The 55824-nt window shown below is 73.3% G+C and carries 52 protein-coding genes (2 of these 52 running past the window's edge); 22 read left to right on the forward strand and 30 right to left on the reverse strand.

Translation table 11 applies throughout. The annotated features are described in order from the left end of the window. The 4 genes from AMK18_RS01925 to AMK18_RS01940 form a co-directional block, all read left to right on the forward strand. A protein-coding gene (locus tag AMK18_RS01925) for a bifunctional serine/threonine-protein kinase/ABC transporter substrate-binding protein (protein WP_073861393.1) crosses the window boundary here: on the forward strand, positions 1 to 844 show its final stretch. Its footprint begins 1259 nt before the window's first position; only the last 844 of its 2103 coding nucleotides appear in the window; the start codon falls outside the window, past its left edge; the stop codon is at positions 842 to 844. Positions 845 to 1082: 238 nt separating this feature from the next. Then, a complete protein-coding gene (gene tdh, locus AMK18_RS01930; RefSeq protein WP_018100669.1) occupies positions 1083 to 2111 on the forward strand; it encodes an L-threonine 3-dehydrogenase in 1029 nt (342 codons plus the stop codon). 27 nt (positions 2112 to 2138) lie between these two features. After that, on the forward strand, positions 2139 to 3332 hold the full coding sequence (locus tag AMK18_RS01935) for a glycine C-acetyltransferase (protein ID WP_073861394.1): 1194 nt from the start codon (positions 2139 to 2141) through the stop codon (positions 3330 to 3332). Positions 3333 to 3390: 58 nt separating this feature from the next. After that, the gene (locus tag AMK18_RS01940; protein WP_073861395.1) at positions 3391 to 4290 is read left to right on the forward strand and encodes a LysR family transcriptional regulator; all 900 of its coding nucleotides are present in this window, start codon (positions 3391 to 3393) and stop codon (positions 4288 to 4290) included. A 13-nt stretch (positions 4291 to 4303) separates the two neighbouring features. On the opposite strand, the gene AMK18_RS01945 is transcribed toward AMK18_RS01940, so the two are convergent. Next, the gene (locus AMK18_RS01945) at positions 4304 to 4690 is read right to left on the reverse strand and encodes a VOC family protein (protein ID WP_073861396.1); all 387 of its coding nucleotides are present in this window, start codon (positions 4688 to 4690) and stop codon (positions 4304 to 4306) included. Between the two features lie 60 nt (positions 4691 to 4750). On the opposite strand from AMK18_RS01945, the gene AMK18_RS01950 reads away from it, so the two are divergent. Then, positions 4751 to 5362 carry a nucleoside/nucleotide kinase family protein gene (locus AMK18_RS01950; RefSeq protein WP_073861397.1) on the forward strand — a complete coding sequence of 204 codons (612 nt, stop codon included), beginning with the start codon at positions 4751 to 4753 and terminating at the stop codon, positions 5360 to 5362. A 67-nt stretch (positions 5363 to 5429) separates the two neighbouring features. Further along, positions 5430 to 6557 carry an aminopeptidase P family protein gene (locus AMK18_RS01955; protein ID WP_073861398.1) on the forward strand — a complete coding sequence of 376 codons (1128 nt, stop codon included), beginning with the start codon at positions 5430 to 5432 and terminating at the stop codon, positions 6555 to 6557. Between the two features lie 17 nt (positions 6558 to 6574). Here AMK18_RS01955 and treZ read toward each other — a convergent pair whose 3' ends face one another. Both treZ and AMK18_RS01965 read right to left on the reverse strand, forming a co-directional pair. Continuing rightward, on the reverse strand, positions 6575 to 8335 hold the full coding sequence (gene treZ / locus AMK18_RS01960) for a malto-oligosyltrehalose trehalohydrolase (protein WP_073861399.1): 1761 nt from the start codon (positions 8333 to 8335) through the stop codon (positions 6575 to 6577). Positions 8336 to 8400: 65 nt separating this feature from the next. After that, on the reverse strand, positions 8401 to 9357 hold the full coding sequence (locus tag AMK18_RS01965) for a GNAT family N-acetyltransferase (protein ID WP_073861400.1): 957 nt from the start codon (positions 9355 to 9357) through the stop codon (positions 8401 to 8403). 165 nt (positions 9358 to 9522) lie between these two features. Between AMK18_RS01965 and AMK18_RS01970 the strand changes: the two genes are divergently transcribed. Next, positions 9523 to 10089 (forward strand): DUF1707 and FHA domain-containing protein, encoded by a 567-nt coding sequence (locus AMK18_RS01970; RefSeq protein WP_018100661.1) that lies wholly within the window; start codon positions 9523 to 9525, stop codon positions 10087 to 10089. 9 nt (positions 10090 to 10098) lie between these two features. On the opposite strand, the gene AMK18_RS01975 is transcribed toward AMK18_RS01970, so the two are convergent. Next, positions 10099 to 11121, reverse strand: coding sequence for an FAD-dependent oxidoreductase (locus AMK18_RS01975; protein WP_073861401.1), 1023 nt, complete (start codon positions 11119 to 11121; stop codon positions 10099 to 10101). Positions 11122 to 11209: 88 nt separating this feature from the next. On the opposite strand from AMK18_RS01975, the gene AMK18_RS01980 reads away from it, so the two are divergent. From AMK18_RS01980 to AMK18_RS01990, 3 genes are all read left to right on the forward strand, one after another. Next, positions 11210 to 12109, forward strand: coding sequence for a LysR family transcriptional regulator (locus AMK18_RS01980; RefSeq protein ID WP_073861402.1), 900 nt, complete (start codon positions 11210 to 11212; stop codon positions 12107 to 12109). A gap of 31 nt (positions 12110 to 12140) precedes the next feature. Continuing rightward, positions 12141 to 12785, forward strand: a complete 645-nt coding sequence (locus tag AMK18_RS01985; RefSeq protein ID WP_241836426.1) for a hypothetical protein — start codon at positions 12141 to 12143, stop codon at positions 12783 to 12785. Positions 12786 to 12937: 152 nt separating this feature from the next. Beyond that, positions 12938 to 13933: a cytochrome P450 gene (locus AMK18_RS01990; protein WP_073861404.1), complete on the forward strand. Its 996-nt coding sequence runs from the start codon at positions 12938 to 12940 to the stop codon at positions 13931 to 13933. Positions 13934 to 13936: 3 nt separating this feature from the next. On the opposite strand, the gene treY is transcribed toward AMK18_RS01990, so the two are convergent. Together treY and glgX are read right to left on the reverse strand one after the other, a co-directional pair. Further along, positions 13937 to 16303 (reverse strand): malto-oligosyltrehalose synthase, encoded by a 2367-nt coding sequence (treY, locus tag AMK18_RS01995; RefSeq protein ID WP_073862277.1) that lies wholly within the window; start codon positions 16301 to 16303, stop codon positions 13937 to 13939. Positions 16304 to 16394: 91 nt separating this feature from the next. Next, positions 16395 to 18551 carry a glycogen debranching protein GlgX gene (gene glgX, locus AMK18_RS02000; protein WP_073861405.1) on the reverse strand — a complete coding sequence of 719 codons (2157 nt, stop codon included), beginning with the start codon at positions 18549 to 18551 and terminating at the stop codon, positions 16395 to 16397. Between the two features lie 367 nt (positions 18552 to 18918). On the opposite strand from glgX, the gene AMK18_RS02005 reads away from it, so the two are divergent. Together AMK18_RS02005 and AMK18_RS02010 are read left to right on the forward strand one after the other, a co-directional pair. Then, positions 18919 to 20151 carry an SAV2148 family HEPN domain-containing protein gene (locus AMK18_RS02005; RefSeq protein WP_073862278.1) on the forward strand — a complete coding sequence of 411 codons (1233 nt, stop codon included), beginning with the start codon at positions 18919 to 18921 and terminating at the stop codon, positions 20149 to 20151. A gap of 67 nt (positions 20152 to 20218) precedes the next feature. Next, positions 20219 to 20947 (forward strand): 3'-5' exonuclease, encoded by a 729-nt coding sequence (locus tag AMK18_RS02010; protein ID WP_073861406.1) that lies wholly within the window; start codon positions 20219 to 20221, stop codon positions 20945 to 20947. A 187-nt stretch (positions 20948 to 21134) separates the two neighbouring features. Here the strand turns inward: AMK18_RS02010 and AMK18_RS02015 are convergent, their stop codons facing one another. Then, positions 21135 to 22001, reverse strand: coding sequence for a phosphotransferase enzyme family protein (locus AMK18_RS02015; protein ID WP_073861407.1), 867 nt, complete (start codon positions 21999 to 22001; stop codon positions 21135 to 21137). A gap of 124 nt (positions 22002 to 22125) precedes the next feature. Between AMK18_RS02015 and AMK18_RS02020 the strand changes: the two genes are divergently transcribed. Genes AMK18_RS02020 through AMK18_RS02030 form a run of 3 tightly spaced genes read left to right on the forward strand, consistent with a single transcriptional unit; the run spans position 22126 to position 25186 of the window. Then, positions 22126 to 23058: a carbohydrate ABC transporter permease gene (locus AMK18_RS02020; RefSeq protein WP_026171190.1), complete on the forward strand. Its 933-nt coding sequence runs from the start codon at positions 22126 to 22128 to the stop codon at positions 23056 to 23058. After that, positions 23055 to 23894, forward strand: a complete 840-nt coding sequence (locus tag AMK18_RS02025) for a carbohydrate ABC transporter permease (protein ID WP_073861408.1) — start codon at positions 23055 to 23057, stop codon at positions 23892 to 23894. The genes AMK18_RS02020 and AMK18_RS02025 overlap by 4 nt, the downstream gene beginning before the upstream one ends. Next, positions 23894 to 25186, forward strand: coding sequence for an ABC transporter substrate-binding protein (locus tag AMK18_RS02030; protein WP_073861409.1), 1293 nt, complete (start codon positions 23894 to 23896; stop codon positions 25184 to 25186). The genes AMK18_RS02025 and AMK18_RS02030 overlap by 1 nt, the downstream gene beginning before the upstream one ends. A gap of 54 nt (positions 25187 to 25240) precedes the next feature. On the opposite strand, the gene AMK18_RS02035 is transcribed toward AMK18_RS02030, so the two are convergent. Then, positions 25241 to 27532, reverse strand: a complete 2292-nt coding sequence (locus AMK18_RS02035) for an MMPL family transporter (RefSeq protein ID WP_073861410.1) — start codon at positions 27530 to 27532, stop codon at positions 25241 to 25243. 359 nt (positions 27533 to 27891) lie between these two features. Here AMK18_RS02035 and AMK18_RS02040 point away from each other — a divergent pair, with 359 nt between their 5' ends. Together AMK18_RS02040 and AMK18_RS02045 are read left to right on the forward strand one after the other, a co-directional pair. After that, positions 27892 to 29094: a S8 family peptidase gene (locus AMK18_RS02040; RefSeq protein ID WP_073861411.1), complete on the forward strand. Its 1203-nt coding sequence runs from the start codon at positions 27892 to 27894 to the stop codon at positions 29092 to 29094. A gap of 115 nt (positions 29095 to 29209) precedes the next feature. Further along, positions 29210 to 29587, forward strand: a complete 378-nt coding sequence (locus tag AMK18_RS02045) for a nuclear transport factor 2 family protein (RefSeq protein WP_018100646.1) — start codon at positions 29210 to 29212, stop codon at positions 29585 to 29587. A gap of 3 nt (positions 29588 to 29590) precedes the next feature. On the opposite strand, the gene AMK18_RS02050 is transcribed toward AMK18_RS02045, so the two are convergent. Further along, positions 29591 to 30427: an ABC transporter ATP-binding protein gene (locus AMK18_RS02050; RefSeq protein WP_073861412.1), complete on the reverse strand. Its 837-nt coding sequence runs from the start codon at positions 30425 to 30427 to the stop codon at positions 29591 to 29593. Between the two features lie 138 nt (positions 30428 to 30565). Between AMK18_RS02050 and AMK18_RS02055 the strand changes: the two genes are divergently transcribed. Together AMK18_RS02055 and AMK18_RS02060 are read left to right on the forward strand one after the other, a co-directional pair. After that, positions 30566 to 31153 carry a TIGR03086 family metal-binding protein gene (locus AMK18_RS02055; protein ID WP_073861413.1) on the forward strand — a complete coding sequence of 196 codons (588 nt, stop codon included), beginning with the start codon at positions 30566 to 30568 and terminating at the stop codon, positions 31151 to 31153. Between the two features lie 68 nt (positions 31154 to 31221). Next, positions 31222 to 31854 carry a mycothiol-dependent nitroreductase Rv2466c family protein gene (locus AMK18_RS02060; RefSeq protein WP_073861414.1) on the forward strand — a complete coding sequence of 211 codons (633 nt, stop codon included), beginning with the start codon at positions 31222 to 31224 and terminating at the stop codon, positions 31852 to 31854. A 15-nt stretch (positions 31855 to 31869) separates the two neighbouring features. Here the strand turns inward: AMK18_RS02060 and AMK18_RS02065 are convergent, their stop codons facing one another. The 14 genes from AMK18_RS02065 to AMK18_RS02125 form a co-directional block, all read right to left on the reverse strand. Beyond that, the gene (locus AMK18_RS02065) at positions 31870 to 32628 is read right to left on the reverse strand and encodes a sirohydrochlorin chelatase (protein ID WP_073861415.1); all 759 of its coding nucleotides are present in this window, start codon (positions 32626 to 32628) and stop codon (positions 31870 to 31872) included. Between the two features lie 7 nt (positions 32629 to 32635). Further along, positions 32636 to 33553 carry an ABC transporter permease gene (locus tag AMK18_RS02070; protein ID WP_018100641.1) on the reverse strand — a complete coding sequence of 306 codons (918 nt, stop codon included), beginning with the start codon at positions 33551 to 33553 and terminating at the stop codon, positions 32636 to 32638. Then, complete coding sequence (locus AMK18_RS02075; RefSeq protein ID WP_018100640.1) at positions 33540 to 34331, reverse strand: ABC transporter ATP-binding protein; 792 nt, start codon at positions 34329 to 34331, stop codon at positions 33540 to 33542. Before AMK18_RS02075 ends, AMK18_RS02070 begins: the two co-directional genes overlap by 14 nt. A 35-nt stretch (positions 34332 to 34366) precedes the next feature. Beyond that, the gene (locus tag AMK18_RS02080) at positions 34367 to 35482 is read right to left on the reverse strand and encodes an aliphatic sulfonate ABC transporter substrate-binding protein (RefSeq protein ID WP_018100639.1); all 1116 of its coding nucleotides are present in this window, start codon (positions 35480 to 35482) and stop codon (positions 34367 to 34369) included. Positions 35483 to 35724: 242 nt separating this feature from the next. After that, positions 35725 to 37056 (reverse strand): sulfate adenylyltransferase subunit 1, encoded by a 1332-nt coding sequence (locus AMK18_RS02085; RefSeq protein ID WP_018100637.1) that lies wholly within the window; start codon positions 37054 to 37056, stop codon positions 35725 to 35727. After that, positions 37057 to 37992 (reverse strand): sulfate adenylyltransferase subunit CysD, encoded by a 936-nt coding sequence (gene cysD, locus AMK18_RS02090; RefSeq protein WP_018100636.1) that lies wholly within the window; start codon positions 37990 to 37992, stop codon positions 37057 to 37059. It abuts the gene before it with no gap. Further along, a complete protein-coding gene (gene cysC, locus AMK18_RS02095; protein WP_018100635.1) occupies positions 37989 to 38534 on the reverse strand; it encodes an adenylyl-sulfate kinase in 546 nt (181 codons plus the stop codon). Before cysC ends, cysD begins: the two co-directional genes overlap by 4 nt. Before the next feature lie 23 nt (positions 38535 to 38557). Then, positions 38558 to 39274, reverse strand: coding sequence for a phosphoadenylyl-sulfate reductase (locus tag AMK18_RS02100; protein WP_073861417.1), 717 nt, complete (start codon positions 39272 to 39274; stop codon positions 38558 to 38560). Then, entirely contained in the window at positions 39271 to 39450 is a 180-nt protein-coding gene (locus AMK18_RS02105) for a hypothetical protein (RefSeq protein WP_018100633.1), read from the reverse strand. Before AMK18_RS02105 ends, AMK18_RS02100 begins: the two co-directional genes overlap by 4 nt. Next, the gene (locus AMK18_RS02110; protein ID WP_073861418.1) at positions 39447 to 41144 is read right to left on the reverse strand and encodes a nitrite/sulfite reductase; all 1698 of its coding nucleotides are present in this window, start codon (positions 41142 to 41144) and stop codon (positions 39447 to 39449) included. Before AMK18_RS02110 ends, AMK18_RS02105 begins: the two co-directional genes overlap by 4 nt. Positions 41145 to 41258: 114 nt before the next feature. Further along, the gene (locus AMK18_RS35575; protein ID WP_309486338.1) at positions 41259 to 41342 is read right to left on the reverse strand and encodes a putative leader peptide; all 84 of its coding nucleotides are present in this window, start codon (positions 41340 to 41342) and stop codon (positions 41259 to 41261) included. Positions 41343 to 41527: 185 nt separating this feature from the next. After that, a complete protein-coding gene (locus AMK18_RS02115) occupies positions 41528 to 42124 on the reverse strand; it encodes a GNAT family N-acetyltransferase (protein ID WP_026171188.1) in 597 nt (198 codons plus the stop codon). A gap of 49 nt (positions 42125 to 42173) precedes the next feature. Next, positions 42174 to 43403, reverse strand: coding sequence for a helix-turn-helix domain-containing protein (locus tag AMK18_RS02120; RefSeq protein ID WP_241836502.1), 1230 nt, complete (start codon positions 43401 to 43403; stop codon positions 42174 to 42176). 336 nt (positions 43404 to 43739) lie between these two features. Next, positions 43740 to 45377: an acyl-CoA dehydrogenase family protein gene (locus AMK18_RS02125; RefSeq protein ID WP_073861420.1), complete on the reverse strand. Its 1638-nt coding sequence runs from the start codon at positions 45375 to 45377 to the stop codon at positions 43740 to 43742. A gap of 74 nt (positions 45378 to 45451) precedes the next feature. On the opposite strand from AMK18_RS02125, the gene AMK18_RS02130 reads away from it, so the two are divergent. Beyond that, positions 45452 to 46579 carry a YihY/virulence factor BrkB family protein gene (locus tag AMK18_RS02130; protein WP_018100628.1) on the forward strand — a complete coding sequence of 376 codons (1128 nt, stop codon included), beginning with the start codon at positions 45452 to 45454 and terminating at the stop codon, positions 46577 to 46579. Between the two features lie 4 nt (positions 46580 to 46583). Here AMK18_RS02130 and AMK18_RS02135 read toward each other — a convergent pair whose 3' ends face one another. Continuing rightward, a complete protein-coding gene (locus AMK18_RS02135; protein ID WP_018100627.1) occupies positions 46584 to 46928 on the reverse strand; it encodes a CU044_2847 family protein in 345 nt (114 codons plus the stop codon). 56 nt (positions 46929 to 46984) lie between these two features. On the opposite strand from AMK18_RS02135, the gene AMK18_RS02140 reads away from it, so the two are divergent. Further along, positions 46985 to 47680 carry a helix-turn-helix domain-containing protein gene (locus AMK18_RS02140; RefSeq protein WP_073861421.1) on the forward strand — a complete coding sequence of 232 codons (696 nt, stop codon included), beginning with the start codon at positions 46985 to 46987 and terminating at the stop codon, positions 47678 to 47680. Here AMK18_RS02140 and AMK18_RS02145 read toward each other — a convergent pair. Beyond that, the gene (locus AMK18_RS02145) at positions 47677 to 48072 is read right to left on the reverse strand and encodes a VOC family protein (RefSeq protein ID WP_241836427.1); all 396 of its coding nucleotides are present in this window, start codon (positions 48070 to 48072) and stop codon (positions 47677 to 47679) included. The two genes, AMK18_RS02140 and AMK18_RS02145, sit on opposite strands and share 4 nt — an antisense overlap. Before the next feature lie 80 nt (positions 48073 to 48152). Then, the gene (locus AMK18_RS02150; protein ID WP_073861422.1) at positions 48153 to 49706 is read right to left on the reverse strand and encodes a 3-hydroxyacyl-CoA dehydrogenase; all 1554 of its coding nucleotides are present in this window, start codon (positions 49704 to 49706) and stop codon (positions 48153 to 48155) included. Positions 49707 to 49869: 163 nt separating this feature from the next. On the opposite strand from AMK18_RS02150, the gene AMK18_RS02155 reads away from it, so the two are divergent. Further along, a complete protein-coding gene (locus AMK18_RS02155) occupies positions 49870 to 50766 on the forward strand; it encodes a LysR family transcriptional regulator (RefSeq protein ID WP_018100623.1) in 897 nt (298 codons plus the stop codon). A 1-nt stretch (position 50767) separates the two neighbouring features. On the opposite strand, the gene AMK18_RS02160 is transcribed toward AMK18_RS02155, so the two are convergent. The 4 genes in view from AMK18_RS02160 to AMK18_RS02175 are tightly spaced (at most 13 nt apart) and all read right to left on the reverse strand, a layout consistent with a single transcriptional unit that may run on beyond the window. Further along, positions 50768 to 51751, reverse strand: a complete 984-nt coding sequence (locus AMK18_RS02160) for a hypothetical protein (protein ID WP_073861423.1) — start codon at positions 51749 to 51751, stop codon at positions 50768 to 50770. Beyond that, a complete protein-coding gene (locus tag AMK18_RS02165; RefSeq protein ID WP_018100621.1) occupies positions 51744 to 52268 on the reverse strand; it encodes a GAF domain-containing protein in 525 nt (174 codons plus the stop codon). The genes AMK18_RS02160 and AMK18_RS02165 overlap by 8 nt, the downstream gene beginning before the upstream one ends. Positions 52269 to 52281: 13 nt before the next feature. Beyond that, the gene (locus tag AMK18_RS02170; RefSeq protein ID WP_018100620.1) at positions 52282 to 53157 is read right to left on the reverse strand and encodes a S8 family serine peptidase; all 876 of its coding nucleotides are present in this window, start codon (positions 53155 to 53157) and stop codon (positions 52282 to 52284) included. Then, positions 53154 to 55824 carry the 3' portion of an adenylate/guanylate cyclase domain-containing protein gene (locus AMK18_RS02175; protein ID WP_073861424.1) on the reverse strand. It continues 443 nt past the right edge of the window, so only the last 2671 of its 3114 coding nucleotides appear in the window; the start codon falls outside the window, past its right edge — the gene reads right to left on this strand; its stop codon occupies positions 53154 to 53156. The genes AMK18_RS02170 and AMK18_RS02175 overlap by 4 nt, the downstream gene beginning before the upstream one ends.

Raw genomic sequence — 55824 nt, forward strand, 5'->3', positions numbered from 1 at the left:
CCCCACCTCGGAGGCCGTGGACGCCGGGATCGTCGGCCGTTACGAGAAGGCGCGCCTCGCCCAGATCGTCGTCGCGGCCGGGTCCGCCGACAGCGACGCGGCGGCCACGAAGTCCCTGTGCGTGCTGCGGCCGTACGATCCGGTGCTGGCCATCGGGCTCATCTCCTACCTGGCCCGGGTGCGGCCGGCCGACCACGTCGTCATCATCGAGGACCGCGCGGACGAGCGGGGCAGCTGGGCGATCAGGGACCACTTGCCGAAGGCCCCGGTCAACGGGGTCCCGTTCACGTCGGAGACCGTCGCCGCCACCGCCCGCACCTTCGCCCCGGCCGCCCGCGCGGCGGTCGCCGCCGGGGCGGGGGCGGTCGTCTACGCCGGATCGTCCGCCGCCCGGGGCGCCCGCTGCGCCAAGGACCTCGTCGCCGCCGGTTTCACCGGCACCGGGATGTCGGTCGGCCCCGTCCTCGCCCCGGCCTTCCTCCGGGACGCGGGCGAGGCCGCCGAGGGCTGGGTCTTCGCCGAGGCGTACACCGACCCGGCGGCCCTTCCGGCGGCCGAGGCGTTCACCGCCGCGCACCGCGAACGGTTCGGTGCGCCGCCCGCCACCTGGGCCGCCGAGACGTACGACGCGGTGGGCCTGATCGCGCGGGCCGCCCGCACCACCAGCGCCGTCGACGCCCCGCGCGACGGGGTGGCCGGAAGGATCCTGAGCACCACGTACCAGGGCATCACCCGAAGCCTGTCCTTCTACGGCATCCACCAGGTGCGGCCCGAGTCGGGCATCTTCCTCCACCGGGTCGACGGGGGACGGGCCCGCTTCCTCGGGCTCCACACCTCGGTGTGAGCGGGCCGGTCCGCCGAACGGAGCACGGTGTGAAGCGGAGCTGCGGTCCCGCTTAAGAAAACCTCGATGGACCTGGGGCGCGGGGTACGGCAGATTGCTCCGTGACGGCGGAGGATGGTGCGCGGCAGCCGGTGCGAGCGCGCTGCCATGCCGTCCCTCTCATCCTTCCCCGGGCCGCAGGCTTCCTCTGGCATGCCCCCGGCCCGGGGAGCTCAACGCCGTACAGGGAGCCGCAGCCGTGAAGGCACTCGTGAAGCAGAAGGCCGAGCCCGGACTCTGGCTGATGGACGTCCCGGAGCCCGAGACCGGCCCCGGTGACGTACTGATCAAGGTCCTGCGCACCGGCATCTGCGGGACCGACCTGCACATCCGCAACTACGACGGCTGGGCGCAGCAGGCCATCTCCACCCCGCTCGTCCTCGGCCACGAGTTCGTCGGCGAGGTCGCCGCGATCGGCGCGGACGTGGCCGACATCGCCGTCGGCGACCTGGTCAGCGGCGAGGGCCACCTCGTCTGCGGCAAGTGCCGCAACTGCCTGGCCGGCCGCCGCCACCTCTGCCGCTCCACGCTGGGTCTCGGCGTCGGCCGCGACGGCGCCTTCGCCGAGTACGTCGCGCTGCCCGCGTCCAACGTGTGGGTGCACCGGGTCCCCGTCGACCTCGACGTCGCCGCGATCTTCGACCCGTTCGGCAACGCCGTCCACACCGCGCTGTCCTTCCCGCTCGTCGGCGAGGACGTCCTGATCACCGGCGCCGGCCCGATCGGCATCATGGCCGCCGCCGTCGCCAAGCACGCCGGGGCCCGCAACGTCGTCATCACCGACGTCAGCGAGGCCCGCCTGGAGCTGGCCCGCAAGGTCGGCGTCAGCCTGGCGCTCAACGTCGGCGAGCACACCATCGCCGACGGCCAGCAGGAGCTGGGTCTGCGCGAGGGCTTCGACATCGGCCTGGAGATGTCCGGCCGCCCCGAGGCGATGCGCGACATGATCGCGAACATGACGCACGGCGGCCGGATCGCCATGCTCGGCCTCCCCGCCGAGGAGTTCGCCGTCGACTGGGCCCGGATCGTCACCTCGATGATCACGATCAAGGGCATCTACGGCCGCGAGATGTACGAGACCTGGTACGCCATGTCCGTCCTGCTGGAGGGCGGCCTCGACCTCGCCCCCGTGATCACCGGCCGGTACGGCTACCGCGACTTCGAGGCGGCCTTCGACGACGCGGCGAGCGGGCGCGGCGGCAAGGTCATCCTCGACTGGACCGTCTGACCTCCTCACCTCCCTAAGGAATCCGGCATGTTCGACTCCGTACGCGACGATCTGCGCACCACCCTCGAAGAGATCGAGGCGGCCGGGCTGCACAAGCCCGAGCGCGTCATCGGCACCCCGCAGTCCGCGACCGTGGCCGTCACCGCAGGGGGCCGCCCCGGCGAGGTGCTGAACTTCTGCGCCAACAACTACCTGGGCCTCGCCGACCACCCCGAGGTCATCGCCGCCGCGCACGAGGCGCTGGACCGCTGGGGCTACGGCATGGCCTCGGTCCGCTTCATCTGCGGCACCCAGGAGGTCCACAAGGAGCTGGAGCAGCGGCTCTCCTCCTTCCTGGGCCAGGAGGACACGATCCTCTACTCCTCCTGCTTCGACGCCAACGGCGGCGTGTTCGAGACGATCCTCGGCGCCGAGGACGCGGTCATCTCCGACGCCCTCAACCACGCCTCGATCATCGACGGCATCCGCCTGTCGAAGGCCAAGCGCTTCCGCTACGCCAACCGCGACATGGCCGACCTGGAGAAGCAGCTCAAGGAGGCGTCCGGGGCCCGGCGCCGCCTGATCGTCACCGACGGCGTCTTCTCCATGGACGGTTACGTCGCTCCGCTGCGCGAGATCTGCGACCTGGCCGAGCGCTACGACGCCATGGTCATGGTGGACGACTCGCACGCCGTCGGCTTCGTCGGCGCCGGCGGGCGCGGCACGCCGGAGCTGCACGGCGTCATGGACCGCGTCGACATCATCACCGGCACCCTCGGCAAGGCGCTCGGCGGCGCCTCCGGCGGTTACGTCGCGGCCCGCGCCGAGATCGTCGCCCTGCTGCGCCAGCGCTCGCGCCCGTACCTCTTCTCGAACTCGCTCGCCCCGGTCATCGCCGCCGCCTCACTCAAGGTCATCGACCTCCTGGAGTCCGCCGGCGACCTGCGCGAGCGGCTCAACGCCAACACCGCGCTCTTCCGCTCCCGGATGACCGAGAACGGCTTCGACATCCTGCCCGGCGACCACGCCATCGCCCCCGTCATGATCGGGGACGCGGCGAAGGCAGGCCGGATGGCGGAGCTGCTCCTGGAGCGCGGTGTGTACGTGATCGGGTTCTCGTACCCGGTCGTCCCCCAGGGCGCGGCCCGCATCCGCGTCCAGCTCTCCGCGGCGCACTCCACGGAGGACGTGAACCGCGCGGTCGACGCGTTCGTCGCGGCGCGCGCCGAGCTGGAGGGCTAGTCCCCGGCTGGTCGCGGGGGCGGTCAGGGCGCCCCCGCGACCTGGGACAATGGGTCACATGATCGATGCACGGCGGCTGCGCGTCCTGCGTGCCGTGGCGGACCACGGCACGGTGACCGCCGCGGCCGCCGCCCTGTACCTGACCCCGTCCGCCGTCTCCCAGCAGCTCGCCGCCCTGGAGCAGGAGACCGGCCACCGGCTGGTCGAACGCGGCTCGCGCGGGGCCAGGCTCACCCCGGCCGGGGAGATCCTGCTCACCCACACCAACGCGGTCCTGGCCCAGCTGGAACGGGCGGAGGCCGAGCTCGCCGCGTACGGCTCCGGCGAGGCCGGTACGGTCACGGTCGCCGCGTTCGCCACCGGCATCGGCCTGGTGCTCGCCCCCGCCATCGCCGCGCTGGGCCGGACCGCACCCGGCATCAAGGTCCGCGTCCAGGACGCCGAGGGCGACGCGAGCGTCCCCATGGTCCTGGACCGGCAGGTCGACGTGGCCGTCGCCGTCGAGTACCGGGGCGCCCCCGGCGAGGACGACCGCCGCCTCACCCGCGTCCCCCTCTACTCCGAGCCGTTCGACGCGGTGCTCCCGGTGGGCCACCGGCTGGCGGGCCAGGAGCAGGTGGCCGTCGCCGAGCTGGCCAAGGACGCCTGGATCGGGCCGTACCCGGGCAACCCCTGCCACGACGTGGTGGTCCTGGCCTGCGAGTACGCCGGTTTCGCACCGAACCTCGAACACTCCTCGGACGACTTCCACGCGGTCGTCGCCCTCGCCGGAGCGGGGGCCGGAGTGGCCCTGGTGCCGCGTACCGCCCTGCGCGGCATGGCCCTGACCGGCGTGGTGGTCCGCCCGGTGCGCGGGACCGCCCCCACCCGCCGGGTCTTCGCGGCGGTGCGCCGGGGCGCCGAGGCCCACCCGCTGATCGCACCGGTCCTGGAGGCGCTGGCGGGCGCGGCGGGCTGAGGGGCGGTCTCCGTCACGCCGGCTGGAGCAGGTCCCAGCGGTTGCCGTACAGGTCCTCGAAGACCGCGACCGAGCCGTAGACCTCGTGGCGCGGCTCCTCCAGGAAGCGCACCCCGGCCGCCGTCATCCGGGCGTGGTCGCCCGCGAAGTCCTCGGTGTGCAGGAAGAAGCCGACCCGGCCCCCGGTCTGCGCGCCGACGCTCGCCGCCTGGGCCCCGTCCTTGGCGCGGGCCAGCAGCAGCCCCGTGCCCTCGGTGCCCCGGGGCCGCACCACCACCCAGCGCGAGCCGTCGCCCCGGTCGGTGTCCTCGACCAGCTCGAAGCCGAGGGCCCCGGTGTAGAAGGAAAGGGCCTCGTCGTAGTCGCGGACGACCAGCGTGACCAGGGCGATGTGGGCCATGGAACTCCTCGCGGTGCGGATGGGGGGACGGGGCGCCCGCCCGGACGCGACACTATCCGCATGGACCTCCCCGACCTCACCGCCCGCGCGCACCGCCTCGCCCGGGCCGGCGGGCGGCGCGTCCTCGGGATCGCCGGGCCGCCCGGAGCCGGCAAGTCGACCCTGGCCGAGCACATCGCCGACGCGCTCGGGCCGCTCGCCGTCGTCGTGCCCATGGACGGCTTCCACCTCGCCGGGGCGGAGCTCGTACGCCTCGGCCGGACCGGCCGCAAGGGCGCGCCCGACACCTTCGACGCCGCCGGTTACGTGGCCCTGCTCCTGCGCCTGCGCGCCCCCGAGCCCGGCACCGTCGTGTACGCCCCCGCCTTCGACAGGTCCCTGGAGGAACCGGTCGCCGGGGCGATCCCCGTACCGCCCGAAGTCCCGCTCGTCGTCACCGAGGGCAACTACCTGCTGTACGACGAAGGGCCTTGGGCCCCGGTCCGCGGGCTGCTGGACGAGGCGTGGTACCTGGACCCGGCCGACGCGGTGCGCGTGCCCCGGCTTGTCGCCCGGCACGTGCGGTACGGGAAGGCCCGGGCCGACGCCGAGCGCTGGGTGGCGCGGTCCGACGAGGCCAACGCCCGGCTCGTCGCGGCCGGCCGCGACCGGGCCGACCTCGTCGTCCGCTGACCCGCTCGCGCGCGCACCGGCGGGCGGGCAGGATGGGAGGGCCGTTCCGTGCCGTCAGGAGGCCCCCATGCCCACGAACCAGCCCGTGCCGTTCACCGCCGACGACTACCGGGCCCGGATGGCACGGGCCGCCGAGAGCGCCGCCGCGGCCGGGCTCGCCGGGGTGCTGGTCGCGCCCGGCCCCGACCTGGTGTACCTGACGGGCTACCAGCCGACCGCGATCACCGAACGCCTCACCCTCCTCGTCCTCGCGGCGGACCGGGATCCCGTCCTCGTCGTGCCGACGCTGGAGGCGCCGGACGCGGCGAAGGCCGTCGGCGCGCCCGCCCTGACCCTGCGCGACTGGACGGACGGCAAGGACCCGTACGAGGTCACCGCCCCGCTGCTGGAGGCGCGGGGCCGGTTCGGGATCAGCGACAACGCCTGGGCGATGCACCTGCTCGGCCTCCAGCAGCGGCTGCCCGACTCCTCGTACGCCTCGCTCACCCAGGCGCTCCCGATGCTGCGCGCGGTGAAGGACGCCCACGAGCTGGACCGGCTCGCCGCCGCCGGGGCCGCCGCCGACGCCGCGTACGAGGAGATCCTGAAGGTCCGCTTCTCCGGCCGGAAGGAGACCGAGGTCGCCGCGGACCTGGCCCGGCTGCTCACCGAACACGGGCACTCCCAGGTCGACTTCACCGTGGTCGGCTCCGGCCCCAACGGCGCCAACCCGCACCACGAGGCCGGTGAACGCACCATCGAGCAGGGCGACATGGTCGTCCTCGACTTCGGTGGCCTCAAGCACGGCTACGGCTCCGACACCTCCCGTACCGTCCACGTCGGCGAGCCCACCGCCGAGGAGCAGCGGGTCCACGACATCGTGCGCGAGGCGCAGCAGGCGGGCTGCGCGGCGGTGCGCCCCGGCGTCGCCTGTCAGGAGATCGACCGGGCCGCCCGCGCGGTCATCACCGAGTTCGGCTACGGGGAACGCTTCATCCACCGCACCGGCCACGGCATCGGCGTCACCACCCACGAACCGCCGTACATGATCGAGGGCGAGGAGCAGCCGCTGGTGCCCGGGATGTGCTTCTCGGTGGAGCCCGGCATCTATCTGCCGGGCCGGTTCGGGGTCCGGATCGAGGACATCGTGACCGTCACCGAGGACGGCGGGCGGCGGCTCAACGCCACCGCCCGCGAACTCGCGATCGTGGAGTAGCCCGGCAGCCCTCCGTCTCAGTCGTCGGCGAGGACCACGCAGGACTCCGGCGGCAGGTGCAGCATCCCGTCCGGGCCCGGCGGGTCCACCGGCAGCCACGCGGCCAGGACCCGCCCCGGACCGCCCCGGTGCCGCCCGTTGCCCAGCGGGATCGCGGCCGGCTCCGCTTTGAGATTGACCGCGATCCGCAGGTCGCCCCGGCGTACCGCGAGCCACCGCGCCTCGTCGTCGTACGCGGCCTTGACGCTCGCCAGGTCCGGGTCGCGCAGGTCCGGCAGGGTGCGGCGCAGGGCGATCAGCTCGCGGTACCAGGCGTACAGCCGGGCGTGCGGTTCGTGGTGGAGCTCGTCCCAGTCCAGGCAGGAGCGGGCCCGGGTGGCCGGGTCCTGCGGGTCCGGGATGTCCTCCTCCGCCCAGCCGTGCGCCCCGAACTCCCGCCGCCTGCCCGTGCGTACGGCCTCCGCCAGCTCCGGGTCCGTGTGGTCGGTGAAGAACTGCCAGGGGGTGCGGGCGCCCCATTCCTCGCCCATGAACAGCATCGGGGTGAAGGGGCCGGTCAGTACGAGGGCCGCCGCGCAGGCCAGCAGCCCGGGGGAGAGTGAGGCGGCGAGCCGGTCGCCGAGGGCCCGGTTGCCGATCTGGTCGTGCGTCTGGGCGTAGCCGACGAAGCGGTGGGCGGCGCTGCGGGTGACGTCGACGGGGCGGCCGTGCGTACGGCCCCGGAAGCTGGAGTACGTGCCGTTGTGGAAGAAGGCGCTCGTCATCGTCTTGGCGAGCCCGGCCAGCGGGGCGGCCGCGAAGTCCGCGTAGTAGCCCTGGGACTCACCGGTCAGCGCGGTGTGCAGGCAGTGGTGGAAGTCGTCGTTCCACTGCGCGTGCAGCCCGAGCCCGCCCTCCTCGCGCGGGGTCGTGGTGCGCGGGTCGCACAGATCGGACTCCGCGATCAGGGGCAGCGGGCGCCCCAGCTCGGCGGCGAGCGCGTCGGCCCCGGCGGACAGTTCCTCCAGGTAGGTCAGCGCCCGGGTGTCGGCCAGGGCGTGCACCGCGTCGAGCCGCAGCCCGTCGAGCCGGTAGTCCCGCAGCCAGGCGAGCGCGCTGCCCAGCAGATACGCCCGGACCTCGTCGGAGCCCGGCGCGTCCAGGTTGACCGCCGCGCCCCACGGGGTGTGGTGCGTCTCGGTGAAGTACGGGCCGAACGCGGGGAGGTAGTTCCCGGACGGGCCCAGGTGGTTGTGAACGACGTCCAGGACGACGGCTAGCCCGAGACCGTGCGCCGTGTCGACAAAGCGCTTAAGCCTCTCGGGGCCGCCGTACGGCTCGTGGACGGCCCACAGCGACACCCCTTCGTACCCCCAGCCGTGCACCCCCGGGAACGGGCACACCGGCATCAGCGACACATGGGTGACGCCCAGCTCCGCGAGATGGCCGAGCCGGTCCGCCGCCGCGTCGAACGTGCCCTCGGCGGTAAACGTGCCGATGTGCAGCTCGTACAGGACCGCCCCGGGCAGCTCGCGCCCCGCCCACTCCGAGCGCCAGGCGTACGCGTCGTGGTCGACCACCGCCGACTCGCCGTCGGGGCCGTCCGGCTGGCGGCGCGAGCGGGGGTCGGGGCGCACGGGACCGCCGTCCAGGGCGAAGCCGTAGCGGTCGCCGTCGGCGGCCTCCGCCTCGGCGGTCCACCAGCCGGGCCGGTCCGGATCGGGCTCCATGGGCCGCAGTTCGCCCGCCAGCCGCAGCGCGGCCGACCCCGCATCGGGTGCCCATACCTCGAACAACATGCAGCACTCCCTCGCTCCCGGGCCCGGTCGCCCCGGCCCATGGTGCTACGGAGGCGAGGCGCCCGTCAGGCGTCCCACACCATGTCGAAGGCGCGCTCGAAATTGACGTAGCCCAGCCGGGCGAACGCCTTCGCCATCGGCACGTTTCCGAGGTCCGTCGCCGCCCGGATGCGCTCCACCCCGTCCTGCGCGGCCAGTATCCGCGTCCCCTCGGCGAGGATGTCGTCGATGTGGCCGTGGCCGCGGTGGGCGGGCAGCACACCGATGTACGCGATGATCGGGTTGTAGTCGTTGCGGGCCGGGATCACGAAGCCGACCGGCTCGCCGTCCGGGAGCTCCGCGACGCGCCACCACTCCCGGGGCGTCGCGTACCCGGCCAGCTCCTCGTCGTAATGCTTCTCGGCGGCCTGGCGCGGCGTCAGGCCGGACGCCAGGTCCTGTTGCCCGTGCGCGTCGAGGGTCCCCTCCATCACGGGCGTCATCAGCGCGAGCAGGTCCTCGCGCCCCGCCACCGGCCGGAACCGCAGCCGCCCGCTCGCGGCCGGCACCGGGGTCCCCGCCCGCCACTCCAGGCGCAGCCGCTCCACGAGCATCCGGGCCCCGGTGCGCTCCATGACCCGGATCCGGGCCTCGACGGCCTCGCGGACTTCCGGGTCCACGCGCCAGTCGGGCGGCACGAACCGCCCGTACTCGGGGCGCGGCGCCCCGGCCGGGACGACGGCGGCCGTGGCCGTCTCGACCAGCCGCAGCCCGGTCTCCTCGCGCTCGGCGGGCGGCAGGGTGTCGTCCAGGTCGAAGAAGTCGAGCAGCAGCGGCGCCGCGCCGTCCCTGCTCCACCAGGCGATGCGCGCCACCACGCGGTCGCCGCGCAGCGCCACCCACATCCATTCCGGGCGGCGGCGGCCCGTGGTGAGATCGTCGGCCAGCTCGTGGTCGAGGACGTAGGGGAGTTCGAGGAAGAGCTTCAGCTCCTCGGGGCCGGTCAGCGGACGGATGGTCAGATCAAGCGGTGCGTCGGGCACTGAGCTCCAAAGGTGAAGGGGCGCGTCACGGGGGTCCCCGGACGGCAGCGGCCGACCCTAGCAACGTTCCGTACGGGCCGCCCCTGGTTATCCGGTGCAGGTCAGAGGTGCCGGAAACCGGGGTTCTTCTGGACACCCCGGGGCCGTCGGACCGACAATCGAGCCGTGACGTCCCCGTTCGAGTACCACACGCCCACCGCGCGCCTGTCCGACGCGCAGCGCGACCGTGTTCTCGGTGAGCTCAGGGAGGGCGCCGCCCAGGGCAAGCTCTCCCAGGACACCTTCATGCAGCGCATGGAGGTGGCCCTGACGACCACCCGCCCCGAGGAGCTGGAAGCCCTCACCAAGGACCTGGAGCGCGAGGGCCGTTGGTCGCGACAGCTGCTGCGCGTCGTCGGCGGGATCTCCGGCTTTCCCGAGCGGGTCCGCCGGGCCTGGCGGGCGGAGCGGCTCCCCAAGCTGCTGCTGCCCGCCCCCAGCCCGGCCCCCCTGCGCATCGGCCGCGACCCGGGCAACGGACTGCGGCTCAGCCACGAGACCGTCTCCCGGATGCACGCGGAGCTGACCGCGCACGGCGACCGCTGGCTGCTGCGGGACCTCGGCTCGACCAACGGCACCTGCGTCAACGGGCAGCGCGTCACCGGCACGGTCCCGGTGCGCGAGGGGGACCAGGTGAGCTTCGGCCGCATGATGTTCCGGCTCTCCGCCCCGGCGCTCCGGCCGCCCGCCTGACGCGCCCGGTCACGCCTGCTGGTGCAGCCCCCGGCCCGCCAGGGTGAGGAACGACTCGCCGACCGCCTCGGAGAGCGTCGGGTGCGGGTGGATGTGCTGGGCCACGTCGAAGGGTTCCGCGTCCCAGCCGACGATCAGCTGGGACTCGGCGATCATCTCCGAGACGTGCGGCCCGACCAGATGCACGCCGAGCACCCGCCCGTCCCGCTCGGCGACCACCTTCACCATGCCGCCCTGCCCGTGCACCATGCCCTTGGCGACGGCGGTGAGCGGCAGGGTGTTGACCACCACGTCGTGGCCCGCGTCGCGCGCGGCCGCCTCGGAGAGCCCCACCGCCGCCGTCTGCGGTGCCGAGTACGTGACCCGGGGCACCGCGTCGTAGTCCACCGCCGTCGTACGGCGCCCCGCCAGGGCCTCCGCGACCAACAGGCCCTCCGCGAACGAGGCGTGGGCGAGACCGAGGGACGGCGGCGGCAGCAGATCGCCGACCACGTGGATGCCCGGCACCGGCGTCTCCAGCCGCGACCAGTCCGCCGGTGCCACGTACCCCCGCCCGTCCGCCGCCAGGCCGGGCAGCATCCGGGGCCGCGAGCCGGTCGCCAGGACGATGCCGCGCCGGGCGGCCACCTCCCCGTACCCCTCGATCCGCACCGTGCGCGGCCCGGTCAACTCGGCTCCGCCCGCCACCACTTCCACCCTTGCGTGCGCCAAGTGGGCCTGCACGCCCCGGTGGTTGCGGGCCACGATGTCGTCGCGGGTGGCGACCAGCGCCGGCCAGTCCACCGACTCCAGCACCGCCTTCACGCCCCACCGCTCACGCGCCTCCGCGATGCCGTCGACCAGTTCGGCCGCGTGCAGCATCGCCTTGCTCGGGATGCAGCCCCGGTGCAGACAGGTCCCGCCCACCTTGTCGCGCTCCGCGAGCACCACGCTCAGCCCGAGCCCGGCCGCCCGCAGCGCCGTCGAATAGCCCCCGGTCCCGCCGCCGATGACGACGACGTCCGCTTCCCCCACCCGCTGGTCCTGTGTCATGGCTCCCACCCTCCGCCCGCTCCTTGCCATGAGTCCAAGGCAATGTTTGTGTGGTTTCCATGCACGGAGCTCATGGGAAGAGGGCGCGATGAGCCTGCGGCAGATGGAGTACTTCCTCACCGTGGTCGAGGAGGCGTCCTTCACCCGGGCCGCCGAACAGCTCCACGTCACCCAGCCCGCGCTCTCCCACCAGATCAAGGCCCTGGAACGGGCCGTCGGCGGGCCCCTGCTCGAACGGCTGCCGCGCGGCGCGCGGCTCACCGCGATGGGCCGCGCCTTCCTGCCGCACGCCGAACGCTCCGTGCGCAGCGCCGCCCAGGCCCGCCGCGCCGCGCGCGCCGCCGCCGGTGCGCAGGGCGGCGAACTCCACATCGCCACCGTCCACGCCATCGCCGTCGGCATCCTCCCCGACGTCTTCGCCCGCTGGCGGACCGCCCACCCCGGCGTCGCCCTCGTGCTGCACGAGTACGCCACCACCGAGGCCCTGGAGGACCGGATCGAACGGGGCACCGCCGACCTCGCCGTCGGCCCGCCGCCCGCCCGCTGGAGCGGCCCGGTCGTCCCCATCGGCGCGGAGGACATCGTCCTCGTCGTCCCCTTCGACGACCCCCTCGCCGGACGCGCCTCGGTCCGCCTCCAGGAGTTGGCCGACCGCTTCTGGGTGCGCTGCGCCATGGAACCGCTCGTGGACGGCGTCCCGTTCCTCGACCGCGCCTGCGCCCGGGCCGGATTCCGCCCGCGTACGGCGGTGCGCACCGAGCACACCTCCACGGCGGTACGCATGGCGGCGGCCGGGGTCGGCGTCACCACCGCCCCGGCCCACGTCGTACGGGGAGCGGTCGGCGAGGACTGCGCGGTGCTCGCCGTGGACCCGCCGTGGGCCCGCCCGCTCGCCGTCTTCTCCCGGGTGGAGCAGGCCGGGGCGGCCGCCGCCTTCACCGAACTCCTCGCCGCGTCCTGGCCGCCCGGACCACGGACCGGCCGCTGAGCCGGGCGGGGCGGTTGTCTATGCTGCCCCGATGACTGCCGTGGACATGAAGAAGGCGCCGCGTCCGACCGTGGGCCGGGGCCCGTACTTCCTGATCACCCTCGCCGTGGTGGTCCTCGGCTGGGTCATCGCCGCGGTCAACACGGGCGTCTCCTACCTCGCCCTCGACCTGGTCGCCGTCCCCATCGTCACCGGCCTCATCGGCTGCCTCGGCTTCGTCATAGTCCTGCGTTTCCTGCACTGCGCCTGGTGGCTCGCCGCCCTCTCCGCGCTTCCGGCGCTGCTGGTGCTCGTCGGCTCGGTCCAGTACGCGCCCGAGGCCGTGCTCGACGGCCGGGGCGTGCGCGAGACCGCCCGCATCACGGCCGACAGCGCCGCCACGAGCGGCAGTTCCCACCACCGCTTCACCCTGGAAGGCCGTCTGGGTGAGCTCGAGGAGACCCTGGACTACGACGGGGACAACCCCGACTGGGCCGTGGGCGACCGGATCGAGGTCATCAGCGACCCGAAGGGCGTCGTCCCGATGGCGGCCGCGTCCGACGTCGACCCGGGCGACCGCCTCGCCATGCTGGTCGCGGGCGCCGTCGGCTGGACGTGCCTCACCCTCCTGGCCGGTCTGCGCGGGTTCGTACGACGTCGCGCGGGCCGGCGGCCCGTCTTCGACAGCCTCGACTGAGCGGCGCCGGGAGCGCGCGCACCGCCACCCCGGCCGACCCCCGCGATGTCACCCGAACGGCCGCGCGCCGACTGTGACGCGACCGTTCAGGTGATGCCCTGAGGGGGACCGCGCCGTCCACCGGCGCACCGACTCGCCCCGGGGGAACCGCCATGCAGGCAGACGCGCCCCGAGACATACCGGCCCCGACCACCTCGCCCGAGCCACGCGCCCACGCCACCCGTTCCGCCAGGTCCCGCAGGACCGGCCGGGCCTGCACCGGGCCCAGCCTCCTCGCGCGCGGCGCGGCCCGCGACCCGTACCGCTTCTACCGGATGCTGCGCGAGCAGTACCCGCTCAGCTACGACGCGCCCCTCGGCGCCTGGCTGGTCAGCCGGTACGACGATGTGACCACCGCCCTCGCCGACCCCCGGTTCACCGGCTTCCCGCAGGACGGGGCGCCCCGGGGCGGGCCCGCGCCGCTCGGCCTGTGCCACGGCAGCCCGCGCTGTCTGCCCGCCGACCGCTACACCGTGGTGACCGGCACGGTCCCGGACGGACTCGCCGAGCGCGTGGAGCGCACCGCGTTCGTGCTCGCCCGGCGGATCGCCCGCTCCTCCCGGGCCGACCTGGTCGAGGAGTTCTGCCGCTGGCTGCCCGCCGCACCGGCCGGTGACGGGCCCTGCGGCCGGGACACCGCGCTGCGCCGGACCGTGCTCGCCTCGCTCCTCGCCAACCTGCTGGACGACCCCGACCTGCTGGCCGCCCTGCGCGTCGAACCCGCGCTCACCGGCCGGGCCTGGACGGAGTCGCTGCGCCGCGATCCGCCGGTCCAGGTCGTCCTGCGCCGCACGGTCACCGAGGTCGCCCTCAGCGGCGGCACCCTCCCCGCGCGGGCGCCCGTCGCCTGTCTCGTCGGGGCCGCCGCGCGCGACCCGGGGCGGTTCGCGGCCCCGGACGCGTTCGATCCGTTCCGCCCGGACCAGGACCGCGCGCTGACCGGCCCGGCGGGCTGCCCGGCCGTGGCGCTCAGCCGCCTGGAGGCCGAACAGGGGCTGCGCGCCCTGCTCGACGCGATGCCCCGGCTCCGCTGGGCGGAGGGCTTCCGCCCGGCCGCCACGGGCCTGCTGACGCGCGGCCCGCGCTCCCTGATCGTCCGGCCGGGCTGAGCCTCACCCCCGTACGAGCAACGCCACCGGCCGGTCCGCGAACAGCTCCGCCACCTCCGCCGTGCCGCCGGTGAACTCCCTGCCCGGCGTGAGGAGATCCCGCCACACGCCCGCGTCGGGCAGGGCCAGCCGCGTCCCGCGCCAGCCGCCCGACTCCGCGAGCCGCAGCGACAGCCGGGTCACCGCCGTGACGACCTCCCCGGACCGGCAGAAGGCCACACAGTGCGCGGCCGCCGGGCCCGAGGCGCGCAGCGGGGCGTACGTGCCCGACTCGCCGAACACCGCGGGCCGCTCCCGCCGCAGCCGCAGCGCCACTCCGGTCAGCTCGGCCTTCTCGTCGGCGGGCGCGTCCGGCGACGGCTCCCGGAACGGCCGCCGGTTGTCCGGGTCGACCAGCGCCAGATACGCGCGCTCGGTGCCCTGGTAGAGGTCCGGCACCCCCGGCATCGTCAGGTGCACCAGAGCCGCGCCCAGCGACTGCGCCCGCACATGCACGGCGAGCGGGGCGGCGAACTCCTCCACGAGGGATCGCACCGGGCCGGTGTCCGCGGCGGGCCCGGCCGCGACGAAGTCCGACGCCACCCGCTCGTACACCGGATCGGGCTCCGTCCAGCTGGTGAAGAGCCCCGACTCGCGCACCGCCTTCAGCAGCGCCGGTTCCAGCCGCGCCGCCCGCTCCTCCGCCGGGATCCCCACGCAGCCGACCGCCGTCTGCCACGCCTGCCAGGCCAGCTGCGGATCGGGCGCGGCCTGGGCGGACCGCCCGAGCCCCGCCACCAGACCCGCCCACCGCCCCGGGCACTGCGAGAGCACCGCGATGCCCGCCCGGACCTCCGCGCTGCGCTTCGTGTCATGCGTCGTCAGCGCCGTCCCGGTGGCGGGCCAGTCGCGGGCCAGGCGGGTGCAGAAGGCGTGGAAGTCCTCCGGCTCGACCGCCGGGTGCCCCGGGTCGCCGCCCACCTCGTTCGCCGAGATCAGCGGCAGATAGCGGTAGTACGCGGTGTCCTCGACGGCCTTCGCCCGCAGCGCGGACGAGGTCTGGGCGAACCGGGCGCAGAACGCCGCCCGGTCCGCGCCGCCACCGAGCCGCCCCAGCGCCAGGTCCCGCACCACGTCGACCGCCGAGGCCTCCTCGCGTACCGCGAACGCCGCTTTGGCGTCGCTCACCGTCGTCGCGTCGAGCGTCGCCTCGGCCGCCTCCGAGCAGGGGCCGCCCGCCGTCACGTACGGGCGGTAGACCGGGACGCGCACCAGCAGCTCGCGCACGGCGGTGCGCAGCGCCCAGGGGGCGTGGTCGCGCAGCGCGGGGTCCTGGGCGCAGATCCGGGAGGCGAGGCGGGTCAGCAGCTCGGTCTCCGCCGCCAGTTCATGGGTGACGACGCGGTACGCGGCCCGGCGCACGGTCGCCGTCCAGTAGCCGCCCCGGTCACCGGCCGGGGACGCGGCCTCGTGGTAGTGGCCCAGCAGCTCGGCGGCGCCCTGGGGGTCGGTGAAGAGGCCGTCGATCCGGTACAGCGCGTCGTAGCCCGTGGTCCCGGCCACCGCCCATCCGGCCGGCAGCGGCTCGGAGCCGGTGAGGATCTTCTCCACCACCGTCCACACCCCGCCGCTCGCCTCGGAGAGCCGTTCCAGATAGCCCGCCGGGTCGGCGAGACCGTCCGGGTGGTCGATCCGCAGACCGTCGACCACCCCGTCCCGGACCAGTTCGAGGATCTTGCCGTGGGTGGCGGCGAAGACCTCCGGGTCCTCCACCCGCACCCCGATCAGCTCCGAGATGGTGAAGAACCGCCGGTAGTTCAGCTCGGTACGGGCCAGCCGCCACCAGCCGAGCCGGTAGTGCTGGGCGTCCAGCAGCTCCGGGAGCGGGAGGTGGGCGGTGCCGTCGCGGAGCGGGAACTCCTGCTCGCCGTAGCGCAGCACCTCGCCGTCGACCCGCATCCGCTCCATCTCGTCGCCGATCCGGCCGCCCAGCACCGGCAGCAGCAGCCGCCCGTCACCGGCCGCCCAGTCGATGTCGAACCAGCGGGCGTAGGGGGAGTCCGGGCCCTCGCGCAGCACCTCGCGCAGGGCGTGGTTGTGGACGGGATCGGCCGCCATGTGGTTGGGCACGATGTCGAGGACCAGGCCGAGCCCGTGCTCCCGCGCGGTGCGCGCCAGGCGCCGCAGCCCCTCCTCCCCGCCCAGCTCGTCCCGGACCCGGCCGTGGTCGGTGACGTCGTAGCCGTGCCGGGAGCCCGGCACCGCTTCCAGGACCGGGGAGAGATGCAGATGGGAGACGCCGAGCGAGGCGAGGTACGGCACGGCGTTCTCGGCGGCGCGGAACGGGAACTCCGGCTGGAGCTGGAGCCGGTACGTGGCGGTAGGCGTCATGAAGACCTTCGTACCCACATCGGGGCCGCCTGTGTCACCCCGCCCGGCACAAGGGCACGACGGGGTGACACGGGCGGGCCCGCGCGACCGGTCAGGCCGGGCGTTGCAGCACCACCATGCTCCGGCCCACCAGCGTCACCCGGTCGCCCGCCGCCACCTTCGGTCCGGCCCCGGGCAGCACCCCGGCCGGGCGCGCGGTGTCCACGACGGCGTGCCACTGCCGGCCGTGGTTGACCGGCACCGCGAATTCCAGGGTCTCCGCGCTCGCGTTGAACATCAGCAGGAACGAGTCGTCCGAGATCCGCTCCCCGCGCGGCCCCGGCTCCGAGATCGCGTGCCCGTTCAGGAAGACGGTCAGGGCCTTCGCGTGGGCGGCCTGCCAGTCCCGCTGCGTCATCTCCTCGCCCTCGGGCGTGAACCAGGCGATGTCGGACAGCTCGTCGTGCGTGCCCTCCACCGGGCGGCCGTGGAAGAACCTGCGGCGCCGGAAGACCGGGTGGTCGCGGCGCAGCCACACCATCGCCCGGGTGAACTCCAGCAGGCTCATGTCCTCGGGCTCGGCGCTCTCCTCCTCGCCGTCCTCGCCCACCGCGGCGGCCGGTTCGGGCCAGTGCACCCACGACAGTTCGTTGTCCTGGCAGTAGGCGTTGTTGTTGCCCTGCTGGGTACGCCCGAACTCGTCGCCGTGACTGAGCATCGGCACGCCCTGCGACAGCATCAGCGTGGCGAGGAAGTTGCGCATCTGACGCTCGCGCAGCTCCAGCACCTCGGTCCGGTCCGTCTCGCCCTCGGCGCCGCAGTTCCACGAGCGGTTGTGGCTCTCGCCGTCCCGGTTGCCCTCGCCGTTGGCCTCGTTGTGCTTGTCGTTGTACGAGACCAGGTCGTGCAGGGTGAAGCCGTCGTGGCAGGTGGTGAAGTTGATCGAGGCGAGCGGGCGCCGCCCGTCGTCCTGGTACAGGTCCGAGGATCCGGTCAGCCGCCCGGCGAACTCGGCCAGGGTCCGGGGCTCGCCCCGCCACAGGTCGCGGACCGTGTCCCGGTACTTGCCGTTCCACTCGGTCCACAACGGCGGGAAGTTCCCCACCTGGTAGCCGCCCTCGCCCACGTCCCAGGGCTCGGCGATCAGCTTGACCTGGCTGACCACCGGGTCCTGCTGCACCAGGTCGAAGAACGACGACAGCCGGTCCACCTCGTGGAACTGCCGGGCCAGCGTGGCCGCCAGGTCGAAGCGGAAGCCGTCCACATGCATCTCGGTCACCCAGTACCGCAGCGAGTCCATGATCATCTGGAGCACGTGCGGCGACCGCATGAGCAGCGAGTTCCCGGTGCCCGTGGTGTCCATGTAGTACCGCTGGTCGTCGGTCAGCCGGTAGTACGAGGCGTTGTCCAGGCCCCGGAACGACAGCGTGGGCCCGAGGTGGTTGCCCTCGGCGGTGTGGTTGTAGACCACGTCGAGGATGACCTCGATGCCCGCCTGGTGCAGGGCGCGCACGGCCTGCTTGAACTCCAGGACCTGCTCGCCCCGGTCGCCCCAGGAGGCGTAGGCGTTGTGCGGGGCGAAGAATCCGATCGTGTTGTAGCCCCAGTAGTTGGCGAGCCCCGCGTCCGCCAGCCGGTGGTCCTGGACGAACTGGTGCACCGGCATGAGCTCGATCGCCGTGACGCCCAGCTCCGTCAGATGCGCGATGATCTCCGGATGCGCCAGCCCGGCGTACGTGCCGCGCAGCTCCTTCGGCAGCCCCGGATGGAGCATCGTCAGGCCCTTCACATGGGCCTCGTAGATCACCGTGCGGTGGTAGTCCGTACGGGGGCGCCGGTCGTCGCCCCAGTCGAAGTACGGGTTCACCACGACCGAGGTCATGGTGTGCGGGGCGGAGTCGAGATCGTTGCGCGCGTCGGGCTTCCCGAATGGGTAGCCGTAGACCTCCTCGCCCCACTTGATCCGCCCGGACACCGCGCGGGCGTACGGGTCGAGGAGCAGCTTCGCGGAGTTGCACCGGATGCCGTGCTCCGGTTCGTACGGGCCGTGCACGCGGAAGCCGTAGCGCTGACCGGGCATCACCCCGGGCAGATACGCGTGCCGGACGAACGCGTCGGTCTCCCTCAGCTCCACCGCCGTCTCGGAACCGTCGTCGTGCAGCAGGCACAACTCGATTCGGTGGGCGGCCTCCGAGAAGACCGCGAAATTGGTCCCGGCGCCGTCGTACGTGGCACCGAGCGGGTACGCCTGTCCCGGCCACACCTGCATGGATTCGACTCTTCCCGTCCTGCCGCGGTCGCCTGGCGAACTACGGGACCGCCTGGGGGCCCCGGGCCAGATCTTCCCCGAAAGAGCGCGCCTTACCTAGGACGTCGGCCCGTCGGTCAACCTCGTGCCTCTCCGTGTCGCCCGGAACCGGCCTCCGGCCGGGCCCCTGCCCGAGCTGTCCGGTTCGTGGCCCCGGCTGGGGTGTTTAATCCCTATGAATCCGCTCACTCCCGTCGAACCCGCCGACCGGAACAGGTTTGATTCCATGGGGAGTTGGTAAAGGAGCCTGCGCATCAGGCTGCACCGGCTCCCGCTCCCGGAGTACCCTTCCTTGATCGTTGGTGGGGGAGTGGAAGGCGGTGCGTGGGTGAGCTCGGGAGGGTTCGAGCTGCCCCCGGGTGACGCGGGTCACGAGGGGGACGTGGCCGAGGTCCCGCCCGGGGCGGTATCGCTGGCACAGCCCCTGGAGATCGGCGCGGAGCTGGACTGGGACGCCGACGCCTGGAGCGAGGTGCGCACGCGCGCGCAGCGGGCTGGGCGCGCCTATATCTGGCTGAATCTGGTCGAACAGCGGCTGCGCGCCGTCGTCGCGGCGGTGCTCCGGCCGATCTACGAGCCCGTCCACGGCGAGGACTGGGTGGTGGCCGCCGCCGGGCCCGTCGGACAGGAGTGGGTGCAGCGCGCGGTCGCCGTGCGCGAGGTCTCCCGCCGCAAGGGCTATCTGCTCGACCCGGCCGACGACAACGTCCTCAGCTTCCTCACGCTGCCCCAGCTCCGCGAGCTGATGGTCCAGCACTGGCCGTGCTTCGAGCCGTACTTCGACGACCGCCGCGATGTCGAACTGGCACTCGACGAGCTGGAGGTCGCGCGCAACGTCGTCTCTCGCAACCGCGCGCTCAACGAGGCGGTGCTCGCCCAGGCCGAGCGGGCCTCATCCCGGCTCCTGGAGATGCTGGGCAGCGGCGCGGGGGTGCCCTCCGCGGACCGGCTCCCGGTCGACGCGGTGGAGGAGCTGGTCGGCGACCGGTACGCGGACGTGGTCTCCGTCCACTCCGACCGGGTGCGCCTCCAGCGCCAGCTGCCCGCCGAGGACCTGTTCGGTGATGCCCGCAGGCTCGACGCGATCGGCATCGGGCTCAACCTGCTGGTGCAGAACTTCTCCGGACGCCGTCTCATCCGGCTCGCCGAGTCGGGCTGCCGGATCCGGCTGCTCTTCATCAACCCGGCCAGCAGCGCGGTCAAGCGCCGCGAGCGGGAGCTCGGCCTGAAGAAGGGCGAGCTGAGCCGGTCCGTCGAGATGAACATCCTGCACACCCGCCGGGTGCGCGCCAAGCTCCGGGACCCGGACGCGTTCCAGATCCACGTCTTCGACGAGACCCCGCGCTTCACGGCCTACCTGGTGGACGGCGACGGGGCCGACGCGGTCGGGGTCGTCCAGACCTATCTGCGCCGGGCGCGCGGCATGGAGGCGCCGGTGCTGGTGCTGCGCGGCGGCGGGCGTGCGGTGGTCCGGGCGGGGCAGGGGTACGAGCACGGGCTGTTCGAGACGTACCGCGAGGAGTTCGAGTCGGTGTGGACCGACTCCCGGCCGGTCTCCTGAGCGGCGTTGTCAGTGGCCCGTGCGAGGGTGGTCGTCATCCGGGGGAGCACCATGAAGGAGGTACGGGATGAGCTGGCACCGGCACGCGCTGGTCGGCTTCGATCTGGAGACGACGGGGACGGACCCGCTGGAGGCCCGCATCGTCACGGCCGCGGTGATCGCGGTGGACGACCGGGACGGTGAGCCGGTCGCCCGGCACACCTGGCTGGCCGACCCGGGCATCCGCATCCCGGCCCAGGCGTCCGCGATCCACGGCATCAGCAGCGAGCGGGCGGCGGCGGAGGGCCGGCCCGCGCGCGAGGTGGCCGACGAGATCGCCGACACGCTCGCCGGGTACTGGCGCCGGGGCGTCCCGGTCGTCGCGTACAACGCCGCGTTCGACCTGACGCTGCTCACGGCGGAGTTGGACCGCCACGGGCTGCCCCCGCTCGCCGACCGGCTGGGCGGCGCGGCCGTCGGACCCGTCATCGACCCGTACACCATCGACCGGGCGGTCGACCGCTACCGCAAGGGCAAGCGGAATCTGGAGGCGGTCTGCGTCGAGTACGGCGTGGTGCACGGCGGCGCGCACGACGCGGCGGCGGACGCGCTGGCCGCGGTGCGTGTGGCTTACGCGATAGCCGCCCGCCACCGTGCTGTGGCCGAACTCCCTCCGCCCGCCCTGCACGACCGACAGATCACGTGGCACGCGGAGTGGGCGGCGGACTTCCAGGCCTTCCTCCGCCGCAAGGGCACCCCCGACGCGGTGGTGGACGGCCAGTGGCCGGTCCGTGAGCCGATCCGCACGACGGCCTGATTCGCCTGTTGTCCTCAATCGCCGGACGGGCTTGAGTGGGCCGTCCTCGTGCGTCGGCTGGTTGCCGGACAGGCTCGGGTTTCTGCCCAAATCCCGGCTGCGGGAAGAATGCGACCGGCGGCACAATCAAGCCCGTCCGGCGATTGAGGACACACGCTAGTCCGGCGCGCCGGAGGACCGCACCGACTCAGAACGGATACCACCGCACCGACGCGTCCCCCTCCCGCAGCGACGCCACCCGGCGGCGGAACTCCGCGAGCGCGGCATCGTTCGAGGGCGCATGCTGTGCCACCCACGCACAGCTCGCCGTTTCGCGCGCCCCCCGCAACACCCCGCACCCGTCCCACTCCCGCACATCCCACCCGTACGCCGCGGTGAACGCGTCATACGCCTCGGCCGCCAGCCCGTACCGGTCGCGGGACAGTGCGAGGACCACCAGGTCGTGTTCGCGCAGGTCCGAGGAGAAGGTCTCCAGGTCGACCAGGACCGGCCCGTCCGGCCCGACATGGACGTTGCGCGCCAGCGCGTCCCCGTGGATCGGCCCGGGAGGCAGATGGGGGACCAGCGCCGCGGCCGCCGCCGCGAACCCGTCCCGCCGCTCGCGCAGATACGCCGCGTCCGCCGGATCGATCGCGTCGCCCGCCAGCCGCAGCCACCGCTCGACGCCGCCCAGCAGCTCCCGGCGCGGCAGCGCGAAGTCCTCCGGCACGGGCAGCGCGTGGACGGCGGTCAGCAGCGGGGCCAGATCGCGTGGCTCGGCGGGCCGGACCGCCTCGGGCAGCCGGTGCCACACGGTCACCGGGTGGCCCCCGACCAGCCGGGCGCCCTCCTCGGCGGCCCGCACGGCGGGGACACCGGAGGCGGCGAGCCACCGGGCGACGGCCACCTCGCGCTCGGCGCGTTCCAGCAGCTCGGGGTGGCTCACGGCGTCCCGGCCGACCTTGACCACGAGGCCGTCGGCCGTGAACACCGCGTTCTCGCCGAGCGCCAGCAGCTCCGCGTCACCGGGGAACCCGGCGGCGGCCAGCACCTCGCGCGCTTCCATCTCGTTCATGGTCCGATTTTCGCATCCGTGCAGGTTGCCTTGACGAACCGGCGGCCCGTCAGCACGATGACGGAGGCCCCTGAGCGGCCAGAACGGCAACAAGCCGGTCGAACGACGCAAAGGGGGCGTAAGTATGACATTGGCGAGTGCGACTGTACGGTCCGGGCGGGACGGCCCACCCGGCAAGGGCGCCGCCGACCGGGGCGCCGGGACCTGGTTCCTGGTCCTGCCCGCCCTCATCCCGATTCTGGTCCTGAGCGTCGGCCCGCTGCTCTACGGCATCGCGCTGGCCTTCACCGACGCCCAGTCCGGCCGCACCCGCGCCACGCAGTGGATCGGCACGCTGAACTTCCGGGACCTGCTGCACGACGGGCTGTTCTGGGAGTCGTTCCGGATCGGCCTGGTGTGGGCGGTTGGCGTCACCGTCCCGCAGTTCGTGCTCGCCCTGGGCCTCGCCCTGCTGCTCAACGAGAACCTGCGGATGCGCTGGCTGGCCCGCGCCCTGGCGATCATCCCGTGGGCGATGCCCGAGGTCGTCGTCGGCATCATGTGGCGGCTCGTCTACAACCCGGACGCCGGAATCCTCAACGAGACCATCCGCGATCTGGGGCTCGGGGACGGCCGGGACTGGCTCACCGGGCTGGCGACCGCGCTGCCCGCCGTGATCCTCGTCGGCGTCTGGTCCGGCATGCCGCAGACCACGGTCGCCCTGCTGGCCGGACTCCAGAACACCCCGCACGAACTCCACGAGGCCGCCGCGCTGGACGGGGCGGGCGCCTGGCGCCGGTTCCGCACGGTGACCTGGCCCGCGATCAGACCGGTCGCCCTGTCCATCACCGCGCTCAACTTCATCTGGAACTTCAACTCCTTCGCCCTGGTCTACGTCCTGACCAACGGCGGCCCCGGCGGCCGCACCCGGCTGCCGATGCTCTTCGCGTACGAGGAGGCTTTCCGCTACGGGCAGTTCGGCTACGCCGCCGCGATGGGCTGCGTCATGGTCGCCGTGATCTCCGTGATCCTCGCCGTGTATCTCGCCGGGCGGCTCAGGGGAGGCGACGACCGATGAGCATGCGTACCAGACGGTCCGTGCGCGCCGGGCAGTACGTGGCGCTGCTGTGCTACCTGATCTTCCTCGCGTTCCCCTTCCTGTGGCTGATCTCCACCGCCTTCAAGCCCGCCCCGGAGCTCGGCTCCCTGCATCCGACCTGGATTCCGCAGCACCCGACGCTGGACAACTTCCGGCAGGCGTTCGACGAGCAGCCGCTGCTGAGGGCCGCCGCCAACTCGCTGATCGCCGCGCTCTCGGCCGGGCTGATCGCCGTCCTGATCGCGACCCCGATGGCCTATGTGATGGCCCGCCACCGCACCCGCCTCTCCACCGCCGCCACCGGCTGGGTGGTGGTCAGCCAGGCGTTCCCCTTCGTCCTGCTGATCATTCCGCTCTTCCTGGTCCTGAAGAACCTGCACCTGATCAACACCCTCTGGGGCCTGATCCTGGTCTACGTGGTGTGGGCGCTGCCCTTCGCGCTGTGGATGCTCGTCGGTTACGTACGGGCCGTGCCGCGCGAGCTGGAGGAGGCGGCGGCGGTCGACGGGGCCGGGCGGCTGCGCACCCTGGTCTCGGTCACCGCCCCGCTGCTGGCCCCGGGCATCGTCGCCACGGCCCTCTTCGCGTTCATCACCGCGTGGAACGAGTTCTTCTTCGCGCTCGTCCTCCTCAAGACCCCGGAGAAGCAGACCTTGCCGGTCGTACTGACGCACTTCCTCGGCGCCGAGGGCGCCAGCGATCTCGGGCCGCTCGCCGCCGCCGCGTTCCTCGCCACCCTCCCCTCGCTCGTGCTGTTCGCCGTGATCCAGCGGCGGATCACCGGCGGCATGCTGGCCGGGGCGGTGAAGAACTGATGCGCGCGCTGGTACGTACGGCTGCCGCGGCGGCCACCGCGCTCGCGCTGCTGCTCACCGGCTGCGGCGGGCACGGCGACGGCGAGGCCGACGGGAAGGTCACCCTCCGCTTCCAGTCGCTGGCCTGGCAGAAGGAGTCCGTCGACATCAACAAGCAGCTGGTGAAGGAGTGGAACGCGGCCCACCCCGACATCCGGGTCGAGTACGTCCAGGGCAGCTGGGACAGCGTCCACGACCAGCTCCTCACCTCCTTCGAGGGCGGCGAGGCGCCCGACATCATCCACGACGCCTCCGACGACCTCGCCGACTTCGCGTACGGGGGCTATCTCGCCGACCTCCGCCCTCTCCTGCCGAAGGGGCTGACGGACGGCATCCCGCGCAACAGCTGGGAGACGGCCACCTTCGACGGCGGGGTGTACGGCGTGCCCTTCCTCCAGGAGCCCCGGGTCCTGATCGCCAACACCAAGCTCCTCAAGGCGTCCGGGGTCCGCATCCCCACCCCCGAAAAGCCGTGGAGCTGGACGGAGTTCCGGCAGGTGACCAAGGAGCTGACCGGCGAGGGCCGTTACGGGGTCGCCTGGCCGCTCAAGGAGCCGGTCTCCGTCACCCTCAACCTCGGCCTCTCGGCGGGCGGCGAGCTCTTCCACCGGGGCGCCGACGGCAAGGTCGCCGTCGCGATGGGGGAGGGCGAGCAGGTCGTCCCGGACACCATCCACGACCAGGTCAACACCGACCACAGCGCCGCCCGCACCGCGCTCGGCATGGGCGGCGGCGACACCCTGCCCGGCTTCTTCGGCGGCAAGTACGCGATGGTGCCGCTCGGGTTCTCGTACCGCCAGCAGATCGTGGAGCAGGCGCCGAAGGGCTTCGAGTGGACGGTGCTGCCCGCACCGGCGGGCCGGGACGGACTGGCCCAGGGGGTTAGCCCGCAGACCCTGTCCGTCGCCGAGGACAGCCCGCACAAGAAGGAGGCGGTGGAGTTCATCGACTTCCTGCTGCGGCCCGCCAACATGGTCCGGCTGGCCAAGGGGGACTGGATGCTGCCCACCGGCACCGAGGCGCTGGCCGACCCCTCCCTGCACACCGCGGACCGGGGCTGGGCGACCGGTGCCGCGCTGGCCGCCTCGCTGCGGTCCGCCCCGGCCCAGTCGGTGCGCGGCTACCCCGAGTGGAAGGACAAGGTGGCGACCCCGGCGCTCCAGGAGTACTACAGCGGGGCGATCGACGCGGCCGAGCTGAAGAAACGTCTGGTGACCGACGGCAACCGGGTCCTGGCCCGCTACCAGCGCTGAACGCGTGGGCCCTCCTCCCGGGCGCCGGGAGGAGGGCCCACGTACAAGAGGGGATCAGACGCCGACCCGCTCCGGCTCCTCGTCGCCGCGCGCCGGTGCGGACGGGCCCGGCTCGTCGTCGTACGACTCGTCGTGCGTCATGTCCGGCAGCCACCGCAGCCACTTCGGGAAGTACCAGTTGCGCTCGCCCAGCAGGGCCATCACGGCCGGGAGCAGCACCCCGCGGATGATGGTCGCGTCGATCAGCACGGCCGCCGCCAGGCCGACGCCCATCTGCTTCATGGACTGCATCGACAGCGTCCCGAAGATCGCGAACACGGCGACCATGATCACGGCGGCGCTGGTGACGACCCCGGCCGTGGTGACCACGCCGTGGGCGATGGCGTCCCGGGTGTCGCGGCCCTGGATGCGGGCCTCACGGATCCTGGAGACCACGAACACGTGGTAGTCCATCGAGAGCCCGAAGAGGATCACGAAGAGGAACAGCGGCAGCCAGGAGATGATCGCGCCGACGCCCTCCGCGCCCACCAGCGAGGCGCCCCAGCCGTGCTGGAAGACCGCCGTCAGGATGCCGTACGCGGCGCCCACCGAGAGCAGGTTGAGGACGATCGAGGTGATGGCCACGGTCAGCGAGCGGAAGCAGAGCAGCATCAGCAGGAAGGCGAAGACGACCACGAAGGCGAAGACCGGCACGACCGAGCCGACGATCTGGTCGTTGAAGTCCTTCGACCCGGCGACCTGCCCGGTGACCGGCGCCTCGACCCCCGCGACCTTGCCGAGCGTCGCCGGACGCACGGTGTCCCGCAGCAGGTCCAGGCTCTTCTCGGCCTTCTTCTGGTCCGAACCGCCGACCAGCGGTACGTCGATGACCGCGACGTTCTCCGCGTCGTGGGTCACGATGTCCACCGGGCCCTTCGAAGCCCCGGAGGAGACGGCCTGCCTGCGGAACTCCTCCAGCGCCTGCCGTACCGGCGCCGCTCCGATGTCGTCGGCCCGCACCACGACCTGCGCCGGGTCCGCGCCGCCGGGGAACGCCTCGTTCAGCCGGTCGTAGGTCCGCACGATCGGCAGCGAGTCGCCGAACTCCTGGTCCAGGGTGAGGTTCTGGGTGTGCATGCCGAGCGCGGGCAGCGCGATGGCCGCGAGCGCCCCGGCGGCGACCACGAGCGCGGTCCAGGGGCGGCGCAGCACGGCGGTGAGCACCGCGCGCCAGACGCGGCTCTCGCCGTCGGCGCCACCGCGCTCCGAGCGCTTCAGGCGGTTCAGGAACGGCACCCGGCCCTTCTCGACCCGCTCGCCGAGCAGCGAGAGGAGCGCGGGCAGCACGGTGACCGAGCCGACCATGGCGACGGCGACGACCATCAGCGAGGCCAAGCCCATCGCCTGGAACTCCGCGATGCCGGTGAAGAGCATGCCCGCCATCGCGACGCAGACCGTCACACCGGAGACGACGATGGCGCGTCCGCTGGTCGCGGCGGCGATCATCAGCGCGGTCCGGGCGTCCCGGCCCCTGGCCCGCTCCTCGCGCTCCCGGCGCAGATAGAACAGGCAGTAGTCGACGCCGACGGCCAGACCCACCAGCAGCATCACCGAGTTGGCGGTGTCGCTCATCGGCTGGAAGTGGCTCACCACCCCCATCAGGCCCATGGTCGCCATGATCGCGGTGAGGGCGAGGGCGACCGGGAGCAGCGCGGCGACCAGTGCGCCGAAGGCGATGAGCAGGATGCCGAGCGCGACCGGCACGGCGGAGAGTTCGGCCCGCTGGAAGTCGCTCCCGAAGGCGTCGTCGAACGTCTTGCCCATGCTGGCGCCGCCGATCTCCTCGATCAGCAGCCCTTCGTGCGCGCCGCCCACCTTCTCGACGGCCTTCAGCACGGGCGCGACCCGCTCGCTCGCGGTCTCGGGGTCGCCCCTCATCTCGAACTGCACGAGCGCGCTGTGCCCGTCGGCCGAGATGGTCTTCGTGGTGTACGGCGAGGTGACGGCGGTGACCTCACCGGTGTCCTGCACGGCCCGGATGACGTCCTCGACGGCCGCCCGGAACTCGGCCGACCCGGCCACCGCCCCGTCCTTGCCCTCCGACTGGACGAGCACGGTCTCACCGGCCGGGTCCTTGAGCCCCGCGTCCTCGATGATCTGCACGGCCCGGCCCACCTCGCCGGACATCTGGTCGCTCTCCTTCACGTCGACCCGGCCGGCCGCCGAGCCGAGCCCCATGGCCAGGACGACGAACAGCACCCAGATCGTCACCGCCGCCCAGCGGTGCCGGGCGCTCCAGCCGCCCGCCCGGGCCGCGACGCCCCGCACCCGCGGCCCCCGCGTCCGTGCCGCATCCACATTCCCCATGACGGGCCTGCCCCCTTGTGAACGGCACCGGCCCCACGCCGTCGCCTCCCGATTTCGAAGGTAGGGGCGGCATAAAGCGAGGGCGTCATGCTCTCCGGCGAGGCGGGCGCGGTCCCTCTCCGCCCTGCGGACGGGGCTTGCCCCCGAGAAGGAGCATCGAAGCCCCTTACACGTAAAGGTGATCGGCGTATCGAGGGGCTCCTGCGACCTTCCTGTGACGAAAAGTTGGCGAGTGCGTCGGAGCTGTAGCGAGGTATTGATCTGCGCGCGTCAATCGGTCAGGGTTTCGAGCCAGCCCCCGGAGATTTTCCGGCCGAGGGCCAATCCCCCCACAAAGAATGACGAGGAGACCCCTCTTCATGGCCATTCACAAGCGCGCACGCCGGTTCAAGCTGACCGCCTCCATCACCGCGGTCGCGGCAGCCGCCGGCGTCACCCTGCTGGGTACCCCGTTCGCCGGAGCGACACCCGCTCCGGCCATGGGCAAGATCTACGGCGCCGACGCGGCGACCGCGGTCTCCGGCAGCTACATCGTGATGCTGGACCAGAAGGCGGACAAGGCCGAACTCGCCAAGGAGTACGGCGGAAAGCTGAAGCGCAACTACAGCTCCGCCATCAACGGCTTCTCCGCCAGCGGCCTTTCGGAGACCGAGGCCAAGCGGCTCGCCGCCGACCCGGCCGTCTCGAAGGTCGTCCAGAACAAGAAGTTCCACATCGACGCCACCCAGGACAACCCGCCGTCCTGGGGCCTGGACCGCATCGACCAGACGGAGACCGCGGGCGACAACGCGTACACCTACCCGGACAGCGCGGGCGAGGGCGTCACCGCCTACGTCATCGACACCGGAGTCCGCACCACCCACGAGGAGTTCGGCGGCCGCGCCAGCTCCGGCTTCGACGCCGTCGACAACGACGACAGCGCCGACGACGGCAACGGCCACGGCACCCACGTCGCCGGCACCATAGCCGGGTCGACCTACGGCGTCGCCAAGAAGGCGAAGATCGTCGCCGTCCGCGTCCTGGACGACTCCGGCTCCGGCACCACCGAGCAGGTCGTCGCCGGCATCGACTGGGTCACCGAGCACCACGAGGGCCCGTCGGTCGCCAACATGAGCCTGGGCGGCGGCGCGGACGAAGCGCTCGACGCGGCCGTGCAGGAGGCCATCGCCTCCGGCGTCACCTTCGCGGTCGCCGCCGGCAACGAGTCCAGCGACGCCGGCGAGGGCTCCCCGTCCCGCGTCCCCGAGGCCATCACCGTCGCCTCGTCCACCGTGGACGACGAGCAGTCGTCGTTCTCCAACTACGGCTCGGTCGTGGACATCTACGCCCCGGGCTCCGACATCACCTCGTCCTGGAACGACAGCGACACCGGCTCCAACACCATCTCCGGTACGTCGATGGCGACCCCGCACGTCGTCGGCGCCGCCGCCGTCTACCTGGCCGGGCACCCGGACGCCACCCCGGCCGAGGTCGCCACGGCCCTGACCGACGGCGCCACCCCGGACGCCATCAGCAACGCCACCGAAGGCACGGCGAACAAGCTGCTGAAGATCGTCGAGTAACAGCGCCACCCACCGGCGGCCACCGCGCTCTCCCCCACGGGGCGCGGCGGCCGCGCGGTGCGTGATGCCCGTTCTACGCTGGGCCCATGACGACCGACACGGGCGGGAGACGGGCATGACCGGACCGGCACCGGGCGTGGCCGCGGCCATCGAGGGGGAGCTCCGGCTCCTGGACCCCCTGGTCCGGGCCTCCGCCGACCTCCTCGACGAGGTGCTGCACCCCGACTACCGCGAGGTGGACACCACCGGCCGCCACTGGGACCGGGACACGATCATCGACCTGCTCGTCTCGGGCCGGGCCCCGGCGCCCGGCCGGCTCACCGCCTCACTCATGCGGGGCGTGCACCTCGCCGACGGGCTCGTCCACCTCACCTTCGACACCGAGGCCAGGAACAAGCGCGCCCACCGCAGTTCGCTCTGGCGGCTCACCCGGGCCGGCTGGCTCCTCTACTACCACCAGGCCACGCCCTTCGAGGCCACGCCCGACCGCTGAGCGTCAGCCCCGGGGCGCCCGCCGCGCCCGGGCCGCCCACCGGCCGTCCGTCCGGCTGATCCGGACCGGGTGGCCGAAGCACTCGCTGACCAGGTCCGTGGTCAGCACCTCGTCCGCCCCGCCCGAGGCCAGGCACCGCCCGCCGCGCAGCAGCATCGCGTGGGTCGTGGAGGCGGGCAGCTCCTCCAGATGATGGGTGACCAGCACGGTCGCCAGCTCCGGGTGTTCCTCGCGCAACGCGTCCAGGCTGTCCAGCAGCTGTTCCCGGGCGGCCAGGTCGAGCCCGGTCGCCGGCTCGTCCAGGAGCAGCAGCCGGGGCTGCGGCATCAGGGCCCGGGCGATCAGCGTACGGCCGCGCTCACCCTGCGACAGGGCCGGCCAGCGCGACCCCGTCTTGCCGCCCATCCCGAGCATCGTCAGCAGCCGCTCCGCCCGCTCCCGCTGCCCAGGACCCGGCGACCAGCGCGGCACCGGCTCGACCGAGTTCGTCAGACCGGTCAGCACCACCTCGCTCACCGTCAGCGGCGAACGCAGCGGATGACGCGGATTGACATGGCCGAGCAGCGTCCGCAGCTCCCGCAGGTCCACCCGCCCCAGCGTGCGCCCCAGCACCTCGACCGAACCCCGCGTCGGATGCGTCACCGCCCCGAGCAGCCCGAGCAGGGTGCTCTTGCCCGCCCCGTTCGCCCCCAGCAGCGCCCAGTGCTCCCCGCCGCGCACGGTGAGCGAGACCGCGTCGAGCAGGACGTTCCCGTCGCGTACGAGAGAGACCTCGTCGGCCCGGATGACCGGGACCGGGGCCGTGACGACGGAGGGGGACAGGGGTGCGGTGGTGGTCACGTGCGGCTGCTCCTTCGTACGGGCGCGAGCGCCTTTCTGCGCACGGCAAAGCCTATCCGTGGCCCGTACACCCTCCGCGCCCGGCACCTGTCGCCTTTCTTCAAGACCGGCCGCACGCGCGTGCCTAGCGTGGAACGCATGAAGACCGAGCACGCCCACATGACCGAATGCGCCGCCGAGGCCGCCCGCGTGGCCCGGGGCGTCACCGCCGCCCGGCTGGACGCCGACGCCGTCGCCACCCCCTGCGCGGACTGGGACCTGCGCACCCTCGTGAACCACTGGGTCCTCTACACCTCGCACGGCATGGAGCACCGCGCCCGCCGCACCGAGCTTCCCGAGGAGCTGATCGCCCGCGACTTCACCGCCGACCCCGACTGGGCCGAGCGGTACGCCGCCCAGCTCGACCGGGCCGTCGCCGCCTGGTCCGACCCCGCCGTCTGGGAGGGCACCATCGGCGAGGGCGACTCCGCGTCCCCGGCCGCCGACACCGCCGCGATGCTCATCGAGGAGATCGCGCTGCACGGCTGGGACGTGGCCCGCGCCACCGGCCAGGAGTTCCGGCTCTCCGAGGGGGCCGCCGCTTACCTCCTGGGCACCGTCGAGAAGACCGCCGCGCTCTACCGCCAGTACGAGGGGTTCACCGACGAGGTGGACGCCCCGGGCGCCACCGGGTTCACCCGCGCCCTGGCGCTGAGCGGGCGCGATCCGCAGTGGACCGCGGGCTGAGAATGGCCCAGGCAGGCGGGTGCCGAATGGCCCGGGGGAGTGCGCCACCGGCTGGCTAGGCTCACCCCATGACCACTCACCCCGCCCCGGAACCGGGCAGGCCCGTCGTCGACTTCTACTTCGACCCGGCCTGCCCGTTCGCCTGGATCACCTCCCGCTGGATGCTGGAGGTCGAGCAGCACCGCGACATCGACCTCCGCTTCCACGTCATGAGCCTCTACCTGCACAACACGGGCAACGAACTCCCCGACTGGTACCGCGATCTGGTCGACCGTTCGATCGGCCCCGTCCGGGTCGCCGCCGCCGCGGCCGAGGAGCACGGCGAGGAGGTCCTGCGCGACCTCTACACCGCCCTCGGCAGCCGCATCCACCAGCAGAAGAACGAGGACTTCGACCAGGTCGTCGCCGAGGCCCTCGCCGAGCTGGACCTGCCCGCGCACCTCGCGGAGGCCGCGCACAGTGAGACGTACGACGAGGCCGTGCGGCGCAGCCACGAGGCGGGCCAGGACCCGGAGTCGGGCGGCTACGTCGGCACGCCCACGATCCACGTCGACGGGACGGTGTGGTTCGGACCGGTGCTGCGGGCGATCCCGCGCGGCGAGGAGGCGGCCCGGCTCTTCGACAGCTTCCGGGTGCTCGCGGGCCACGCCGACTTCTTCGAGCTCAAGCGCACCCGTACGGGCGGCATCGACGTCGGCTGACGCCGGCCGGCGGTTTCAGGCGCTGACCGGGACCCGCCGCGCCGCCGTCGCGTTCGCCTCGTCGTAGCGGTCGAGCAGCAGCCGGGCCAGCTCCGGGGCCGGGCCCAGCACCCCGGCCAGCACGTCCGCGCCGGCCTCGGCCGCCCCCGCCGCGATGCGGTCCGGGAGGCGGCCGGGCGCGATGACGTACGGGGCGACGGCCACGCGGCGGACGCCCTCGGCCCGCAGGGTGCGTACGACGTCCTCGGTGCGGGGAAGAGATGCGGAGGCGAACGCAGGCCGCACGGAACACCAACCGGTGTGCCGCAGCTCCCGCGCGATTTCAGCGATCACTGCGATCGCCTCCGGGTCTGAGGAGCCCGCCGAGGCCAGGACGAGCCCGGTCGAGCTTCGGTCGCCGGGGCGCACCCCGGCCTCGTACAGCCGCCGTTCCAGCGCGGCGTTCAGCAGCGGTGACGGGCCGAGCACCTCGGCCTGCCGGACCCGCAGCCGGGGCAGCGCCGCGCGGGCCTCGCGCAGCACCGCCGGGATGTCCGACTTGGCGTGGAACGCCCGGGTGAGGAGCAGCGGAAGCGCCACCACCTCGGGCGCGCCCTCGGCGGCCAGCCGTTCCAGGACCCGCGGCACCGACGGCGCGTTGAAGTCCAGGAAGGCCGTCTCCACCCGGAGCCCCGGCCGCTGCGCCCGTACCCGCGAGGTGAGCGCGTGCACGGTCGCGGCGTGCCGCGGGTCGCGGCTGCCGTGGGCGATGACGAGGAGGACCGGAGAGGACATGGAGGGCTCAGTTCTTGACGAGGAGACCGCGGCTGCGCAGCACCCACCGCTCCAGCGGGCTGAAGATGAGCAGGTCGATGGCGATGCCGACGATCAGGATGAGGAAGATGGCGAGGAAGACCATGGACATGCTGCTGGTCTCCCGGCCCTGTTCCAGCAACTGGCCGAGACCCACGCCGAGATCGGGCGAGGAGGCGATGATCTCCGCGGCCATCAGCGAGCGCCAGGAGAACGCCCAGCCCTGCTTGAGGCCCGCCAGGTAGCCCGGCAGCGAGGCGGGCAGCACGATGTGCCAGGTGCCGCGCAGCCCGGTCGCGCCGAGCGTCTTGCCGGCCCGCAGATGCAGCGGCGGGATCTGGTCGACCCCGGCGACGAGCCCGTTGGCGATCGACGGCACGGCGCCCAGCAGGATCACCGCGTACATCATCCGGTCGTCCAGGCCCAGCCAGATGACCGCCGGCGGCACCCAGGCCACCGAGGGCAGCGACTGGAGACCGGAGAGCACCGGGCCGATCGCCGCGCGCACCACCTTCACCCGGGACACCAGCAGCCCCAGCGGGGTGCCGATGACCAGGGCGAGCAGGAAGCCGAGCAGACCGCGCGAGACGCTGGTCCAGATGTAGCCGAGCAGCGTGCCCTGGGCCCAGGCGTTCGACACCTCGTCCCACACCAGGGCCGGTGACGGCAGCTTGTAGTCGTCGGTGACCTTCGCCCAGATCAGGATCTGCCAGACGATGAGGACGAGGGCGACCGCGACGACCGGCGGCAGCACCTTCTGCACCAGCACCTGGCGGACGGGCGTGCGGCTGACCCGTACCGCGTCGAGCGCGTCGAGCCCCGCCTCCAGACCGGCCAGATCCTGGGCGTCGTCCTTCGGCGCCCGGGCCCCGCCGGTGTCCTTGGCGGTGGTCTCAGTGCTGGCCATGTCGGCGGATCTCCCCACGCAGTTGTTCGGTGATCTCGACGGACAGTTCCGCGACGGCGGTGTCCTCGATACGGCGGGGCTGCTCGATGTCGACCGTCCACTCCCGGGCGATCCGGCCCGGGCGAGAGGAGAGCAGCACCACGCGCTCGGCGAGGCGCACGGCCTCGCGGACGTTGTGCGTGACGAAGAGCACGGAGACGTTGGTCTCGCGCCAGATCCGGGTCAGCTCGTCGTGCAGCACATCGCGGGTGATGGCGTCGAGCGCGGCGAACGGCTCGTCCATCAGCAGTAGTTGGCTGTCCTGAGCGAGCGCGCGGGCCATCGCCACGCGCTGCCGCATACCGCCGGACAGCTCGTGCACCCGCTTGCCGTACGCCCCGCCCAGGCGGACGAGTTCGAGCAGCCGCTCGGCCTCGGGGCGGCGGTCCGCGCGGGGCACGCCGCGCAGCCGCAGCGCCAGTTCGATGTTCTTGCCCGCGGTCAGCCACGGGAAGAGGGCGTGCTCCTGGAACATCAGGGCCGGCCGCCCGCCCGGGGTCTCGATGGACCCCGACGACGGGCGGTCGAGCCCGGCGACCAGGTTGAGCAGAGTCGATTTACCGCACCCGGAAGCTCCCAGGAGGGTGACGAACTCGCCCGGAGCGACATCGAGCGTGATGTCGTCCAGGACGAGCTGCTGCCCCTGAGGCCCGCCGAAGGACTTCGAGACGTGGTCGATCCGGGCCGCGTGCCCGACCGCCGTACGGTCCTCGGCCTTGGTGAGCGTGGTCGTCGCCATGGTCGTCACCTCCTGGGAGATCCTGGAACGGTCGGTTACTTGACGCCGAGACCGGCGTCGTCGACCTCGGGCTTGCCCGCGGCCTTGAGGACCTTGTTGAGCGGCTTCAGGTCGTAGATGCCGGTCAGGTCGGTCTCGTCCAGCAGGCCCGCCTTCACGGCGTGCTTGGCCTCCGTGTCGAGCGTGGCCGCCAGCGGGTCGTCGATGAACTCGATCGACTCCCACGCCGGGTCGATGACCTCGGCCGGAAGCTCCTTGCCGGACAGCGTCTTGAGCGCCGCGTTCGCGGACGCCTTCGCCTTGTCGGGGTTGGCCTTGATCCAGGCGTTGGTGTTGACCGAACCGCGCAGCACGGCCTCGACCACGTCCGGGTGCTCGGCGAGGAACTTCTGCGACACGATGATGTTCGTGATCACGAACTTGTCGTCCGGCCAGAGCTTCCGCTCGTCCAGAAGGACCTTGGCCCCCTGCGCCACCAGCTTGGACGCGGTCGGCTCGGGCGCCCACGCGCCGTCGATGGAACCGGACTTGTAGGCGTCCGGGGTCACCTTGTTGTCGGTGCGGACGACGGAGACGTCACCCTTGCCGCTCTGCGCGTCGACCTTCCAGCCCTTCTCGGAGACCCAGTTGAGGAACGCCACGTCCTGGGTGTTGCCGAGCTGGGGGGTCGCGATCTTCTTGCCCTTGAGGTCGTCCAGGGTCTTGATCTTCTTCGGGTTGACGACCAGCTTCACGCCGCCGGACGCCGCGCCGCCGATGATGCGCAGGCTCTTGCCCTTGGACTTGGCGAAGCCGTTGATGGAGGGCGAGGGGCCGATGAAGCCGATGTCGATCGAGCCCGCGTTGAGCGCCTCGATCTCGGACGGGCCCGCGTTGAAGGTCGAGGGCTTGACCGTCGTGCCCCCGAGCTCCTTGGCGATGATGCCTTCCTGGATGCCGACCAGAGCGGTGGCGTGCGTGAGGTTCGGGAAGTACCCGATCTTCACGGTGTCCGCCGAGAGCTTCTTCCCGCCGGAGGACGTGTTCGCCTTCTTGGCGCCGTCGTCCTTCGCGTCGGAGCCGTAGCCGCAGGCGGTCAGCGCCACGGCGAGCAGCGGCAGAGCGGCGGCAGCGGCGAGGCTGCGGCGCAGGGTGGTACGGGTGGCAGGCACGGGAGGCGTTCCTCTCGTTGGCCCGGTGCTCACGTCCCCGGAATCAGGGCGACGCGGCCGGGAGGTCGGCAGGTCTTCGTCTGAACAGGCGGTGCGTGCGGTGCTGGTGGTGCTGCAGGGCGCGCGGGCAGTGCGCGTACGTCATCGCGCACATCGCCCGACACCGCCCTGACCGCTGCCCAGGGCGCCGCTGCCGACGCGGCCGCCCTCCTTCGCGAAGGTCGAGAAGACGTCGATGCTCATCAGAAGTCCCACTCCGCGTCGTCGTCCGCGGCCGCCGGCTCCTCGACGGCGGCGAACGAGGCGCCCGCCATGCCCGCCGAGAGGGTGGTGCCGTCCGCCGGGTCGATCAGCAGGAAGGAACCGGTGCGGCGCGAGTCGGCGTACGCGTCGAGCGCCAGCGGCTCGGCGGTCCGGACCACGACCCGGCCGATGTCGTTGGCGACCAGCTTGCCCGGGGCCGGGTGCTGCGAGAGGTCGTCCAGGGTCAGCCGCGAGGGGATGTCCTTGACGATCGCCTTGACCGTGCGCGTGGTGTGCTTGAGGAGCACCCGGCGGCCCACGGTGAGCGGTTCGTCCGCGACGTGGCAGACGGTCGCCTCGACGTCCTGGGTGACGGCCGGCGCGTCGTCCACCGGCGCGATGAGGTCGCCGCGCGAGACGTCGATGTCGTCCGCCAGGCGCAGGGTCACCGACTGGGGCGCCCAGGCGATGTCCACGGGGTCCCCGAGCAGGTCGATGCCCTCGATCGTGGAGGTGCGGCCCGAGGGCAGCACGGTCACGGACTCGCCGACCCGGAACACCCCGGCGGCGATCTGGCCCGCGTAGCCCCGGTAGTCGGGGTGCTCCGCGGTCTGCGGCCGGATCACGTACTGGACCGGGAAGCGGGCGTGGCAGCCGGTCAGGTCGTGGCTGACCGGGACCGTCTCCAGGTGCTCCAGGACCGTCGGGCCGCCGTACCAGTCCATGTGGGCGGACGGCTCCACGACGTTGTCGCCGGCCAGCGCGGAGATCGGGATGGCGGTGATCTCGGGGACCCCGAGGGAGGCCGCGTACGCGGTGAACTCCTCGGCTATCGCGGCGAACACCGGCTCCGCGTAGTCCACCAGGTCCATCTTGTTGACGGCGAGGACCACGTGCGGGACGCGCAGCAGGGCGGCGACGGCGGCGTGGCGGCGGGTCTGCTCGACCACTCCGTTGCGGGCGTCGACCAGGACGACGGCCAGCTCGGCGGTGGAAGCGCCGGTGACCATGTTGCGGGTGTACTGCACGTGGCCCGGGGTGTCGGCGAGGATGAACCGGCGCCGGGGCGTGGCGAAGTAGCGGTAGGCGACGTCGATGGTGATGCCCTGCTCGCGCTCGGCGCGCAGGCCGTCGGTGAGCAGTGCCAGGTCCGGCGCCTCCTGGCCCCGGTTGCGCGAGGCGTGCTCGACGGCCTCCAGCTGGTCGGTGAGGACCGACTTGGAGTCGTGCAGCAGGCGTCCCACGAGGGTGGACTTGCCGTCGTCGACGGACCCGGCGGTGGCGAAGCGCAGCAGGGTGGTGGCGCTCAACTGCTCAGCAGTGGTGGTCATTTAGAAGTACCCCTCGCGCTTACGGTCTTCCATCGCGGCCTCGGACATCTTGTCGTCGGCGCGGGTCGCGCCCCGCTCGGTGAGCCGGGAGGCGGCGATCTCGGTGATCACGGCGTCCAGCGTGGTGGCGTCGGAGTCGACGGCCCCGGTGCAGGACATGTCGCCGACCGTGCGGTAGCGCACGAGACGGGTCTCGATGGCCTCGTGCTCCTTCGGCCCGCCCCAGTGCCCCGCCGTCAGCCACATGCCGTTGCGGTTGAACACCTCGCGCTCGTGGGCGAAGTAGATCTCCGGCAGCTCGATGCCCTCGCGCTCGATGTACTGCCAGACGTCCAGCTCGGTCCAGTTGGAGATCGGGAAGACCCGGACGTGCTCGCCGGGGGCGTGCCGGCCGTTGTACAGCTGCCACAGCTCGGGGCGCTGGCGGCGCGGGTCCCACTGGGAGAACTCGTCGCGCAGCGAGAAGACCCGCTCCTTGGCGCGCGCCTTCTCCTCGTCGCGCCGGCCGCCGCCGAACACCGCGTCGAAGCGGTGCTGCTGGATGGCCTCGGTCAGCGGCACGGTCTGGAGCGGGTTGCGGGTGCCGTCGGGGCGCTCGCGGAGCTTGCCGGCATCGATGTACTCCTGCACGGAGGCGACGTGCAGCCGCAGCCCGTGCTCGGCGACCACGCGGTCGCGGTAGGCCAGCACCTCGGGGAAGTTGTGCCCGGTGTCCACGTGCAGCAGGGAGAACGGCACCGGCGCCGGTGCGAACGCCTTGAGCGCCAGGTGCAGCATCAGGATCGAGTCCTTGCCGCCGGAGAAGAGGATCACCGGCCGCTCGAACTCGCCCGCCACCTCGCGGAAGATGTGCACCGCCTCGGACTCCAGCGAGTCCAGGTGGCTCAGCGCGTACGGATTGTCCGTGCCCTCTTGCACAGTCGCGACGGTCGTCACGCCGCACCCCTCTCGCTCAGCAGCGCGTACAGCTCCGCCGCGGACTCCTGCACGGTCTGGCGGTGCGACTCGATCCGCAGATCGGGTGACTCGGGCGCCTCGTAGGGGTCGTCCACCCCGGTGAGGCCGCTGATCTCGCCCGCCGCCTGCTTGGCGTAAAGACCCTTCACATCGCGCTCCGAGCACACCTCGACCGGAGTGGCGACGTGCACCTCCAGATACGCGGTGCCCTCGGCCTGGTGCCGCTTGCGGACGGCATCCCTGCTGTCCGCGTACGGGGCGATGACCGGGACCAGAACCTTGACGCCGTTCGCCGCCAGCAGCTCGGCGACGAAGCCGATCCGCTGCACGTTGGTGTGCCGGTCCTCGCGCGAGAAGCCGAGGCCCGCCGAAAGGAACTCGCGGATCTCGTCGCCGTCGAGCACCTCCACACGGTGGCCCTCGGCGCGCAGCCGCCCGGCGAGTTCATAGGCGATGGTGGTCTTGCCGGCGCTCGGCAGACCGGTCAGCCAGACGGTGGCCCCCGTCTCCGTCACGCTCATCGAAGTCTCCTGATCAGTCGTCATCAGCCGTGCAGCCCGCATTCGGTCTTGCCGCGCCCGGCCCAGCGGCCGGCCCGCGCGTCCTCGCCCTCCAGCACCCGGCGGGTGCAGGGCGCGCAGCCCACGGAGGCGTAACCGTCCATCAGCAGCGGGTTGGTGAGCACCCCGTGCTCGGCGACGTAGGCGTCCACGTCGTCCTGGGTCCAGCGGGCGATCGGCGAGACCTTCACCTTCCGGCGCTTCTCGTCCCAGCCGACCACGGGGGTGTTCGCCCGGGTCGGGGACTCGTCGCGGCGCAGCCCGGTCGCCCAGGCGGCGTACGCGGTCAGGCCCTCTTCCAGGGGCTTGACCTTGCGCAGCTTGCAGCAGAGGTCGGGGTCGCGGTCGTGCAGCTTCGGCCCGTACTCGGCGTCCTGCTCGGCGACCGTCTGACGCGGTGTCAGCGTGATCACCCGGACGTCCATCACGGCGTCCACCGCGTCCCGGGTCCCGATGGTCTCCTCGAAGTGGTAGCCGGTGTCCAGGAACACCACGTCCACGCCGGGCGTCACCCGGGAGGCGAGGTGCGAGACGACCGCGTCCTCCATCGAGGAGGTGACGCAGAACCGGGGCCCGAAGGTGTCGGTCGCCCACTTCAGGATGTCGAGCGCGGAGGCGTCCTCCAGCTCGCGCCCGGCCCGCTCGGCGAGCTCCCGCAGCTCCTCACCGGTGAGCGCGTCGATGTTCTGAGTGACCGTCATATCCCGTCCCCTCCAACGTCGTTGGCCTTCAGTCCCCGGCTCAGCAGGCCCAGGAACTTCAGCTGGAACGCCCGATTGCAGGAGGCGCATTCCCACGCCCCGTGCCCGGCCTCGTGCGGACGCAGGTCCTCGTCCCCGCAGTACGGGCAGTGGAACGGTGCGGCGCGCCCGCTCATGACAGCGACTCCGCGCTGGCGCGGGCCGCCCAGGTGGCGAAGCGCTCGTCGGCCTCGCGCTCCTCCTGGAACCGGCCGAGCACGCGCTCCACGTAGTCGGGCAGCTCGGCCGAGGTGACCTTCAGGCCGCGCACCTTGCGGCCGAAACCGGCCTCCAGGCCGAGAGCACCGCCCAGGTGGACCTGGTAGCCCTCCACCTGCTCGCCGTTCTCGTCCAGGACGAGCTGGCCCTTGAGCCCGATGTCCGCGGTCTGGATGCGGGCGCAGGCGTTCGGGCAGCCGTTGATGTTGATGGTCAGGGGCTCGTCGAAGTCGGGGAGGCGGCGCTCCAGTTCCTCGATGAGGGAGGCGCCGCGCGCCTTCGTCTCCACGATCGCGAGCTTGCAGTACTCGATGCCGGTGCAGGCCATCGTGCCGCGCCGGAAGGTGGACGGCTTCACCTGGAAACCGAGCGCCTCCAGGCCGGCGGACAGCGACTCGACCCGGTCCTGCTCGACGTCGAGGATGATCATCTTCTGCTCGACGGTGGTCCGGACCCGGCCGGAGCCGTGCTCCTCGGCCAGCTCGGCGATCTTGGCGAGCGTGGAGCCGTCGACCCGGCCGACCCGGGGGGCGAAGCCGACGTAGAAGCGGCCGTCCTGCTGCTGGTGGATGCCGACGTGGTCGCGCCACCGGCTGCTCGGCTCCGCCGGGGCGGGGCCGTCCAGCAGCGGGCGCTTCAGGTACTCGTCCTCCAGGATCTGGCGGAACTTCGCCGGACCCCAGTCGGCCATCAGGAACTTCAGCCGGGCGCGGTTGCGCAGCCGGCGGTAGCCGTAGTCGCGGAAGATGCCGACGACGCCCGCCCAGACGTCCGGCACCTCGTCCAACGGCACCCAGGTGCCCAGACGTTCGGCCAGCCGGGGGTTGGTGGACAGGCCGCCGCCGACCCAGACGTCGAAGCCCGGCCCGTGCTCGGGGTGTTCGACGCCCACGAAGGCGATGTCGTTGATCTCGTGGACGACGTCCTGGACCGGGGAGCCGGAGATCGCGGTCTTGAACTTGCGGGGCAGGTTGGAGAATTCGGGGCTGCCGATGTAGCGGGAGTGGATCTCCTCGACCGCCGGGCTGCCGTCGATGATCTCGTCGGCCGCGATGCCCGCAACGGGCGAGCCGATGATCACGCGGGGGCAGTCGCCGCACGCCTCGGTGGTGGAGAGCCCCACGGCCTCCAGCTTCTCCCAGATCGCCGGGACGTCCTCGATGCGGATCCAGTGCATCTGGACGTTCTGCCGGTCGGTGATGTCCGCGCTGCCCCGCGCGTACTCCTGCGAGATCTCGCCGATGACGCGCAGCTGCTCGGTGGTCAGCTTCCCGCCGTCGATGCGGACCCGCATCATGAAGTACTTGTCCTCCAGCTCCTCGGGCTCCAGCACCGCGGTCTTGCCGCCGTCGATGCCGGCCTTGCGCTGGGTGTAGAGCCCCCACCAACGCATGCGTCCCCGCAGGTCGTTGGGGTCGATCGAGTCGAATCCGCGCTTGGAGTAGATCGTCTCAATGCGTGTCCGCACGTTGAGACTGTCGTCGTCCTTCTTGAACTGCTCATTGCCGTTGAGCGGGGTGTAGTGCCCCAGGGCCCACTGACCTTCGCCGCGGTGGCGGCCCACCTTGCGGCGGGGCGCGGCGGGCGCAGGCTTTTCCGGGGTTGCGGCCATGACAGTACGTCCTTCGGGACTGCGGGAGGGCGGCTCTGAACTGCACACTCGCGTGAAGCGCGGCGGTGCGCAGGGCTGAACTGAAGCAAGGGGATCTCGGCGGTGCTGGGACTCTCAGCTCGCCGGACAGATGGCGCTGGACATGCGGCCGAGGTCGACGTGGCGTCGACTCACCAAGGCAATTCCAGTTCCGGACATGACGGAAGCGTGTCATGGGGATCTCGCGGCAGTCCACCACTATCCATGATGTGGACGGCGTGGTCCCGCCTGATGAGACGATGTGGCGCCCGTCACGCAGGGGACGGGCGCCGGGGTGCAGCGTAAAACCGGACAAGCGAGGGGATTTGCTACGGAAGCGGCTACGGCTGTGCGCGGGGCACCGCTCAGCGGCCGGAGCCCGGCCACGGGCCGGGGGTGTCCACCGGCTCCTCCAGCTCGGTGCGCGTGTCGAACAGCCGGAAGCCGCGCCTCAGGTAGTTGTCCATCGCGTGCGGACCGTCCTTGGAGCAGGTGTGCAGCCACACCCGCTTCGTCGCCGGCCGCTCCGGCCACCGCTCGGCCAGGTCCCAGGCGCGGGCCGCGCCGTACGACAGCAGATGACCGCCGATCCGCCGCCCCCGGAAGGCCGGGATCAGCCCGAAGTACATGATCTCGACCACGCCGTCGTCCTGCGGGTCCAGCTCGATGTAGCCCGCCGGGGTGCCGTTCGCGTACGCCACCCAGGTCTCCGCGCCCGGCCGCTCCAGGGCCTCCTGCCACTGCGCGTACGTCATGCCGAGGCGGTCCGTCCACCGGATGTCGCCGCCCACCGCCGTGTACAGGAAGCGGCTGAACTCGGGCAGCGGCACCTCGGACCGCACGATCCGGACCTCCGCGTCCGGCACGGCCGACGGCCGCAGATCATCGGGGGAGGTCTGCTCCAGGGACCAGATGGTCACCTCTTCGGAGGCCGGTGGCGCGGGTCGTACGGGGTCGCTCATGGCTGCCAGACAACCATGCCCCGCCCCTCTCGCCCCACCCGGCCCCTGGTCACGGGGGTTCCGGAACCTCCCGCGCAAGCCCCTCCCGCTCCCGCGCCCCGCGCGCCGCCGTCACCACCGGGGCCTGCGAGTGCGGCAGCAGATCGGCCGGGTGCTCCGGATGGACGACCTCCACCTCCACGCCCTCGCCGAACCGGTACGGGCGGTGCGCGAGGACCTCGGCCAGATGGCGCCGCAGCCGCGATATCTCCGCCCGCACCGTCACCGTCCTGGTCGCGTCACCGAACAGGTCCTGGGCCAGCTCGGAGGCCGTACGCCCCTCCCGGTGCAGCGCCAGCGCGTACAGCAGCTCGGCGTGGCGCGGGGACAGCCGCTGGGTCCAGGTGCCCACCGGGCTGACCACGTTCACCGCGAGCGCGCGCGGCCGGCTCAGATCGAGGACCACCCGGCGCGGCGGGCTGTCCATCGTCCCGTCCGCGACCTGGACCAGCCAGCCGCCCGGCAGCGGCTCCACCCGGCACATGCCCAGCGACGGCAGCCACACCCGGCCCGGCCCCAGCGACTTCGGCAGCGGCAGCCGGTCCACCGGGGGCATCCCCGTCACCGCCGCCGTCCAGCCGTGGCCGTCCACCGCCACCGCCCGGCCGCCGATCCGGCTCAGGACCGGGGCGGCCACCGCCCGCAGCCGGTCCACCGCCTCCAGGTGCCGCACCCGGATCTCGCTCTCCGCCAGCCGGGCCACCGACCGCACCAGGGCCAGCGTCGTCGGGTGGAAGGTGGACGCGGGCCCGCTGATGTCCACGATCCCCATCAGCCGGCCGTCCCGGGGATCGCGCACCGGGGCCGCCGCGCACGTCCAGCCGTGCAGGGTGCGCACGAAGTGCTCCGCCGAGTGCACCTGCACCGGGGCGCGGGAGGCCAGCGCCGTGCCGATGGCGTTGGTGCCGGTGATCTCCTCGGACCACGCCGCGCCCTCCGCGAGGCAGATGTCGTCGGCCCGGCGCAGCACCCCCGTGTTGCCCTCGCGCCACAGCACCCGGCCCTCGACGTCGGTGACGACCATGATCTGCTGCGAGGCGTCCGCGATGCTGGTCAGCCCGTCGCTGAGCAGCGGCATCACCTCGCCCAGCGCGGAGCTGCGCCGCCGGTGCTCGATCTCGTCCGCCTCCAGCAGCCTGCTGTGCGTCGTCTGCTCGGGATCGATGCCGCTGCGCAGCACCCGGTCCCAGGAGGCGCCGATCTCCGCCCGGGGCACGGCGCGCACGCGGTCGCCCGCCATCCGCGCCTCCCGGGACCGGTGCACCTGGCGTCTGGCCTGCGGGCTCTCCTGAACAATCGGCCGCAGCACGTCCGCCGGAGTCGTCTCCACGCCGGTTCCCCCTCACCCCACTGCCGGTCCGGTGCGCGGGCCGCGCCCCCATCCTGCCGCCGCCCCGGCCCCGATACCGCAACTCCACACAATGGTTGCAACCCTCTGCAACTCTGGCGAGGGTCCCCGGACCGTACAAGAGTGGCGGTACACCGCACTGCGGGGCCCCGGCCCTCACGTGCGATGTGTACAGCATGGGGGGTGGTGCCGTGTCGGCGCAGCACCACCCCCCGTTGCTGTGTCCGGTCAGGATTCCACCGGCCGGGCCCGGGCCACGACCGACGCCAGATCCAGGGTGTGCGGCAGGGTCCCGAACGCCGCGCCCCCGTCCCCTCCCAGGCGCGAAGCGCAGAAGGCGTCCGCCACCTCGGGCGGCGCCCAGCGCACCAGCAGCGAGCCCTGGAGCACCAGCGCGATGCGCTCCACGACCCGGCGCGCCCGCGCCTCGATCCCCGCCAGGTCGGCCAGCTCCGTCAGCATGTCCCTGATCGCCGCGTCCAGCCGGTGATCGGCGCCCCGGGCCCGCCCGACCTCCTGGAGGAACGCGTTCAGCGCGAGCGGTTCGCGCCGCAGCACCCGCAGCACGTCCAGCGCCTGGACGTTCCCGGACCCCTCCCAGATCGAGTTGAGCGGCGCCTCCCGCAGCAGCCGGGGCATCCCCGACTCCTCCACGTAGCCGTTGCCGCCCAGGCACTCCAGCGCCTCGCCCACCAGCGGCGTGCACCGCTTGGTCACCCAGTACTTCGCCGCCGGCACCGCGAGCCGCAGGAACGCCGACTCGCTCTCGCCGCCGTCGTCGTACGCCGCCGCGAGCCGCATCGCCAGCACGGTCGCCGCCTCCGACTCCACCGCGAGATCGGCCAGCACGTTGCGCATCAGCGGCTTGTCCACGAGCGGCCCGCCGAACGCGGACCGGTGCGTCGTGTGGTGGACCGCCTGCGCCACCGCCTGCCGCATCAGCGCCGCCGAACCGGTCACGCAGTCCAGCCGGGTCGCCGCCACCATCCCCATGATCGTGCGGACGCCCTGCCCCTCCTCGCCGATCCGGCGCACCCACGTCCCGTCGAACTCGACCTCCGCCGAGGCGTTGGACCGGTTGCCCAGCTTGTCCTTGAGCCGCTGGATCGCGAACGGGTTGCGGCTGCCGTCCGGCAGCACCCGGGGCAGCAGGAAGCAGGTGAGACCGTCCGGGGCCTGCGCGAGGACCAGGAAGGCGTCGGACATCGGCGCCGAGCAGAACCACTTGTGCCCGGTCAGCAGGTAGGCCCCGTCCTCGGCCAGCGGCTCGGCGCGCGTGGTGTTCGCCCGTACGTCCGAGCCGCCCTGCTTCTCCGTCATGCCCATCCCCAGCAGCACCCCGGCCTTCCGCAGGGGCGGCCGCAGCCCCTCCTCGTACACCCGCGAGGTCAGCAGCGGCTCCCACTCGGCGGCCACCTCCGGCTCGGCGCGCAGGGCCGGCACCGCCGCGTGCGTCATGGAGAGCGGACAGCCGTGCCCCGCCTCCGCCTGCGTCCACACCAGGAAGCCCGCCGCCCGGCGGACATGCCCGCCCGGCCGGTCCCAGGCACCGGTCAGCCCGGCCCCGACGGCGTGCCCGAGCAGCCGGTGCCAGGCCGGGTGGAAGGCCACCTCGTCGACGCGGTGGCCGTAGCGGTCGTGGGTGCGCAGCTCCGGCGGATGCTCGTTGGCCTGCGTCGCCCAGGAAGCCGCCTGTACGGAGCCGGCCGCCCGGCCGAGCGCGGTGAGCCCGACCCGGGCCTCGTCCAGGACCTCGGGCGGAAGATGACGTTCCACGGCCTCGCCGAGTACCCGGTCCGTACCGAAGACGTCATGGCCGAGCAGGGGAGGGGCCTGGTTGGACACGGTGTGGGTGGTGGTCGCCATGCCGATACGGTAAGGACGTGCAGGCAGCAAACGAAACACCCGAGCGGCCACCGGGCCGGCTCCACCGGGCCCGAGTGCTCTACCGCAACGTCTCCAAGCGGCAGCTCGCCTGGCAACTGCTCAAGGACACGGTCAACTCGTGCATGGAGTACCGCATCCTGGGACTCGCCGCCGAGGCCGCGTTCTTCACCCTGCTGTCCCTGCCCCCGCTGCTCCTCGGCCTGATCGGCCTGCTCGGTTACGTGGACGAGTGGACCAGCACCGCCACGGTCGCGTCCATCGAGCGCAACATCCTCAGCGCGGCCCACACCATGCTCTCCGAGCGGGGCGTGAACGACTTCGCCAAGCCGCTGCTGTCCGACGTCACGACCGGCGCCCGGCCCGACGTCATCTCCCTCGGCTTCGCGATCGCCCTGTGGTCCGGCTCCCGCGCGGTCAACGTCTTCATCGACACGATCACCGTCATGTACGGGCTCGACGGCCAGCGCGGCATCGTCAAGACCCGGATGCTCGCGTTCCTGCTGTACGTGGTCGCGCTGCTGCTCGGCGCCGTCGTGCTGCCGCTGCTCGTGGTCGGCCCGGACCGGGTCGTGGAGCTCATACCGTGGGGCACCGAGGTCATAAGCGTCCTGTACTGGCCGCTGGTCATCGTGCTCTCGGTCGCCTTCCTCACCACCCTCTACCACGTGTCCGTGCCGGTCCGTTCGCCGTGGATCGAGGACATGCCGGGCGCCCTGGTGGCCCTGGCGATGTGGGTGTTCGGCAGCTTCCTGCTCCGGATCTACCTGACCAGTACGGTCGAGGGACCCACGATCTACGGATCGCTCGCCGCCCCCATCGCGGTGCTGCTCTGGATCGGCGTCTCCGCCTTCGCGGTGCTGGTGGGCGCCGCCGTCAACGCGGCCATCGACCGGGTCTGGCCCTCGGTGGCGACGGCCGCCGCCCGCGCCGCGAACGACCGGGTGCGCGCCGCCCAGGCCGCCGAGTTCGTCGCCCGCACCCAGGCGGAGAGCTGGCACGGCGGCCCGCCGGCCGACGAGGACGACGACGATGACGAGGGCGACGAGGGCGACAGCCCGTACATGCCCTCCGAGTTCCCCGAGCGCTGGTCGCGGTTCCTGCCGCCGGACGACGTGAAGTCCCGGCTCCAGAAGCCCGGCCGGGAGAAGGACGCGGACCGGTCCAACCCGTACGACGAGTGAGCGCTCAGTCGGCGTCCGGCGCGCTCTGCGACCCCGGCGACCAGGACAGCTTCACCGTCAGATGGCCTTCCAGCGCGCTCTTCGCGATCACCGCGCCCGCCTCCGAGGTGATCTTCACGCCGAACTCCAGCTCCACCCCGTCCGGCTTCAGCCGCCCGTCCCGGAACACGGCGAGCGCCGACTCGGCCGCCGAGCGGATGCCCTCCAGCGCGCTGTCGAACGTGCGCCCCGCGCGCGCCAGGGCGTGCTGCCCGTCCCGCGCCACCAGCTGCGCACCCGGCGCGTGCCGGTCGACCTCCACGGTCACCGTCGCCCCGTTGTCCGTGGTGAACTCCATCAGTGACGCCATGACCGCCCCCGTAGCCGATTACGCACGCTGTCGTGTCCGTCGACGACACTAGTGGCATGGGCGACAGCTATACAGAGCGCGCGTCGCGACTGGACGGCGCGAAGGTGTGGACCCTGAGCGTCGAGCCGGGCACCGTCCATCCGGTGCTGCCCGACGGCTGCATGGACCTGCTCTGGAGCGGGGAGCGGCTGCTCGTCGCCGGACCGGACACGCACACCGCGCCCGCCACCGGCACCGGCGGCAGCTGGGCCGGAATCCGCTTCGCCCCCGGCGCCGCCCCCGCGCTGCTGGGCGTGCCCGCCCACGAACTGCGCGACCTCCGGGTGCCGCTCGCCGCGCTGTGGCCCGGCGCCCCGGTCCGCCGCCTCACCGAGCGCGTCGCCGAAGCGGCCGACCCGGCCGCCGCCCTGGAGGGCATCGCCCTGGACCGGGCGGCCCGCACCGGGCCCCCGGACCCGGTGATGCGCGCGGTCGCCACACACCTCGAGGCGGGCGGCAGCGTCGCGGAGGCCGCCCGGAGCGCCGGGCTCGGCCCCCGCCAGCTGCACCGGCGCTCGCTGACCGCCTTCGGCTACGGGCCCAAGACGTTGGCCCGGGTGCTGCGTCTGCAACGGGCCCTGGCCCTCGTACGCTCGGGGCTGCCGTACGCCGACGCGGCACTCGCGGCGGGCTGCGCCGACCAGGCCCATCTGGCGCGCGACATGCGCGACCTGGCCGGCACCACCCTGACCGCGTACTTCGGCCGGTCCTAGGAGGCGGAGGGGGCGAACAGCGAGACCGCGCAGTCGTCCGGGTCGAGGACGACGGCGTACCGCTGCCCCCACACCGCGTCCCACGGCTTCAGGTGGCCCCGGTAACCCGCCCCGGTCAGGTCCGCGTAGACCGCGTCGACCTCCGCCGGGCTGTCGCACAGGAAGGCGAGCCCGATCCGGTCCCCGCCGGACGGCGGGTTCCAGCCGGGGTCGAAGGAGCGGACGACGTCCTCGGTGTCCCACAGCAGGCGCCCGCCGCCCGGCAGGACCACCTCCACATGGGGTGCGGACTCCGCACCGGCCGGGATGTCGAGCCCCAGGCGCCGGTAGAAGGCGAGGGATGCGGGCAGGTCGGCGGTGGTGAGGGAGATCGCGTCGAGTCGTGGAGTCATGGACCGACCGTAGGCGGGCCCGCCGCCCACCGTCTTGTACGAATCGGTCACGGTCCGGTCCGCGCCCGGGCGGTCCTCCGTCACGGCGTCCCGAGCACATCCCCCGGCGACGTCCCCGGGTCCGTCAGCGCGAGCCCCAGCGCCGCGCGCTCCGTGACCCAGCGCGTCGGGCGGTGGCGCGGGTCGCCCGTCGACGCGTACAGCGCCCGGTGCAGCTCCAGCATCCGGACCGCGCCGATCCGGTCACCCCAGGCCAGCGGGCCCACCGGATAGCCGAGCCCCGTCGTGACGGCGACGTCGATGTCGGCCGGGGCGGCGAGCCCGCGCTCCGCGATGGACGCGGCGACCGACACGACGGAGGCCAGCAGCCGCTGCGCGACCGAGCCCGCCGTGTCCCGGACCACCGACACCGCGAACGGCTCACCGCCGTCCCCGGCCCGGGCCAGCACCGCGCGGGCGTCCCGCGCCGCCGCCGCGTCCGCCGCCGGGGTCACCGCGAGCACGCGTCGCCGCCCCGCCGTGGGCAGCGGGTCGACGCCGAAGGTGCGCCCGGCGGGCAGCCCGTGGGCGGCGACCGCCGAGGCGACCGGGGTGCCCCAGACCGGGACCAGGACGACCGCCGCGTCCGACGGCCGCGCCCCGTTCTCCACGGCGGCGCCCGCCGAGGCCAGCGCCTCGCGGAGCGCGGCAGCCCCGGCCTCCCGCGCGGGGTCCGGCGCGAAGACGTGCACCGGGCGGTCCGCGTCCCCGGCGACCGGCGGCTCCGGTGCGGGTCCGGTGGCCTCGGGGCCGTACGCGTACCAGCCGCGTCCGGTCTTGCGGCCGTGCAGCCCGGCCGCCACCCGGTTCGGGGTGAGGAAGGAGGGGCGGAGCCGGTCCTCGTAACGGAAGCCCTCCCAGATCGAGTCGATGACGGCGGCCGTCACATCGAGCCCGGTCAGGTCCATCAGCTCGAACGGGCCCATCCGCAGCCCCAGCACGTCGCGCGCGATCCGGTCGATGTCCGCGGGCTCCCCGACGCCCTCCTCAAGGAGTGCCAGCGCCTCCGTGACCAGGCCGCGCCCGGCGTGGTTGATCAGGAAGCCCGGGGTGTCCGCGACCGTCACCGCGCGGTGGCCGCAGCCCTCCACGAGCGAGGTGAGCAGCGGTGGGATCTCCGGCCGGGTCGCCGCGCCGGGCACCACCTCCACGATCCTCATCAGCGGCACCGGGTTGAAGAAGTGCAGTCCGGCCAGGCGCGTCGGGTCCTTCAGCGCGGCGGCGATCCGGGTCACCGAGAGCGAGGAGGTGTTGGTGGCGAACACGGCGGAGGCGGGCAGCGCCTGCTCCAGGCGCCCGAACACCTCGGTCTTGGTCGCCAGGTCCTCGCGTACGGCCTCGATCACCAGCTCCACCCCGGGGCCCGCCGCCCACGGGTCGTCCAGCGGGACCAGCCGCCCCGCCGCCGACTCCGCGTCCGCCGCCGCCATCCGCCCCTTGGCCACGGCCCGGTCCAGCATGGAGCGTACGAAGGCGACGGCGTCCGTCACCGCCTCGGCGCGTACGTCGCACAGCTCGACGGTGTGTCCGGCCGAGGCCGCCCACTGGGCGATGCCGCGGCCCATGGCTCCGGCGCCGACGATCCTGATACGCATGCGGGTCACGGTCCTCTCACTGGGGCGGGCCGGGTGCCCGCGCTGCCGACGCTTTCAGTGGCTTTGATCGCCGTCCAATACCGAATTAGGCTCGGACCGAGACGCCCGGCGAATCAATGACCGACGACTCAATGATGAGGGCGGGTCGGGGGGAGGGGGCGGTATGGAGCTGCGGTATCTGTCCGCGTTCCTCGCCGTGGCGGAGGAACTGCACTTCGGGCGCGCCGCCAAACGGCTGCGGATGGCGCAGCCGCCGCTGAGCCAGCAGATCCGCCGTCTGGAGAAGGAACTGGGCGTCCAGCTCTTCGAACGCAACACCCGCTCGGTGCGGCTCACCAGCGCCGGGGAGTCCTTCCTCCAGCCGGTGCGGACCGTGCTGGACGATCTGGACACGGCGGTACGGGCCGCGAGGGCGGCCGGACAGGGCGCGTACGGGAGGGTCCGCATCGGCTTCGCGGGCGCGTCCAGCCACGAGACGCTGCCGCTGCTCACCCGGGCGGTGCGCGCCGCCCACCCGGGCATCGAACTCGTCATGACCGGCCAGACCTACGCCGACGTGGCGCTCGCCCGGGTCGCGGACGGCTCGCTCGACCTGGGGTTCGTCCGGCTGCCGGTGACCGCGCCCGGCGTGAGCTGCCGGGTGATCGACGAGGAGGAGCTGGTGTGCGCGCTGCCCCTCGACCACCCGCTCGCCGCCCGTCCGGAGATCCCGCTCGACGCGCTGGCCGGGGAGCCGTTCGTCGCGTTCCCCGCCAACACCGGCTCCACCGTGCGCGACGCGATGACCGGGGCCTGTGAGGCGGCCGGGTTCAGCCCGCGCGTGGTGCAGGAGGCGCCGGACTCGTACACCATCCTGGCGCTGGTCGCGGCGGGCGTCGGGGTGACGCTGACCGTCACCTCCGTCCAGCACATCCAGCTCAGCGGCCTGGTCTACCGCCCGCTGGCCGGACCGCCGATCCGACGGCAGCCGGCGCTCGCCTGGCGGACGGACAATCCGTCGGCCGCCCTGCGCGCGGTGCTGGACGTGGCGGAGCGGGCGCTGCCCACGCCGGGCAGCTGACTCAGCCGCCCCGGCCCGCTCCCAGGAAGGCGAGCAGGCTGACGGCCGCCGGGCGGGCGTCGCCGACGGCGGCCCGGTGCAGGTCCCGCACGGTCCGGACGACGGCCCGGGTCACCACGTCCACACCGGCCCTGCGCTCGAACCAGTGCCAGTCGCCGTGGGCGTTCATCTCCAGGAACACCGGCTCGTCCCGGGCCCACAGGAAGTCGAACGCCCCGTAGACCGCGCCGGTCTCCCCGGCCAGCGCACGCGCCGCCGACGCCACGGCGTCCGGCGGCCGGACCTCCCGTACGCGCACCTCGTCGGGGCGGGTCCAGATGTCCTCGGGGCGCTCCTTGGCCACCTCGAAGGCGTGCAGTTCGTCCCCGGCGAGGTAGACGCGGTACTCGGCGTCGTGCTCGACGTATTCCTGGACCACCACCGGTGTGCCCCGGGGCAGCCCCGGCACACCGGCGAGCCGGTCGCGGTCCACGACCCGGGGCAGGTACCAGTCGAACCGCCCCGGCTCCGGCTCCACGTAGTGCCGGTCCAGGACCTTGACCACGTACCGCTCGGCGGGGAGCAGCGCCGCCGCGTCCGCCGGGTCCGTGGTGACCAGCCCGCGCGGGGTGCGCACGCCGAGTGCCCGCGCCCGGTCCCGCTGCACCAGCTGCCCCGGATCGGCCGCGCCGATGGAGGCCGGGGAGGCGGCGGCCAGCTGCCGGGCGAGCGCGGCCCACGCGTCCCGGTGCACCATCCGCCCGCCGGCCGCCCCGGACAGCGGCGTCGCCCGCGGCGAGAAGTGCCGCAGCCAGGTCACCGTCGGGGCGAACCGGTACCCGTCCAGGGTCAGTTCGCCGTCCGGCCCCTGGACGGCCCGCACGTCCGCGAGGCCGTCCGCGTCGAGCCGGTGCACCGGCACGCCGATCCGCCGCAGCAGGCCGGACACCTCGGTCGCCTCCCGGTCGCCCCGCCTGGTGAGCAGCAGGACGCACCGCTCAGCCATGGGTCGGGGCCAGCAGCGATTCCGCCATCTCCAGGAGCCGCAGCGCCTTGTCGGAACGGTTACTGGGCTCGGCGGCGCGCAGCCGGGTGAGGAGTTCCAGGCCGATCGCCGCCTGGTCGGCCAGCAGGCCGAGGAGTTCGACGTCGGCCATCTCCCGTACGCCGCCCGCCCCCCGGTCCAGCACCTCCAGGACGCCGACGCACTCGTCGTCGCCGAACAGCGGGGCGGCCATGATGCTGTCGGGCACGTACCCGGTGGAGGCGGCGGCCTCGCCCGAGAAGTGCCGCGACTCGCGCAGGTCGTCCACGAGCATCGACTGGCCGGAGGCGGCGACCCAGCCCGCGATGCCGGTCCCGGCCGGGAAGCGCGTGCCGACCAACTGGCCGTCGCCCTCCCCGGCCACGGCCTCGAAGACCAGGTCGCCGGTCTCCGGATCGATGAGGAAGATCGAGGAGGCCGCCGCGCCGAACGCATGGCGCGCCACTTCCACGATGGACTGCAACAGGCGGCGCTCCACGGGCGTCGCGGCGTCAACGGGTTTCGTCATGCGCACCTCCAAGTCGACCGGTGGTGTTCCCGGCGCAGAGGAACAGCACCGTCTTCAGCTGGAACGGCGTGAGCCAGGGGTGCTTGCCGAGGATCAGCGCGCACAGGCCCGAGATGTGCGGCGCGGCGAAGCTGTTGCCGGTGGAGCGGATGGTGCCGCCACCGGGCCACGCCACGGGCACGCGCACCCCGCGCGCGTGGAACTCCACGGGCGGGGCGGGGTTGTAGTAGTACGTCATCGGGTCGTCCTCGTCGTGGCTGGCGACGGAGATCACCGAGGAGAACGACCAGGGATAGCTGGCCACCGGCCGGTTGTGCGCGGAGACGACGAGCGCGCAGCGGCGGAAGTAGGCCCGGTCGGCGAGCTCGTGGAGCTGCGCGGTCAGGGCGGGCCGGGTCGTCGCCAGACTCAGGTTGATGACGTCGAAGTTCTGCTCGACGGCCCAGGAGAGCCCGGCGATCAGGGCCGGGCCGCTGCCCGTCTTGCCGTCGGTCAGCACCTGGACGGACGAGACCGAGACCCCCGGCGCGACGGACCGGATCACCCCCGCGCAGGCGGTGCCGTGCCCGGCCCGGTCGGTGGGCTCGCACGGCACCATCGCCACCTCGCCGGCCTCGTCCTGGACGGCCGTCATCGCGAGGTCGACCGGGCCGACCATCGGATGGCCGCCCTCGACCCCGCTGTCCACCACGCACACCCGGACCCCGGAACCGTCGGAGCCGCCCCAGGCCCACTCGGGCGAGACCGAGTCCATGGGCACGGAGGCGAACCCCTCCGCCGCCTGCTCCCGGGTCGCGCCCCAGGCCGGGACGCCCGGTGTGTAGGCCCTCGCGGGCCGTCTCCAGGGCGGATCGCTCATCGCCTCTCCTCCAGCCCGGCCAGCCACGCCCGCAGGGTACGGGCGGGGAGCACGGCCTCCTTCGCAGTCAGCGCGGCCAGGGCGCGCCCGGCCGCGTGCCGGGCCCGCTCCGGTTCGCCCACCGCGTCCAGCACCCGGGCCGCCTCGGACCACACCTCACCGATGAGGCACGGGTCGTCGGTGCCGTCCAGGGCGGCGACGGCGCGCCCGGCGTCCCCGGCCGCCTCCCCGTACGCCCCGGCCCGGGCCCGCACCCGCGCCCGCAGCGCCAGTTGCACGGCCCGGGTACGCGTCTCGGTCGGCGAGTCCGGGGCCGGATCAACGAGTTCGGGCGCGTCGAGGAGGGCGTCCGTCCCGGCGCGGAACCGCTCGCGCGCCGCGTACAGCCGCAGGGTGGCCGCGGTCCGTTCCTGCCCCAGCGCGGCGAGCCCGTCCGCCGCCGCCGCGTAGTGGCCGGCCGCCGCCGGATGCGCACCGGCCAGGGACTCCACGAGCCCCGCCGTCTGGTCGGCCGCCAGGGTGCCGAGGGCCAGCCCCAGGTCGTCGCAGTGGACGCGGACCAGCGCGAGGTCCGCACGGGCCGCGTCCACCCGGTCCGACAGGGCGAGGTGGCGCGCCCGGGTCAGCAGGACCGGCACCAGCAGACTCCGGTCGCCGTCGAACCGTCCGACCAGGTCCTCGCAGAGCGCGATGGCCTGGGAGAGCGGGGTCGGCGACCACTGCGTCAGCTCGCAGATCGACGCCAGGATGCGGTTCCCCTCATAGGTGTCGCCGAGCCCGTGCGCCCGGGCGAGCGCGTCCCGCATGGCGGCCTCCGCCGCGCCGATCCGGCCCTCGGCGAAGCTCCGCAGCGAGGACAGCTGGTGCAGCCTGCACCAGCTCAGGTCGTCCGCGGCCCCCGGCGCGTCCTGCCCGGCACCCGGTCCGTACGGAACCCCGGCGGGCGCCGGTCCGCCCGAGCGCAGGGCGATCAGCTGCCGCAGGATGGCGCAGGTGTCCCGGGTCGGCACGTCGTCCGCGTTCCCGCGCTCCGCCCCGTCCACGGCCCGGCGGGCGCTGTCCCAACGGCCCAGCGCGGCATGGGCGTCGGTGATGCGGGCGGCCAGCACCCGGTGCTGCGGATCGCCGTCCGGGGTGAGGCCGCGGCCGCGCTCCATCAGCGAGACGGCGGCGGGCAGGTCGCGCCGGTGCAGCGCCCGGTAGCCGGTGGCCACCAGGGCGCGGGCCGCGCGGCCGGTCAGCGCGGGCAGCCCGGGATCACCCGGGTCCGCCTCGGACAGCAGCCGGCACGCGGACTCCAGATGGTGGGCGAGGTCGCCGTCCGCGGCCGGGCCCGGCGCCCGCCCGTCGAGCCGGTCGGCGAGCACGGTGTGCCAGGCCGCGCGCCGGGCCTTCGAGGTCATCTCGTACAGGGTGTCCCGGGCCAGCGCGCGGGTGAACCGGTAGGCGCCGGGCGGCCCGTACAGATGGATCACCCGGGAGCGCAGGAGCCGGTTCAGCGCCTCGTCCAAGGCCCCTCCGGCCAGGGCCGGTTCGTCCTCGGCGAGCGCGCGCACGTCCCCGGCGGTGAAGGACCCGCCCACCCCGGCCGCCCGTTCCAGGACGGCCCGGTCGGTGGCCGGCAGCCGGTCCAGCCAGGCGGTCAGCAGGACCCGGACCGAGGTGGGGACGCCCTGGTCCACCGCGCGGGGACCCGACAGGTTCTCCAGCAGCAGTTCGGCGAAGAGCGGATTGCCGTCGCACTCCCGGACGACCCGGGACAGCTCGTCCTCGGTGGCGACCGCCTCCTGCGCGGCGACCTCCGCCCGGTCCGCGAGCAGCCCCACCAGCCGTTCGGTGTGGGCGCGGGGCAGCGGGTCGAGGTGCAGCACCAGGTCCCCGCCGGACGGCGCCGCCGCCTCGCTCCGGGCCACCCGGACGACCAGCACCTCCGCGTCCCGTATCCCCTCGCACAGCTCGGCGACCATGCCGGCGAGCGTCGGCTGCGCCCACTGGAAGTCCTCCAGGACCAGGATCACGGCGGTGTCCCGGCCCAGGGCCTCCAGCAGCCGCCGGAACGCCCAGCCGATCTCCTCGACGCTCACCGGGAGCCCGTTGCCGGTGCGGATGCCCAGGGCGACGGCGAGCGCGGTGACCGCGCGGTCCGCGCTCGGGCGCAGCGTCTCCAGCGCGCCGCGGGCCTGCTCCCAGCCGCCGGGCAGCGACCAGACCGCGTCGGCCAGCGGGCGGTGGGCGAGCCCGGCCCCGTACGCCTGGCAGCCGGCCCGCAGGACGACGGCCCCGTCCGCGTCGTGCCGCGCCAGGAACTCCCGTACCAGGCGGGACTTCCCGATGCCCGGGGGACCGGTGACCGTGACGGGACGGCTGCGGCGCTCGCGGCGGACCGCCTGGAACTCGCGCAGCAGTGCGGCCAGATCGGCGTCCCGGCCGACGAGGGGCACCAGGTCCTCCTGGCCCGTGGACTCGGCGACCGAGAGCGCCCGCCAGGCGGCGACCGGTTCGCGTTTGCCCTTCACCCGCAGCGGGGCGACGGCCTCCATGCGGACCCGGCCGCCGACCAGTCCGGCGGTTTCCGCGCCGATCAGGATCTCGTGCGGCCCGGCGTGCGACTGGAGGCGGGCGGCGGTGTGCACGACGTCCCCGACGACCCGGGCCGCGCCGCCGAGT

The sequence above is a fragment of the Streptomyces sp. CB01249 genome (assembly GCF_001905735.1).
In the GTDB taxonomy this organism is placed as follows: domain Bacteria; phylum Actinomycetota; class Actinomycetes; order Streptomycetales; family Streptomycetaceae; genus Streptomyces.

Coding starts and splice junctions, on each gene's coding strand:
- AMK18_RS02030 (WP_073861409.1), top strand. CDS start 23,894: ATGCGCGCGCTGGTACGTACGGCTGCCGCGGCGGCCACCGCGCTCGCG.
- AMK18_RS02145 (WP_241836427.1), bottom strand. CDS start 48,072: ATGACTCCACGACTCGACGCGATCTCCCTCACCACCGCCGACCTGCCC.
- AMK18_RS01950 (WP_073861397.1), top strand. CDS start 4,751: ATGGACCTCCCCGACCTCACCGCCCGCGCGCACCGCCTCGCCCGGGCC.
- AMK18_RS02070 (WP_018100641.1), bottom strand. CDS start 33,553: ATGGCCAGCACTGAGACCACCGCCAAGGACACCGGCGGGGCCCGGGCG.
- AMK18_RS02105 (WP_018100633.1), bottom strand. CDS start 39,450: ATGAGCGGGCGCGCCGCACCGTTCCACTGCCCGTACTGCGGGGACGAG.
- AMK18_RS02100 (WP_073861417.1), bottom strand. CDS start 39,274: ATGACGGTCACTCAGAACATCGACGCGCTCACCGGTGAGGAGCTGCGG.
- AMK18_RS02020 (WP_026171190.1), top strand. CDS start 22,126: ATGACATTGGCGAGTGCGACTGTACGGTCCGGGCGGGACGGCCCACCC.
- AMK18_RS02015 (WP_073861407.1), bottom strand. CDS start 22,001: ATGAACGAGATGGAAGCGCGCGAGGTGCTGGCCGCCGCCGGGTTCCCC.
- AMK18_RS02065 (WP_073861415.1), bottom strand. CDS start 32,628: ATGTCCTCTCCGGTCCTCCTCGTCATCGCCCACGGCAGCCGCGACCCG.
- AMK18_RS01940 (WP_073861395.1), top strand. CDS start 3,391: ATGATCGATGCACGGCGGCTGCGCGTCCTGCGTGCCGTGGCGGACCAC.
- treY (WP_073862277.1), bottom strand. CDS start 16,303: ATGACGCCTACCGCCACGTACCGGCTCCAGCTCCAGCCGGAGTTCCCG.
- AMK18_RS01955 (WP_073861398.1), top strand. CDS start 5,430: ATGCCCACGAACCAGCCCGTGCCGTTCACCGCCGACGACTACCGGGCC.
- AMK18_RS02060 (WP_073861414.1), top strand. CDS start 31,222: ATGACCACTCACCCCGCCCCGGAACCGGGCAGGCCCGTCGTCGACTTC.
- treZ (WP_073861399.1), bottom strand. CDS start 8,335: ATGTTGTTCGAGGTATGGGCACCCGATGCGGGGTCGGCCGCGCTGCGG.
- AMK18_RS02150 (WP_073861422.1), bottom strand. CDS start 49,706: ATGCGTATCAGGATCGTCGGCGCCGGAGCCATGGGCCGCGGCATCGCC.
- AMK18_RS02115 (WP_026171188.1), bottom strand. CDS start 42,124: ATGAGCGACCCCGTACGACCCGCGCCACCGGCCTCCGAAGAGGTGACC.
- AMK18_RS02135 (WP_018100627.1), bottom strand. CDS start 46,928: ATGGCGTCACTGATGGAGTTCACCACGGACAACGGGGCGACGGTGACC.
- AMK18_RS02025 (WP_073861408.1), top strand. CDS start 23,055: ATGAGCATGCGTACCAGACGGTCCGTGCGCGCCGGGCAGTACGTGGCG.
- AMK18_RS01945 (WP_073861396.1), bottom strand. CDS start 4,690: ATGGCCCACATCGCCCTGGTCACGCTGGTCGTCCGCGACTACGACGAG.
- AMK18_RS02055 (WP_073861413.1), top strand. CDS start 30,566: ATGAAGACCGAGCACGCCCACATGACCGAATGCGCCGCCGAGGCCGCC.
- AMK18_RS01985 (WP_241836426.1), top strand. CDS start 12,141: ATGACTGCCGTGGACATGAAGAAGGCGCCGCGTCCGACCGTGGGCCGG.
- cysC (WP_018100635.1), bottom strand. CDS start 38,534: ATGAGCGTGACGGAGACGGGGGCCACCGTCTGGCTGACCGGTCTGCCG.
- AMK18_RS02155 (WP_018100623.1), top strand. CDS start 49,870: ATGGAGCTGCGGTATCTGTCCGCGTTCCTCGCCGTGGCGGAGGAACTG.
- AMK18_RS01980 (WP_073861402.1), top strand. CDS start 11,210: ATGAGCCTGCGGCAGATGGAGTACTTCCTCACCGTGGTCGAGGAGGCG.
- AMK18_RS02160 (WP_073861423.1), bottom strand. CDS start 51,751: ATGGCTGAGCGGTGCGTCCTGCTGCTCACCAGGCGGGGCGACCGGGAG.
- AMK18_RS02040 (WP_073861411.1), top strand. CDS start 27,892: ATGGCCATTCACAAGCGCGCACGCCGGTTCAAGCTGACCGCCTCCATC.
- AMK18_RS02045 (WP_018100646.1), top strand. CDS start 29,210: ATGACCGGACCGGCACCGGGCGTGGCCGCGGCCATCGAGGGGGAGCTC.
- AMK18_RS02085 (WP_018100637.1), bottom strand. CDS start 37,056: ATGACCACCACTGCTGAGCAGTTGAGCGCCACCACCCTGCTGCGCTTC.
- AMK18_RS02110 (WP_073861418.1), bottom strand. CDS start 41,144: ATGGCCGCAACCCCGGAAAAGCCTGCGCCCGCCGCGCCCCGCCGCAAG.
- glgX (WP_073861405.1), bottom strand. CDS start 18,551: ATGCAGGTGTGGCCGGGACAGGCGTACCCGCTCGGTGCCACGTACGAC.
- AMK18_RS02140 (WP_073861421.1), top strand. CDS start 46,985: ATGGGCGACAGCTATACAGAGCGCGCGTCGCGACTGGACGGCGCGAAG.
- AMK18_RS02010 (WP_073861406.1), top strand. CDS start 20,219: ATGAGCTGGCACCGGCACGCGCTGGTCGGCTTCGATCTGGAGACGACG.
- AMK18_RS02075 (WP_018100640.1), bottom strand. CDS start 34,331: ATGGCGACGACCACGCTCACCAAGGCCGAGGACCGTACGGCGGTCGGG.
- AMK18_RS01975 (WP_073861401.1), bottom strand. CDS start 11,121: ATGACACAGGACCAGCGGGTGGGGGAAGCGGACGTCGTCGTCATCGGC.
- AMK18_RS02120 (WP_241836502.1), bottom strand. CDS start 43,403: ATGGCGGGCGACCGCGTGCGCGCCGTGCCCCGGGCGGAGATCGGCGCC.
- AMK18_RS01990 (WP_073861404.1), top strand. CDS start 12,938: ATGCAGGCAGACGCGCCCCGAGACATACCGGCCCCGACCACCTCGCCC.
- AMK18_RS01935 (WP_073861394.1), top strand. CDS start 2,139: ATGTTCGACTCCGTACGCGACGATCTGCGCACCACCCTCGAAGAGATC.
- AMK18_RS02035 (WP_073861410.1), bottom strand. CDS start 27,532: ATGGGGAATGTGGATGCGGCACGGACGCGGGGGCCGCGGGTGCGGGGC.
- AMK18_RS02125 (WP_073861420.1), bottom strand. CDS start 45,377: ATGGCGACCACCACCCACACCGTGTCCAACCAGGCCCCTCCCCTGCTC.
- AMK18_RS35575 (WP_309486338.1), bottom strand. CDS start 41,342: ATGTCCGGAACTGGAATTGCCTTGGTGAGTCGACGCCACGTCGACCTC.
- AMK18_RS02170 (WP_018100620.1), bottom strand. CDS start 53,157: ATGAGCGATCCGCCCTGGAGACGGCCCGCGAGGGCCTACACACCGGGC.